This window comes from Promicromonospora sp. NPDC110617, assembly GCF_055598465.1.
Genome location: NZ_JBVKBM010000001.1, coordinates 1314565 through 1369808, shown reverse-complemented (window position 1 = coordinate 1369808; position 55244 = coordinate 1314565). Strand labels below are relative to the sequence as shown.

52 protein-coding genes (2 of these 52 only partly in view) are annotated in these 55244 nt (G+C 73.3%); 21 read left to right on the top strand and 31 right to left on the bottom strand.

Annotated features, from left to right (window positions below; translation table 11 throughout):
* Positions 1-392: the 5' portion of a hypothetical protein gene (locus ACZ7LE_RS05935; RefSeq protein ID WP_470402391.1), read on the bottom strand. 163 nt of this gene lie to the left of the window's left edge; 392 of the gene's 555 nt are visible here — the first part of the coding sequence; its start codon is at positions 390-392; its stop codon lies off the left edge, out of view.
* A gap of 153 nt (positions 393-545) precedes the next feature.
* On the opposite strand from ACZ7LE_RS05935, the gene ACZ7LE_RS05930 reads away from it, so the two are divergent.
* Together ACZ7LE_RS05930 and ACZ7LE_RS05925 are read left to right on the top strand one after the other, a co-directional pair.
* Entirely contained in the window at positions 546-1475 is a 930-nt protein-coding gene (locus tag ACZ7LE_RS05930) for a LysM peptidoglycan-binding domain-containing protein (protein ID WP_470402390.1), read from the top strand.
* A 51-nt stretch (positions 1476-1526) separates the two neighbouring features.
* A complete protein-coding gene (locus ACZ7LE_RS05925) occupies positions 1527-2144 on the top strand; it encodes an Rv3235 family protein (RefSeq protein ID WP_470402389.1) in 618 nt (205 codons plus the stop codon).
* A gap of 8 nt (positions 2145-2152) precedes the next feature.
* Here ACZ7LE_RS05925 and ACZ7LE_RS05920 read toward each other — a convergent pair whose 3' ends face one another.
* Positions 2153-2791, bottom strand: coding sequence for a nucleoside/nucleotide kinase family protein (locus ACZ7LE_RS05920; RefSeq protein WP_470402388.1), 639 nt, complete (start codon positions 2789-2791; stop codon positions 2153-2155).
* On the bottom strand, positions 2782-3666 hold the full coding sequence (locus ACZ7LE_RS05915; protein ID WP_470402387.1) for a PfkB family carbohydrate kinase: 885 nt from the start codon (positions 3664-3666) through the stop codon (positions 2782-2784). The genes ACZ7LE_RS05920 and ACZ7LE_RS05915 overlap by 10 nt, the downstream gene beginning before the upstream one ends.
* A 55-nt stretch (positions 3667-3721) precedes the next feature.
* On the opposite strand from ACZ7LE_RS05915, the gene ACZ7LE_RS05910 reads away from it, so the two are divergent.
* Positions 3722-4339, top strand: a complete 618-nt coding sequence (locus ACZ7LE_RS05910) for a DinB family protein (RefSeq protein ID WP_470402386.1) — start codon at positions 3722-3724, stop codon at positions 4337-4339.
* Here the strand turns inward: ACZ7LE_RS05910 and ACZ7LE_RS05905 are convergent.
* A complete protein-coding gene (locus ACZ7LE_RS05905) occupies positions 4303-5106 on the bottom strand; it encodes a MerR family transcriptional regulator (protein ID WP_470402385.1) in 804 nt (267 codons plus the stop codon). The genes ACZ7LE_RS05910 and ACZ7LE_RS05905 overlap by 37 nt on opposite strands.
* A 126-nt stretch (positions 5107-5232) precedes the next feature.
* Here ACZ7LE_RS05905 and ACZ7LE_RS05900 point away from each other — a divergent pair, with 126 nt between their 5' ends.
* Positions 5233-5760 (top strand): DsrE family protein, encoded by a 528-nt coding sequence (locus ACZ7LE_RS05900; RefSeq protein WP_470402384.1) that lies wholly within the window; start codon positions 5233-5235, stop codon positions 5758-5760.
* Here the strand turns inward: ACZ7LE_RS05900 and ACZ7LE_RS05895 are convergent.
* Entirely contained in the window at positions 5717-6148 is a 432-nt protein-coding gene (locus ACZ7LE_RS05895; RefSeq protein WP_470402383.1) for a DUF779 domain-containing protein, read from the bottom strand. The genes ACZ7LE_RS05900 and ACZ7LE_RS05895 overlap by 44 nt on opposite strands.
* 97 nt (positions 6149-6245) lie before the next feature.
* Positions 6246-7769 carry an acetaldehyde dehydrogenase ExaC gene (gene exaC, locus ACZ7LE_RS05890; protein ID WP_470402382.1) on the bottom strand — a complete coding sequence of 508 codons (1524 nt, stop codon included), beginning with the start codon at positions 7767-7769 and terminating at the stop codon, positions 6246-6248.
* A 241-nt stretch (positions 7770-8010) separates the two neighbouring features.
* On the opposite strand from exaC, the gene ACZ7LE_RS05885 reads away from it, so the two are divergent.
* On the top strand, positions 8011-9642 hold the full coding sequence (locus ACZ7LE_RS05885; protein ID WP_470402381.1) for a vWA domain-containing protein: 1632 nt from the start codon (positions 8011-8013) through the stop codon (positions 9640-9642).
* A 274-nt stretch (positions 9643-9916) separates the two neighbouring features.
* Here the strand turns inward: ACZ7LE_RS05885 and ACZ7LE_RS05880 are convergent, their stop codons facing one another.
* Positions 9917-10549, bottom strand: coding sequence for a hypothetical protein (locus ACZ7LE_RS05880; protein ID WP_470402380.1), 633 nt, complete (start codon positions 10547-10549; stop codon positions 9917-9919).
* 289 nt (positions 10550-10838) lie between these two features.
* Here ACZ7LE_RS05880 and ACZ7LE_RS05875 point away from each other — a divergent pair, with 289 nt between their 5' ends.
* A complete protein-coding gene (locus ACZ7LE_RS05875) occupies positions 10839-12143 on the top strand; it encodes a transcriptional regulator (protein ID WP_470402379.1) in 1305 nt (434 codons plus the stop codon).
* Between the two features lie 75 nt (positions 12144-12218).
* A complete protein-coding gene (locus ACZ7LE_RS05870; RefSeq protein WP_470402378.1) occupies positions 12219-13112 on the top strand; it encodes a sulfurtransferase in 894 nt (297 codons plus the stop codon).
* Between the two features lie 4 nt (positions 13113-13116).
* On the opposite strand, the gene ACZ7LE_RS05865 is transcribed toward ACZ7LE_RS05870, so the two are convergent.
* Positions 13117-13428 (bottom strand): DUF3175 domain-containing protein, encoded by a 312-nt coding sequence (locus tag ACZ7LE_RS05865; protein WP_470402377.1) that lies wholly within the window; start codon positions 13426-13428, stop codon positions 13117-13119.
* An 88-nt stretch (positions 13429-13516) separates the two neighbouring features.
* On the opposite strand from ACZ7LE_RS05865, the gene ACZ7LE_RS05860 reads away from it, so the two are divergent.
* Positions 13517-13972, top strand: coding sequence for a SufE family protein (locus ACZ7LE_RS05860; protein WP_036970494.1), 456 nt, complete (start codon positions 13517-13519; stop codon positions 13970-13972).
* Between the two features lie 47 nt (positions 13973-14019).
* On the opposite strand, the gene metG is transcribed toward ACZ7LE_RS05860, so the two are convergent.
* Together metG and pdxR are read right to left on the bottom strand one after the other, a co-directional pair.
* Positions 14020-15738, bottom strand: coding sequence for a methionine--tRNA ligase (gene metG / locus ACZ7LE_RS05855; protein WP_470402376.1), 1719 nt, complete (start codon positions 15736-15738; stop codon positions 14020-14022).
* Positions 15739-15856: 118 nt separating this feature from the next.
* On the bottom strand, positions 15857-17425 hold the full coding sequence (gene pdxR, locus ACZ7LE_RS05850; protein WP_470402375.1) for a MocR-like pyridoxine biosynthesis transcription factor PdxR: 1569 nt from the start codon (positions 17423-17425) through the stop codon (positions 15857-15859).
* A 68-nt stretch (positions 17426-17493) separates the two neighbouring features.
* Here pdxR and ACZ7LE_RS05845 point away from each other — a divergent pair, with 68 nt between their 5' ends.
* Positions 17494-18516, top strand: coding sequence for a DMT family transporter (locus ACZ7LE_RS05845; protein WP_470402374.1), 1023 nt, complete (start codon positions 17494-17496; stop codon positions 18514-18516).
* Here ACZ7LE_RS05845 and ACZ7LE_RS05840 read toward each other — a convergent pair.
* A complete protein-coding gene (locus tag ACZ7LE_RS05840) occupies positions 18449-19036 on the bottom strand; it encodes a TIGR03086 family metal-binding protein (protein WP_470402373.1) in 588 nt (195 codons plus the stop codon). The genes ACZ7LE_RS05845 and ACZ7LE_RS05840 overlap by 68 nt on opposite strands.
* A gap of 51 nt (positions 19037-19087) precedes the next feature.
* On the opposite strand from ACZ7LE_RS05840, the gene ACZ7LE_RS05835 reads away from it, so the two are divergent.
* Positions 19088-19504 (top strand): MarR family winged helix-turn-helix transcriptional regulator, encoded by a 417-nt coding sequence (locus ACZ7LE_RS05835; protein WP_470402372.1) that lies wholly within the window; start codon positions 19088-19090, stop codon positions 19502-19504.
* A 39-nt stretch (positions 19505-19543) separates the two neighbouring features.
* On the opposite strand, the gene ACZ7LE_RS05830 is transcribed toward ACZ7LE_RS05835, so the two are convergent.
* Together ACZ7LE_RS05830 and ACZ7LE_RS05825 are read right to left on the bottom strand one after the other, a co-directional pair.
* Positions 19544-20425, bottom strand: coding sequence for an alpha/beta fold hydrolase (locus ACZ7LE_RS05830; protein ID WP_470402371.1), 882 nt, complete (start codon positions 20423-20425; stop codon positions 19544-19546).
* A complete protein-coding gene (locus ACZ7LE_RS05825; RefSeq protein ID WP_470402370.1) occupies positions 20422-20925 on the bottom strand; it encodes a hypothetical protein in 504 nt (167 codons plus the stop codon). Before ACZ7LE_RS05825 ends, ACZ7LE_RS05830 begins: the two co-directional genes overlap by 4 nt.
* A 124-nt stretch (positions 20926-21049) precedes the next feature.
* On the opposite strand from ACZ7LE_RS05825, the gene ACZ7LE_RS05820 reads away from it, so the two are divergent.
* The gene (locus ACZ7LE_RS05820; RefSeq protein WP_470402369.1) at positions 21050-22003 is read left to right on the top strand and encodes a dihydrodipicolinate synthase family protein; all 954 of its coding nucleotides are present in this window, start codon (positions 21050-21052) and stop codon (positions 22001-22003) included.
* Between the two features lie 35 nt (positions 22004-22038).
* On the opposite strand, the gene ACZ7LE_RS05815 is transcribed toward ACZ7LE_RS05820, so the two are convergent.
* From ACZ7LE_RS05815 to ACZ7LE_RS05770, 10 genes are all read right to left on the bottom strand, one after another.
* Complete coding sequence (locus ACZ7LE_RS05815) at positions 22039-22500, bottom strand: Lrp/AsnC family transcriptional regulator (RefSeq protein WP_470403280.1); 462 nt, start codon at positions 22498-22500, stop codon at positions 22039-22041.
* Between the two features lie 106 nt (positions 22501-22606).
* The gene (locus ACZ7LE_RS05810; protein WP_470402368.1) at positions 22607-23329 is read right to left on the bottom strand and encodes a response regulator; all 723 of its coding nucleotides are present in this window, start codon (positions 23327-23329) and stop codon (positions 22607-22609) included.
* Positions 23326-25869 carry a DUF4118 domain-containing protein gene (locus tag ACZ7LE_RS05805; RefSeq protein WP_470402367.1) on the bottom strand — a complete coding sequence of 848 codons (2544 nt, stop codon included), beginning with the start codon at positions 25867-25869 and terminating at the stop codon, positions 23326-23328. Before ACZ7LE_RS05805 ends, ACZ7LE_RS05810 begins: the two co-directional genes overlap by 4 nt.
* Before the next feature lie 4 nt (positions 25870-25873).
* Positions 25874-26500 carry a potassium-transporting ATPase subunit KdpC gene (gene kdpC / locus ACZ7LE_RS05800; protein WP_470402366.1) on the bottom strand — a complete coding sequence of 209 codons (627 nt, stop codon included), beginning with the start codon at positions 26498-26500 and terminating at the stop codon, positions 25874-25876.
* 29 nt (positions 26501-26529) lie between these two features.
* Positions 26530-28737, bottom strand: a complete 2208-nt coding sequence (gene kdpB / locus ACZ7LE_RS05795) for a potassium-transporting ATPase subunit KdpB (protein ID WP_470402365.1) — start codon at positions 28735-28737, stop codon at positions 26530-26532.
* On the bottom strand, positions 28734-30401 hold the full coding sequence (gene kdpA / locus ACZ7LE_RS05790; protein WP_470402364.1) for a potassium-transporting ATPase subunit KdpA: 1668 nt from the start codon (positions 30399-30401) through the stop codon (positions 28734-28736). Before kdpA ends, kdpB begins: the two co-directional genes overlap by 4 nt.
* A 5-nt stretch (positions 30402-30406) precedes the next feature.
* A complete protein-coding gene (gene kdpF / locus ACZ7LE_RS05785) occupies positions 30407-30499 on the bottom strand; it encodes a K(+)-transporting ATPase subunit F (protein ID WP_020016455.1) in 93 nt (30 codons plus the stop codon).
* A gap of 320 nt (positions 30500-30819) precedes the next feature.
* Complete coding sequence (locus ACZ7LE_RS05780; RefSeq protein WP_470403279.1) at positions 30820-31269, bottom strand: TFIIB-type zinc ribbon-containing protein; 450 nt, start codon at positions 31267-31269, stop codon at positions 30820-30822.
* A 62-nt stretch (positions 31270-31331) separates the two neighbouring features.
* Positions 31332-32549 (bottom strand): TFIIB-type zinc ribbon-containing protein, encoded by a 1218-nt coding sequence (locus ACZ7LE_RS05775; RefSeq protein ID WP_470402363.1) that lies wholly within the window; start codon positions 32547-32549, stop codon positions 31332-31334.
* Between the two features lie 2 nt (positions 32550-32551).
* Complete coding sequence (locus tag ACZ7LE_RS05770) at positions 32552-33679, bottom strand: SPFH domain-containing protein (protein ID WP_470402362.1); 1128 nt, start codon at positions 33677-33679, stop codon at positions 32552-32554.
* Positions 33680-33904: 225 nt separating this feature from the next.
* Here ACZ7LE_RS05770 and ACZ7LE_RS05765 point away from each other — a divergent pair, with 225 nt between their 5' ends.
* The gene (locus tag ACZ7LE_RS05765; RefSeq protein ID WP_470402361.1) at positions 33905-34288 is read left to right on the top strand and encodes a universal stress protein; all 384 of its coding nucleotides are present in this window, start codon (positions 33905-33907) and stop codon (positions 34286-34288) included.
* Between the two features lie 12 nt (positions 34289-34300).
* Here ACZ7LE_RS05765 and ACZ7LE_RS05760 read toward each other — a convergent pair whose 3' ends face one another.
* The 5 genes from ACZ7LE_RS05760 to ACZ7LE_RS05740 form a co-directional block, all read right to left on the bottom strand.
* Positions 34301-35146: a carbohydrate ABC transporter permease gene (locus tag ACZ7LE_RS05760; RefSeq protein ID WP_470402360.1), complete on the bottom strand. Its 846-nt coding sequence runs from the start codon at positions 35144-35146 to the stop codon at positions 34301-34303.
* Positions 35143-36093, bottom strand: coding sequence for a carbohydrate ABC transporter permease (locus tag ACZ7LE_RS05755; RefSeq protein WP_470402359.1), 951 nt, complete (start codon positions 36091-36093; stop codon positions 35143-35145). Before ACZ7LE_RS05755 ends, ACZ7LE_RS05760 begins: the two co-directional genes overlap by 4 nt.
* Positions 36094-36158: 65 nt before the next feature.
* Positions 36159-37481: an ABC transporter substrate-binding protein gene (locus tag ACZ7LE_RS05750; RefSeq protein ID WP_470402358.1), complete on the bottom strand. Its 1323-nt coding sequence runs from the start codon at positions 37479-37481 to the stop codon at positions 36159-36161.
* Positions 37482-37551: 70 nt separating this feature from the next.
* Positions 37552-39609, bottom strand: a complete 2058-nt coding sequence (locus tag ACZ7LE_RS05745) for a glycoside hydrolase family 36 protein (protein ID WP_470402357.1) — start codon at positions 39607-39609, stop codon at positions 37552-37554.
* Between the two features lie 136 nt (positions 39610-39745).
* On the bottom strand, positions 39746-40777 hold the full coding sequence (locus ACZ7LE_RS05740; RefSeq protein ID WP_470402356.1) for a LacI family DNA-binding transcriptional regulator: 1032 nt from the start codon (positions 40775-40777) through the stop codon (positions 39746-39748).
* A gap of 268 nt (positions 40778-41045) precedes the next feature.
* Between ACZ7LE_RS05740 and ACZ7LE_RS05735 the strand changes: the two genes are divergently transcribed.
* The 7 genes from ACZ7LE_RS05735 to ACZ7LE_RS05705 all read left to right on the top strand — a co-directional run bounded on the left by ACZ7LE_RS05735 (position 41046) and on the right by ACZ7LE_RS05705 (position 51307).
* The gene (locus ACZ7LE_RS05735) at positions 41046-43709 is read left to right on the top strand and encodes a carbohydrate-binding protein (RefSeq protein WP_470402355.1); all 2664 of its coding nucleotides are present in this window, start codon (positions 41046-41048) and stop codon (positions 43707-43709) included.
* A 128-nt stretch (positions 43710-43837) separates the two neighbouring features.
* On the top strand, positions 43838-44956 hold the full coding sequence (gene moaA / locus ACZ7LE_RS05730; protein ID WP_470402354.1) for a GTP 3',8-cyclase MoaA: 1119 nt from the start codon (positions 43838-43840) through the stop codon (positions 44954-44956).
* 102 nt (positions 44957-45058) lie between these two features.
* A complete protein-coding gene (locus ACZ7LE_RS05725) occupies positions 45059-46330 on the top strand; it encodes an ATP-binding protein (RefSeq protein WP_470402353.1) in 1272 nt (423 codons plus the stop codon).
* A gap of 151 nt (positions 46331-46481) precedes the next feature.
* Positions 46482-47471: a carbohydrate ABC transporter permease gene (locus ACZ7LE_RS05720; protein WP_470402352.1), complete on the top strand. Its 990-nt coding sequence runs from the start codon at positions 46482-46484 to the stop codon at positions 47469-47471.
* Positions 47468-48349 (top strand): carbohydrate ABC transporter permease, encoded by an 882-nt coding sequence (locus ACZ7LE_RS05715; RefSeq protein WP_470402351.1) that lies wholly within the window; start codon positions 47468-47470, stop codon positions 48347-48349. The genes ACZ7LE_RS05720 and ACZ7LE_RS05715 overlap by 4 nt, the downstream gene beginning before the upstream one ends.
* Before the next feature lie 77 nt (positions 48350-48426).
* Complete coding sequence (locus tag ACZ7LE_RS05710; protein ID WP_470402350.1) at positions 48427-49806, top strand: ABC transporter substrate-binding protein; 1380 nt, start codon at positions 48427-48429, stop codon at positions 49804-49806.
* Between the two features lie 76 nt (positions 49807-49882).
* Positions 49883-51307 (top strand): glycosyltransferase family 4 protein, encoded by a 1425-nt coding sequence (locus tag ACZ7LE_RS05705; protein WP_470402349.1) that lies wholly within the window; start codon positions 49883-49885, stop codon positions 51305-51307.
* Here the strand turns inward: ACZ7LE_RS05705 and ACZ7LE_RS05700 are convergent.
* Positions 51273-51692, bottom strand: coding sequence for a molybdenum cofactor biosynthesis protein MoaE (locus ACZ7LE_RS05700; RefSeq protein ID WP_470403278.1), 420 nt, complete (start codon positions 51690-51692; stop codon positions 51273-51275). The two genes, ACZ7LE_RS05705 and ACZ7LE_RS05700, sit on opposite strands and share 35 nt — an antisense overlap.
* A gap of 31 nt (positions 51693-51723) precedes the next feature.
* Positions 51724-53001 carry a molybdopterin molybdotransferase MoeA gene (locus ACZ7LE_RS05695; protein WP_470402348.1) on the bottom strand — a complete coding sequence of 426 codons (1278 nt, stop codon included), beginning with the start codon at positions 52999-53001 and terminating at the stop codon, positions 51724-51726.
* A gap of 77 nt (positions 53002-53078) precedes the next feature.
* On the opposite strand from ACZ7LE_RS05695, the gene ACZ7LE_RS05690 reads away from it, so the two are divergent.
* Complete coding sequence (locus ACZ7LE_RS05690; RefSeq protein WP_470402347.1) at positions 53079-53717, top strand: hypothetical protein; 639 nt, start codon at positions 53079-53081, stop codon at positions 53715-53717.
* A 12-nt stretch (positions 53718-53729) separates the two neighbouring features.
* Here ACZ7LE_RS05690 and ACZ7LE_RS05685 read toward each other — a convergent pair whose 3' ends face one another.
* A complete protein-coding gene (locus tag ACZ7LE_RS05685) occupies positions 53730-54218 on the bottom strand; it encodes a dsRBD fold-containing protein (RefSeq protein WP_470402346.1) in 489 nt (162 codons plus the stop codon).
* 171 nt (positions 54219-54389) lie between these two features.
* On the opposite strand from ACZ7LE_RS05685, the gene ACZ7LE_RS05680 reads away from it, so the two are divergent.
* A protein-coding gene (locus ACZ7LE_RS05680) for an XdhC family protein (protein WP_470402345.1) crosses the window boundary here: on the top strand, positions 54390-55244 show its 5' portion. Its footprint extends 318 nt past the window's final position; only the first 855 of its 1173 coding nucleotides appear in the window; the start codon lies at positions 54390-54392; its stop codon lies off the right edge, out of view.

Genomic DNA, 55244 nt, shown 5'->3' with positions numbered 1-55244 from the left:
AGGCCACGCAGCACCGGCCCCAGCCCGAGGGAGTCCCGCCGCGACGTCGCGGACGTCGCCTGACGGGCCAACCCGTGCGCCGCCGTCACGGCGGCCAGCGGCACCAGGTGCTGGCTCGCCGGCTCCGGCCGGAGCCCCTGGAGCAGCACCCATTCGTCCGCCGCCTCCAGCACGACGCCGCGCAACGGTGCACCGTCGAGCAGCTCGACCGTCACCACCGCGCCGACGACGGCGCGGAACCTGTCGGCGAGCGTCATCGTCGCATGCTCGGCGCGCGTCAGCTCGGACACGAGCGCGTCGGTCTCCGCCACCGCCTGCGCGCGCGCCTGCGCCTCGAGATCACTGAAGAGGGCCTCCCAGCGCGTGGGGCCGGTCGAGCGCACGGATGTCATGCAGACACCCTGCGCCATCCACAGGCATCTCGCCCTCCGGTGGACACCCTCCGGACACCCCTGTTGAATAACGAGCGCCGGACGACATCAAACAACATCACCGATGCCGTCCGCGCTTGTAATGTCTGTAATCACACCGCAGCAGGGGGAACCATGTTGACGCACGCCCTTGAGCACGCACCGGCTGCCGACCGCCACGACGATGGCCGCGGGCTGTCGCATGCGGGCCGCCCACCGGCCGGCTCCCCGGCCCCGGACGCGACCTCGGGCGCCGGGGACGCGGAGACCGGAGGCGCCTGGCGAGGGCTCCTCGGGCTGCTCGCCGTCGGGACGGCGCTCGTCGCGGCGTGCGGGGTGCTCGGCACGCGCACGTGGCAGGTGGGGTCCGGCCTCGGCGCGGCGCTGTTCCCGGTGGAGGACATCGTCGAGCTGGCGGCGGTCGCCGTCGGCACCGTGGTGGCCGGCTGGACGGGTGTGCACGCGCTGCTCGCGCTGGCCTGCGTCGTCGCGGACCGCCGCGGCAGGCGCTGGGCGGCGGCCGAACGCGCCGTGGCCCGCCACGCGCCGGCCGTGGTGCGGCGCCTGGCCCGGGTCGCGGCGGGCGCAGGGCTCGGCCTGGCGCTCGCCGCGCCGACGGCGATGGCCCTGCCCACCGGCGCGGTCCCCGCCGCGGACGCGGGGCCCGCTGTCGTCCTCGACCTCGGCTGGCGGTCGACGAGCGCGGTGAGCGGGGAACCGACGGACCATCAGGGCCGGTCGGTCGCCTCGGACGCCTCGGACCCCTCCGGCCCCGGACCTGCGCCCGGGCGGGCATCCCTGGTCGACCAGGACCGACACGCGGGAGCCGGCGAGGAACCCACCGTGATGGTCGAGGCGGGCGACACGCTGTGGGCCCTCGCCGCCGACCAGCTCACAGCCGAGCAGCCGCCCGGCGCCGGGCCGTCCGGCGGGTCGTCCCGCGACGTCGCGCCGTCCGACGCCCAGATCGCCGAGGCCGTCGTCCGGTGGCACGACGCCAACCGTCGGGTACTGGGCCCCGACCCGGACTTGATCCGGCCGGGCACGGTGCTGCACCGGCCCTGAGCGCCGTCGCGCACCCCGACCCGTACCCATCGCGCCCCCAGGAGATCCCGGATGACCACGCTCGACAGCCCACCCGATGCCACTGCTCCCGTGCCGGAGGCCGCCCCGCCGTCCCGCACCCGCCGCACCACACCTCGCCCGGCGGCCGGGGCGACGGCGCCGCCCGCCCAGCGCCCCGCCGTGCCGCCCGCCGGACCGGTCACCGGGCCCGGCATCGGCCGGCGGCTGCGCCGCATGCGGATCGGCGGCACGCCGTACCCCGAGCTGCAGAACGCGGCGGCGGCGCTGGAGGCGCTGTCGGGCCGGCCGGTGCCCGAGCCGGACCCCACCCTGCCCGACCCCACCGCGCAGGTCTGCCGCGTGGTCCGCGCCGCGGTCGAGGTGCTGCGCGGGGAGCGCCCCGCGGCGCAGCTCGCCCGCTGGGTGACGCCACAGGTCTACGACCAGCTGCTGGAGCGGGGCCGGCTCATGCGGGAGGCCCGGCAGGTGCGGCCGCCGCGGCCTAAGGCGCACCCCGCCGCGGTGCGGCGCGTGCGGCTGGTCCGGCTGGGCGCCTCGTCCGCCGAGGCGACGGTGATCCTGCACGACGAGGGGCGGGTGCGCGCCGCGGCCGTGCGGCTGGAGGCCCGGCGCGGGGTGTGGCGCGTAGCGGTCCTCGAGATCGGCTGACCGGGTGGCTACACCCACTCCACGACGAGGTCCGCGGTGTCCCGGGTGGTGGCGATGAGGTCCGCGTTGCGCTGGTCGGAGCCGCGGGCCCACGCCTCGGCGTCGGGGAGTGGCTTGCCGAACGCGTGGTGGCGCGCGACGAGGCGCCGCAGGCGCTCGGCGTCGGCCAGGTCGACGTACCAGATCTCGGCCATGCGGGCGCGGGCGGCAGGCCAGGCGCCGTCGGGCGCGAGGAGGTAGTTGCCCTCCGTGATCACCAGGGGCTCGTCGGCGACGACGGTGCCCGCCGCCACCGGCTCCTCGATCTCGCGGCGGAACTCCGGCGCGAAGACCTGCGGGCTGCCCGGCCGGCGGCCCGCGATCCGGCCGATCAGCGCGGCGTAGCCGGCGTCGTCGAAGGTGTCGATCGCGCCCTTGCGCGCGCGGCTGCCGCGGGCCTCCAGCACGGCGTTGGACAGGTGGAAGCCGTCCATCCCGACGACCACGGCGGTACCGGGCGGCAGGCCGTCGGCGAGGGCGGCGGCCAGGGTCGACTTCCCCGCGCCGGGCGGGCCGGTGATGCCGAGCACCCGCGCCTCGCCCGCGCGGACGGCGTCGTCGGCGAGCCGGGCCGCGCGCTCGACGAGTTCCGCGGTGGTCAGGCGCACGCCGCGTACTCCAGCCAGGACCGGGGGCCGACGTGCTGCACGCGGATGGACGCCACGCGGATCGCCTCCTGGACCGCGGACTCCAGCCCGGCGCCCTGGGCGAGCGCCACGCACAGGGCGCCGTGGAACGCGTCGCCCGCGCCGAGGGTGTCGCGCACCGCGACGCTCGGCACGTAGGTGGATCCGTCCCGTCCGTCTTTGTCGCACCAGGTCACGGGCGCGGAGCCGTGCGTCGTGACTACGGCCTTGGACGCGGGGGCCCCGTCGGGGGCGCGGAAGTCCGCGGACCGGGCGGCCACGTCGGCCGCGCCGAGCAGGTCCGCGAAGACCGGGCGCCAGCGGCCGGCATCGAGCACGATCAGCGGCCGGGGCTCCAGGGCGAGGGCGTACGCGAGGACGCTCCGCGCCAGGTCGGGATGGTGCCCGTCCAGCAGCACGACGTCGGGCCGCGGCAGGGTGTCCAGCTCCACGCACGTCACGTCGAGGCCGTTGGTGAGCGTGGCGTCCGGCGAGACGACCGACCGGTCGCCGGTGACGTCGTCGACCAGCACGGCCGAGACGGCGATGGGGATCTCCCGGCCGTGCGCCGTGTCGTGGATCTCCACGCCGTGGTGCTCCAGGTCGCCCCGGGCGGCCGAACCCACCGGCCCGGTGCCCATCGCGCTGATCAGGAGCGCACGCGCCCCGAGCGTCGCCGCGATGACCGCGGCGTTCGCCGCGGGCCCGCCCGCGGAGACGTCCTGGCGGACGGCGGTGATCTTCTCGTCGGGGCCCGGCCGGACGGCGCTGCGGTGGATCACATCGAGCGTCGTGAGACCTGCGAACCAGCAGGTCACCCGGGGTTTTTGCGGAGATTCGGCGGCGGTGTCGCGCATGGGGCAGAGGCTACCTTTGAAACCGGGTGTCAGAGACCGGGCGTACTGTCCGAGCATGACGACGACGGAACCGACCATACCGCCGACACCACCCGCTTCCGTGTGGCGCGACCTCCTCCTGGACCAGCTCTCGTTCTACTGGGACTTCCACCTGTGGCCCCGCCTGGAGGGGCTCACCGACACCGAGTATCTCTGGGAGCCCGCGTCGCCGGCGTGGAGCGTGCGCGCCGGGGCCGACGGGGTGCCCCGGCTCGAGCAGGAGGTGCCCGAGCCGGAGGTCCCGCCGGTGACCACGATCGCCTGGCGCATGGTGCACGTGGGCCGCGACGTGTTCGGGCGGCGCGCCCGGGCCCTGTTCGGCCCGACCGACGCACCGCCCGACGCCGACATGTTCGACGCGCGGCACTGGCCCGAGGCCCCGGTCACGGCCGCCGGCGGCCTGGCCATGCTCGAGGAGGGCTACCGGTCGTGGCAGGCCGGCATCGCCGCGCTGGACGACGAGTCGCTGCTGCGCCCGATCGGCCCCAAGGGCCTCGCGTACGCCGAGTTCCCGATGGCGGCGCTGGTGACCCATCTCGGTCGCGAGGCCATGGCGCACGGCGGGGAGATCTGCCTGCTGCGCGACCTGTACCGAGCTCAGTACGCACCGTCCGCGTCAGCCGCGGCGGGATAGGCCCGCTCCGCGAAGACGCGCAGCGCGTCGCGGACGAACGTCGCGCCCTCCGTGCCGCCGTAGTTCGCGGCGAACCGGTCGTCCGCCACGTACATGTCGGCCAGACCCAGCAGGTATCCGCGGTCGGGCAGCGGCTGGGCCGCGCCCGGTGTGCCCGGCACGGACACGAGCCACTCGGCGTGCCGGGCCGCCAGGGCCTGTGCCGCGTCCGAGGCCGGGTCGGTCCCCGCCGCCGCGGCGTCGGCCCAGTCCTTGCTGAGCTCCGCGACCCGGCCCTTCCACTCCTGCTGCTCCTGCGGGGTGAGCCCGCGCCACCACGCGTCGCTCTTGCGGTACGCGTCGCCGCCCCAGCGCTCGGTGACCTCCTGCTCGTACTGCGTGTGGTCGAAACCGTCGAACATGTCCTTCGCCATGATGCTCTCCTTGGTGGTGTCCGGGTCCTTCTCGAGATCCGCGACGGTCCGTTCGACCGACGCGATCTGCCGGGCCAGCCGGCCCTGCTCCGCCCGCAGCGACACGAGGTGGGTGCGCAGTGCCTGCGCCTCGTCCCGCTGGGCGTCGAGCACCTCGGCGATGGCGCCGAGGCCGAGCCCGAGATCACGCAGCAGCAGGATCCGCTGCAGCCGCACCAGCGCGGTGCGGTCGTAGCGGCGCGGGCCGGCGTCCGTCGTGCGGACGGCGGGCAGCAGGCCGACGGCGTCGTAGTGCCGCAGCGTGCGGCTCGTGACGCCGGTCAACCGCGAGATCTCCTGGATGGACCATTGCATGTTCACCACCGTAGAGGTTGACGCCGCGTCAACTTCAAGCCCCTCTTCCCACCGACCAAGAACTGCCAAACAGATGAACCTGTGGATAACTCATGTCCACTGGCATCCTCGCCCAGACTCGTCGTCATGACAGCATCGAGCGAGATCATCCCGGGCCAGCCCTTGGTCGACGACGCGGCGCTCCTCGCGTTCGCGCACCTCCTGCACGGCGGCATCCGGCCGCGGCGCCGTACGCTGTGGTTCGCCCTGCTCGACGGCGAGCGCCGCCCGCTGCCCATGGTCGTCCCCGTGGACCTGGTGCCGGAGCTGCCCGACCCGATCGGGGTGGGCAACCTGGGCCAGGCCTGGCACCAGATCCTGCGGGGCGAGCCGGGCGCATCGGTGGTGGTCGTGCTGGAACGCCCCGGCCCCGGTGATCCCTCGTACGAGGACCGGGCCTGGCACGCGGCGCTCCGGTCCGCCGCCGCCGAGCAGGGGCTCACGGTCGCCGCGTTCTTCCTCGCCACGGCGGACGGCGTCCTGGCGCTCGCCCCGGAGCAAGCAGCTGCTCCCGACGATGCCCGGCTGATCGACGCCGCGGGCGCTGGATCGGACAGACCGGTGCCCGGGGTCAGGCCCCGATGGCCTCAAGCCGTTCCCACTCGTCGTCGGTGAACAGCCGCGACCGGATGAGGAACCGCACGCCCTCCGGCGCCTCGACGCTGAACCCGGCGCCGCGGCCCGGCACCACGTCGATCGTCAGGTGCGTGTGCTTCCAGTACTCGAACTGGTTGCGGCTCATCCAGACCGGCACGGTGAACGATCCGGCCTCCGCGGCCGGGATCGCGAGGTCACCGAGGTGCACGTCCGCGTCGCCGGTGATGAAGTCGCCGTCCGGGTAGCACATGGGCGACGAGCCGTCGCAGCAGCCGCCGGACTGGTGGAACATCAGCTCGCCGTGCTTGTCCCGCAGGCGCACGAGCAGCGCCGCCGCGTCGTCGGTCACGGCCACACGTGCCGCGGGTGACCCGCCCGCCGGGGCCGGTCGAACGTCGTCGGACATGGAACCTCCCAGAGCTCGAAGTCGAACCGGACCGCCGGGCGGGAGGCCGGTGACGTACCGGCCGGGCCTCCCGCCCGGCGTGGTGCCCCGCGCCGGCCTAGAAGAAGCCCAGCTTGTCCGGGGAGTAGCTGACCAGGAGGTTCTTGGTCTGCTGGTAGTGGTCGAGCATCATCTTGTGGTTCTCGCGGCCCACGCCCGAGCCCTTGTAGCCGCCGAACGCCGCCGCGGCCGGGTACGCGTGGTAGTTGTTGGTCCACACCCGGCCCGCCTCGATCGCCCGGCCGGCCCGGTAGGCGGCCGCGCTCGACCGCGTCCACACGCCCGCGCCCAGCCCGTACAGGGTGTCGTTGGCGATCTTGATGGCGTCGTCGTAGTCCGCGAACTCCGTCACCGCCACCACCGGCCCGAAGATCTCCTCCTGGAAGATCCGCATCTCGTTCTTGCCCTCGAAGATCGTGGGCGTCACGTAGTACCCGCCCGCGAGGTCGCCCTCCAGCTCGGCCCGGTGCCCGCCGGTGAGCACCTTGGCGCCCTCCGCCTTGCCGATGTCGAAGTAGCTGAGGATCTTCTCGAGCTGGTCGTTGCTGGCCTGCGCGCCGATCATCGTGTCGGTGTCCAGCGGGTTGCCCTGCTTGATCGCCTCGGTACGCGCCACGGCGTCGGCCAGGAACGAGCTGTAGATGTCGCTCTGGATGAGCGCGCGCGACGGGCACGTGCACACCTCACCCTGGTTGAGGGCGAACATCGTGAAGCCCTCCAGGGCCTTGTCGTAGAACTCGTCGTGCGCCGCGGCGACGTCGCTGAAGAACAGGTTCGGCGACTTGCCGCCCAGCTCCAGCGTCACCGGGATGATGTTCTGCGACGCGTACTGCATGATCAGGCGGCCCGTCGTGGTCTCGCCCGTGAACGCGATCTTGCGGATGCGGGACGAGCTCGCCAGCGGCTTGCCCGCCTCCGCGCCGAACCCGTTGACCACGTTCACCACGCCCGGCGGCAGCAGGTCCGCGATGAGCTCCATGAGGTACAGGATCGACGTCGGCGTCTGCTCCGCCGGCTTGAGCACCACGGCGTTGCCCGCCGCGAGCGCCGGGGCGAGCTTCCAGACCGCCATCAGGATCGGGAAGTTCCACGGGATGATCTGCCCGACGACGCCCAGCGGCTCGTGGAAGTGGTAGGCGATCGTGTCGCCGTCGATCTCGCTGATCGACCCCTCCTGGGCCCGGATCGCGCCTGCGAAGTAGCGGAAGTGGTCGATGGCCAGCGGCAGGTCTGCGTTGAGGGTCTCGCGGACGGGCTTGCCGTTCTCCCAGGTCTCGGCGACGGCCAGCTCCTCGAGGTGCTCCTCCATGCGGTCGGCGATCTTGTTCAGGATGATCGCGCGCTCGGTGACCGACGTGCGCCCCCACGCGGGCGCGGCGCCGTGCGCGGCGTCGAGGGCCCGGTCGATGTCGTCGGCGTCGCCGCGCGCGACCTCGGTGAACGTGCGCCCGTTCACCGGGCTGGGGTTCTCGAAGTACTGCCCGTTCGCCGGGGGTACGTACTCGCCGCCGATCCAGTGGTCGTACCGGGGCCGGAAGCTCGCGATGGCACCTTCGGTACCTGGGGCTGCGTACACGGTCATGGTCTGCCTCCTCGCAGGATCTCGCGCCCGCCCCGGGATGCCCGGCGGCGGAGCCGCGCCCCGGGCGCACCGGTGCACCCGAGTGCGGCGAGGGTAGGCAGCGGGGCGTTGCATCCGCGTTGCAACCCGACCGTGACCTCGTGGTGGCAAGCCAGGCGGCCGCCGGCACAGATGGACAGATGAGGACAGATCGCCGGGCCGACCGTGCCCGTGCGACGAGCCGACACCGAGGAGAAGCCCCATGAACCTCGCACCACGCCACCCCGCCCCCGCGGTCCCGCTGCTGGTCCCGCTCGCCGCGGCGCTGTCCGTGGTGCTGGCGCTCGCGGGCTGCACCGCGCAGGACGGCGGGTCGGACTCCGTCACGGAAACGAACCTGTCGGCCCCCGACACGGCTCCCGCCCCTGACGGCGCGCAGGCCCTGGACGGCGCGTCGGCCCCGGAAGCACGCAGCGACGAGGCGTTCGTGCCGCCCGCCCTGGAACCCTTCCCCGAGCCCGGCCCGACCGACCCCGCGGGCGAGGAGTACGACGACTCCCCCGAGTCGCCGTTCCTCGACGTCGCGACGAGCCCGCTGTCCACGTTCTCGTCCGACGTCGACACGGCGTCGTACTCGAACCTGCGCCGTCAGGTGAACCAGGGCGTGGCGCCCGAGGGGGTGCGCATCGAGGAGCTGGTCAACTACTTCGACTACGACTACCCGGCGCCCGCCGCCGGGGCCGAGCAGCCCTTCTCCGTGACGACCGAGGTGGCGCGGGCCCCGTGGAACCCGGAGCACCAGCTCGCGATGGTGGGCGTCCAGGCGACGGAGGCACTGCCGACGTCGGAGGGCAACAACATCGTCTTCCTGCTGGACGTGTCCGGGTCCATGGACGAGCCGAACAAGCTGCCGCTGCTGGCGGAGTCGTTCGCGTTGCTCGTGGAGCAGCTCGACGAGCGTGACCGGGTGTCGATCGTGACCTACGCGGGCGACAACCGGGTGGTCGCCGACTCGGTGCCCGGCTCGGAGCACGGCGTGCTGGTGGACCACCTGCGGTCGCTGCGGGCCGGCGGGTCCACGGGTGGCGCGGCTGGGCTGACCACGGCGTACGAGCTGGCCGAGAAGAACTTCGTGCGCGGCGGCAACAACCGGGTGATCCTGGCGACCGACGGCGACTTCAACGTGGGCCCGTCCTCGCCCGAGGAGCTGACGACGCTGGTCGAGGCGGAGCGGGCGTCCGGGGTCTACGTGTCGGTGCTGGGCTTCGGCATGTACAACCTGAAGGACAGCATGATGGAGGCGATCGCGGACCACGGGAACGGCAACTACGCGTACATCGACACCCTGGCCGAGGCGCGCAAGGTGCTGGTGGACGAGTTCGGCTCGACGATGTTCGTCGTCGCCCAGGACCTGAAGCTGCAGGTCGAGCTGAACCCGGCCGTGGTCGGCTCGTACCGGCTGCTCGGGTACGACAACCGGCGTCTGGCGGACGAGGACTTCGACGACGACACGAAGGACGCCGGCGACGTGGGCGCGGGCCACTCGGTGACGGCGTTCTACGAGCTCGTCCCTGCCGGCGACGGCCCGAGCACGAGCGACGACTTCATGACGGTGCACGTGCGGTACAAGTCCCCGGACGAGGGGCCGTCCGCCGCGAGCACCGAGGTGGAGTTCCCGGTCGGCTCCGCCGCCTACACGACGACGCCGTCGGCGGACTTCGAGTTCGCCTCCGCGGTCGCGGAGCTCGGGCTGATCGCCACGGGCTCGGAGCACCGGGCGGAGGCGAACCTCGACGGGGCCCGCGCCCGAGCGGCGGGTGCCCTGGGTGCCGACCCGTACGGGCTGCGCGCGGAGTTCGTCGACCTGGTCGACGCCTACCGCGAGATGGGGTGACCGTGGGGTGATCTCGACACGGGACGGCGGCTGTCACCCGGGCGCGCTTTCGACACACCCGATCGAAAGACATACAGAATGCGCTGGAGATCTTTTTACCGCCGACGAATCGTCCGGGAATTTTCGGCCGGACGCGTTCAATGCGGAATTCGAATCCTCGGCGGCAGTGCACCGCCGCGGAATGACGCCGGACACCGATCTTCGCGCTCCTGGTCGCCGAGGTCGTTCTCGAGGCGGACCCTGCGCTCCGGGCGGCCGGCGGACCGCGGGTCGGTCAGGAGCCGTCGTGCGACGTGAGCACGGTCCGGTTGCCGACCGGCTCGCGGGTGTCCAGCGCGCGCTGCGCGCCCTGCGACTGCTGCACCATGTCGACGGCGACGCGCAGGTCCTCCACGGCCCAGTCGAGCGAGGTCTCGATGTGGGTGGCCTGGGCGAGCAGGGTGCGGGCCTGCGTCACCGACGTCGGCGGGGCGTCGGTCAGCCGCTGGGCCCCGGCCTGGCGCGCCTCGGCGAGCGCCTGGGCGAGGACGTCGCGGGTGGCGGGGTCCGCGACCTGGCCCTCCGAGCCCTCGTAGACCCGCTCGGCCGTCTCGAGGACGGCGGCGAGGTCGTGCGACCGGGCCGAGGTGCTGGTGACCTGGCTGTCGATCTGGGCGGTCAGGCTGAGGATGCGGCCGGTCTCCTCCGCGCGGGCAGACATCGACCAGAGCGTGACGGCGACCGCCAGGCACGTGATGATCGCGGCGCCGAACGTCCACCGGCGGCGGCCCCGCGCGCCAGCAAGGTCGAGGCCGGCGTCGGGCTCGAGCGGCGGCGCAGGGGTGTCGAGCGCGGGCAGGTCGGCGAGCTCGATCGCGGGCAGTGCACGGCTCGGACTGTCTCCGGCCTGTTCATCAGTTCCAGACATCTGCGATTCCGGTCTAGCTAAAGCGACGGTGTTCAACTCTTCCCCCAAAGAGAGTTCTCATGAAAACTATCTGTCGGACGCGAAGCCCGTTTAACTACCGGTGCTATTGACGCTAAGACTACTTTCCGCGGCGCGCGCGGCGAGACCGTAATGCACTTGTGATCTGTGGAAAACCGCCCCGAGACGGTGGAAAACTTGGGGATCACGGTGGACAACTTGTTGATGAACTTGGTCCGATGCCTACACTGGCGTGGTTCGACGACGACGTCGGGACAGGGTGAGGGGCAGCATGCAGCAGGTGCCACACCGGGACGCGCGCTGGGTTCGCGCGGCATATGAGAGCTTCGTCAGTTCCGCCGGCTCGCTGGAGCCCGACGGGATCGACCCGATCGTCGCGGCGTCGTGGCAACGGAGCCTGCGCAACGGTGTGGACCCCGACCGGCCGAGCACGGTCACGGTCGCGGCGTCGGACGAGCTGGACGAGTACCGCAGCGCCCATCCCCTGGCCGTCGCGATGCCGCTCGTGCGTGACCTGGTGGGCGGGGCGACGGGCGACGGGCTGGTGGTCGCGGTGTCCGACGACGTCGGCCGCCTCCTGTGGGTCGAGGGCCGCGGGCAGGTGCGCTCCGCCGTGGACGGCGTCGGCTTCGTCGAGGGCGCACTCTGGCGCGAGGACTCCGTGGGCACCAACGCGCCCGGCACCGCACTGGCCGCGCGGCGCCCCGTCCAGGTGCTCGGCGCCGAGCACTTCGCGCGCCCGGTTCAGCGGCTCAGCTGCACCGCGGCCCCGGTGCACGACCCGGCGGGCGGCATCATCGGCGTCCTCGACCTGACCGGGGGCAGCGCCGCCGGGTCGCACGTCGCCCGCGCCCTGGTGCGCACCACGGTCGCCATGGTCGAGCGCGAGCTCGCGCTCCAGGCCGCGGGTGCGGCGGGGGCGGACGCCGGCCGCGCGCCCTGGGCGGCCGACGTCGCCCCGGACGGGGACGCCGGCCCGGCGGGCGGCGCGGCCGACCGCGTCCCCGACCTGCGCCTGCTCGGCACGCCGACGCTGCGCGGCCGCCGGCTCTCCCTGCGGCACGCCGAGATCCTGCTGCTGCTCGGCGAGCGGCCGCGCGGCCTCAGCGCCGAGGAGCTTGCCGTGCTGCTGCACCCGGGCGACCTGTCGCCGGTGACCGTCCGGGCGGAGATCTCCCGCCTGCGCCGGGTGGCCGACGGCGTGCTCGACGGCCCGCTGCTCGCCGGGTCCCGCCCCTACCGGCTCGCCCGGATGCTCCGGTCCGACGTCGACACGGTGCGCTCCCGGCTGAGCCGCGGCGACGTGCGCGGCGCGCTGTCCGCGTACCCCGAGCCGCTGCTGCGCCGCTCGGTCGCGCCCGGCGTGGAGCGGCTGCGCGAGGAGCTGGAGGCCGAGGTCCGGGCGGGGGTGCACGCCTGCGACGACGTCGTCGCCGTCGAGCAGTGGACCGCCCGCGACGAGGGCGCGGACGACCACACGGCCTGGACCCTCCTGGTGCGGCTGGCCGAGCCCGGCGGGCCGCAGGCCGCGCGGGCACGGGCCCACCTGGGCGTGCTGGAGCGACGGCTGTCCTGATCGGCACCTCCGGGATCATCCGGGGCCCGCCCCGTGTTCCTAGACTCGACAGTGCACGCTCATCGAGGAGGAACCATGCCCGCTCCCATCGACCCGTCGGACAAGATCGCGCAGTACGCCCACCCCGAACGGCTCGTGAGCACGGCGTGGCTGGCCGAGCACCTCAAGGACCCGGGCATCGTCGTGGTCGAGTCCGACGAGGACGTCCTGCTCTACGAGACCGGGCACATCCCCGGCGCGGTGAAGGTGGACTGGCACACCGAGCTGCAGCACCCGCAGGTCCGCGACTACCTCGACGGCGCCGCGTTCGCCGCCCTGATGGGCGCCAAGGGCATCACGCGCGACACGACGATCGTGCTGTACGGCGACAAGAACAACTGGTGGGCCGCGTACACGGCGTGGGTGTTCACGCTGTTCGGGCACCAGGACGTACGCCTGCTCGACGGCGGCCGCGGGCTGTGGAGCGCCGAGGGCCGCGAGCTCACCACCGACGTCCCCGCTCCCGCCCCGGTCGAGTACCCGGTGGTCGAGCGCGACGACACGACGGTCCGCGCCTTCCGCGACGACGTGCTGGCACACCTCGGCAACGGCCCGCTCGTCGACATCCGCTCGCCGCAGGAGTACACCGGCGAGCGCATCGCCATCCCGGACTACCCCGAGGAGGGCGTGCTGCGCGGCGGCCACATCCCGACGGCCCGCAACGTCCCGTGGGCCACGGCGGTGGCCGAGGACGGCACCTACAAGACGCGCGCGGAGCTCGACGCGATCTACACCGCCGGCCTGGGCCTCGACCCGGCCGACGCCGTCGTCACCTACTGCCGCATCGGCGAGCGCTCCAGCCACACCTGGTTCGCGCTGACGTACCTGCTCGGGTACCCGAACGTGCGCAACTACGACGGCTCGTGGACCGAGTGGGGCAACGCGGTGCGCGTCCCGGTCGCCACGGGCGCGGAACCAGGCACGGTCTGACGGGTCAGGCGCGGCCGAAGGCCTTGCGGAGCTCGTCCTTGGCGCGTTCCAGCACCTCGCGCTGGTCGGCGTCGAGGTCCTTGCCCGCACGGTTGACGTAGAACGTGAGCATCGACATCGCCGACCGGTACGGGGAGCTCTTGCGCCGGTCGCTCGCCTCGGCCGACCGCTTGAGGGACCGGGCGATCCGCGCGGGGTCGGCCCAGGTGAACACGCCCTCCTCCAGGTCCAGGGCGTCACTGCCCTCGGTGACGCCCTGCGACCAGCGGTCGGGGCCGCCGTCGGACCCCTTCTTCGACCCCTTGTTCCCGGCCATACGGCCACGCTACGACGCCGTCGGCCCACTCGCCCGGGCCGTGCCCCGCGGCTCGCCCCGGCCGCCGCGACGGTGAAAGGATGAACGGATGAGCACCAACGACGTCGAACTGCCCGAGGCTCTCGCCGAGCTGCGGGACGCCTTCCTGGAGACGCCCGAACGGGACCGGCTCCAGCTCCTGCTGGAGGTCTCGCGCGAGCTGCCGCCGCTGCCGGAGCGGTACGCGGACGCGCCCGAGCGCCTGGAGCGGGTGCAGGAGTGCCAGTCCCCCGTCTACGCGTTCGCCGAGGTGGACGACGCCGGGGTGGTCACCTTCCACGCCAGCGCCCCCGAGGAGGCACCCACCACGCGCGGGTTCGCCTCGATCCTGGCGCAGGGCCTGACGGGGCTGACGGCGCAGCAGGTGCTGGACGTGCCCGAGGACTACCCGCTGCAGCTCGGCCTGACCAAGGTCGTGAGCCTGCTGCGCCTGAACGGCATGGCGGGCATGCTGACCCGCGCCAAGCGCCAGGTCCGCGAGCAGCTCGCGGCCGCGCAGGTCTGACCCCGCGCGGCCGCGACCGCCGTGACGTCGGCAGTTGCCTGCCGGACTCAGGACTCGCCGCCGCCGAAGCGCTCGCGGTAGGCGTCCAGGTCGTCGTCGCTGATCTTGGCGAACAGCACCGGCGGGACGGTGAAGGCCGTCCCGGCCGGGACCGCGTCGAGCGACGTCGCGGCCTGCGGGGTGACCCAGGTCGCGGTGTCGCCGTCGAGGGCGAACACGGCGCGCAGGGTCGCCGCCGTCTGCGGGACGAACGGCTCGGAGACGACCGCGTACAGGCGGATCAGGTTCATCGCCGTGCGCAGCGAGACCGCCGCCGCCTCCGGGTCGACCTTGACCTGCTTCCACGGCTCCTTCTCGACGAGGTACGCGTTGCCCGCCGACCACAGCGCGCGCAGGGAGTTCGCGGCCTTGCGGTACTGGAGCGCCTCCAGGTGCCCCTCGTACTCGGCCAGCAGCCGGGCCACCTCCGCGCCGAGCTTCTCCTCGGCGGCGCCCGGCTCGCCGCCCGCGGGGACGGTCTCGCCGAACCGCTTGGCGGAGAAGGTCAGCACGCGGTTGACGAAGTTGCCCAGCGTGTCGGCCAGGTCCTTGTTCACCGTGCCGGCGAAGTGCTCCCAGGTGAACGACGAGTCGTCGGACTCCGGGGCGTTCGCGATGAGGTACCAGCGCCAGTAGTCGGCGGGCAGGATCTCCAGCGCGGCGTCGGTGAAGACGCCCCGCTTCTGCGACGTCGAGAACTTGCCGCCGTAGTAGGTGAGCCAGCTGAAGCCCTTGACGTAGTCGACCATGGTCCACGGCTCGCGGACGCCGAGCTGCGTGGCCGGGAACATCACCGTGTGGAACGGGACGTTGTCCTTGGCCATGAACTGCGTGTAGCGCACGTCGTCGGCCTCGTACCACCAGGACTTCCAGTCCCGGGTCTCGCCCGGTGCGGCGGCGTCCGCCCACTCCTGGGTGGAGCCGATGTACTCGATCGGGGCGTCGAACCAGACGTAGAAGACCTTGCCGTCGGCCGCGAGCTCGGGCCAGGTGTCGGCCGGGACGGGCACGCCCCACTCGAGGTCGCGCGTGATCGCGCGGTCGTGCAGGCCCTCGGAGAGCCACTTGCACGCGATCGACGTCGACAGCAGCGGCCAGTCCTTGCTGTTCTGGTCGATCCACGCCTCGACCTCGGCCTGGAGCTTCGACTGGAGCAGGAACAGGTGCTTGGTCTCGCGCACCTCGAGGTCGGTCGACCCGCTGATCGCCGAGCGCGGGTCGATCAGATCGGTCGGGTCCAGCACGCGCGTGCAGTTCTCGCACTGGTCGCCGCGCGCCCGGTCGTAGCCGCAGTGGGGGCACGTGCCCTCGACGTAGCGGTCGGGCAGGAACCGGCCGTCGACCGGCGAGTACACCTGCCGGATCGCCCGCTCCTCGATGAAGCCGTGCTCGTTCAGGCGCCGCGCGAAGTGCTGCGTGGTCTCGGCGTTCTGCGTCGAGGAGCTGCGGCCGAAGTGGTCGAACGACAGCCCGAAACCGTCGTAGATCTTCTTCTGCGTCTCGTGCGCGCCGGCGCAGAACTCCGCGACGGGCAGGCCCGCCTCGGCCGCCGCCAGCTCGGCCGGCGTGCCGTGCTCGTCGGTGGCGCAGATGTACAGCACGTCGTGGCCCCGCTGGCGCAGGTACCGCGCGTAGACGTCGGCCGGGAGCATCGACCCGACCATGTTCCCCAGGTGCTTGATGCCGTTGATGTACGGAAGCGCACTGGTGACAAGGTGGCGAGCCATCGCTGGATGCTCCGATTCGTAAGGTGTGGATCTCGTGGCCGGGCGGGTCGCCCGGCGGGCTCGCGGAGCGAGCCACGGCCCAGCCTAGATCCACCGCGTGCCGGGGGCGGCATCGCGGTCACGGTGTGAGCGGCTGGACGCCGACGGCTGCGGCACCGGCGCCGGGTGCGGGTCGGAGCACGCGCGCGATGCGCACCACCGCCTCGGCCAGCCGGTCCGGCGGGTTGGCGGCGTACCCGATCACCAGCCCGGGCGGCCCGTCACCCACTCGGTGGGCCGACAGGGGGTGCACGCGGACCCCGGCTTCGGCGGCGCGCCGGGCCACGTCGGCGTCGTCGACGCCCGGGAGGGTGACCAGCAGGTGCAGGCCGGCGGCCACGCCGTGGGCCGTGGCGCCGGGCAGGTGGGTGGCCAGCACCGCCAGGAGGGCGTCGCGCCGGGCCCGGTGCCGGCGTCGGACCTGGCGCAGGTGCCGCTCGAAACCGCCTGAGGTGATGAAGTGGGCCAGGGCGAGCTGGGGCAGCGCCGGGCCGGCGAGGTCGGTCCAGTACCGGGCCTCGACCAGCTCGGACCGCAGCGCGGCGGGCGCCAGCAGCCAGCCGATCCGGATCCCGGGGGCGAGCGTCTTGGACACGCTGCCCAGGTGCACCACGTGCTCGGGCGCGAGGGCGCGCAGCGCGGGGACCGGCGGGCGGTCGTACCGGTGCTCGGCGTCGTAGTCGTCCTCGATCACGAGCCGGCCCGGCAGCCCGTCCGGACCCGGTGCCGCTCCGGACCGCGCCCACGCGACCAGCGCGCGCCGCCGGCCGGGTGCGAGCACGACACCCGTGGGGAACTGGTGCGCGGGGGTGACCAGGACGGCGTCGACCCCCGACCGGTCCAGCGCGGCGACGTCGAGGCCGTGCCCGTCCACCGGCACGGGCACGGGCGCCAGGTCCCAGCGGCGCAGGTGCTCGCGCGCGCCGTAGGAGCCCGGGTCCTCGAACCCGATCCGGGTGGTGCCACGGACGACGAGCGCCCGGGCGAGCAGCATCAGGCCCTGGGAGACGCCGTTGACCACCAGGATGTCATCGGGATGCGCGCGCAGGCCCCGGGTGCGGGCGAGCCAGCCCGCGAGCGCCTCGCGGAGCGCGGGCAGGCCGCGCGGGTCGCCGTAGCCGAGGTCGCTCGACGCCAGGCCGTCCAGGGCCGCGCGCTCGGCACGGGCCCAGGCGGCCCGCGGGAACGCGGACAGGTCGGGCAGGCCGGGCGAGAGGTCGATCAGGTCGGTCCCGGGGGCGCCGGGTGCGCCCGGGCCGGCCGGCGCGAACGCACCGGGCGGGCCGCCCGCGAGGCCCGACGACGGCGGCCGGGCCGCCGGTAGGGTGCCGGGCGCGGCGGCCCGCTCCCCGTGGCCCTCCGCCGGCCCCGCGGGGCCGGAAGCCGTGGCCCACGCGGCCCGAACCGTCGTCCCGCCGCCGCGCCGTCCGGCGAGCAGCCCCTCGTCCGTCAGGCGCCGGTAGGCGTCGACCACCACTCCGCGGGAGCAGCCGAGCTGCTCGGCGAGCACCCGCGTGGCGGGGAGCCGGTCGCCCGGGACCAGGCGGCCGTCGGACACCGCACCCCGCACCGCCTCGGCGAGCCAGGCGGTCAGCCCGCCCGCGGGGGCATGAGCGGGGTCGAGCTGGAGGAAGTCGGCCCCGGCCATCTTGGTCCCTTCGATCTTCGTGATCTTGGCTCTGTCAGATATACCAAAGCGCGGGCAGGCTCGTGGACATGACCACCAGCACCAGCCCTGACATTGGCACCGGCACCATCTCCGGCCCCGGCCCCGGCACCGGCCCCACGCAGGACGACGACGCCGGCCCCCGAACCGACCAGCCCGGCCCTGCCTGGACCGGCCCGCTCTTCGCGGCGCTCGGCATGGCGCTGGTGGGCAGCCAGGTGGCGGTCTCGGGGGTGCTCGCCGAAGCGCCGCTGTTCGCGGTGCAGGCCGTCCGCTACACGCTGGCGGCCCTGGTGCTGGCGGTGGTGCTACGGCTGACCGGCCGGGCGCTGCCCGCACCCCGTGGCCGGGAGTGGGCCTGGCTCGCGGGCGTGGCGCTGAGCGGGCTGGTGCTGTTCAACGTGGGGGTGGTCCGCGGCGTCGCGCACGCCGAGCCCGCGGTGATCGGGGTGGCGGTCGCCGCCGTACCCGTGCTGCTCGCCCTGGTGGGACCCCTGCTGGGCGGGACCCGGCCGACGCCGGCCGTGGTGGGCGCCGCCGCGGTGGTGACCCTGGGCGCCGTCCTGGTCACGGGCGGCGGACGCACGGACGCGGCGGGAATCGGCTACGCGCTGCTCACCCTGGTGTGCGAGGCCGGGTTCACGCTGCTGGCCGTCCCCGTGCTGCGCCGGCTCGGCCCGCACGGCGTCTCGTTGCACGCCGTCTGGATCGCAGCCGTGGCGCTCTGGGTGCTGAGCGTGGCGGTCGAGGGGCCGGACGCCGTCCTGACCCTGCGGGCCGAGCACCTGCCGGCCACGCTGCACCTGGCGCTCGGCGTCACCGTCGTGGCGTTCCTGCTCTGGTACACCGCCGTGGGCCGGATCGGTCCGGGGCGGGCCGGGCTGTTCACCGGCGTCGTCCCCGTGGCCTCGGCCGTGGGCGGTGTGGCGCTCGGTGGGCCGGTGCCCGGACCCGCCGTCTGGCTGGGTGTCGCGATCGTGGTGGCGGGCGTCGCGCTCGGGATGGTCAGCCGGCCGGCTGCGGGTCCCGGCCGAGCAGGCGCAGGGCGTCGGTCCACGGGTCGGAACCGGTAGCGGTGAGCGGCGCGGCGAACACGCCCGGCGTCCCGCCCGGGCGGGCGGCGATCGGGCCGGCGCTCTCGAGCACGAAGGCGACGGTGGCGTCGTCGGGGCGATAGGTGGTGCCGAGCGACGCGGCGACGTCCCAGGCGTGCACCGCGGTGTCGAGGAGCTGCATGCCGAGGGCGAGCGTCGCCGAGACCTGGGCGTCGAACTCGGCCAGATGGACGGGGGCGTCTGGTTGCGCGCGTGCGGACGCCTCGCGCAGCGCCGTCGCGGACGCCTCCCACGCGGCGACGACGCCGTCCGGCGTCACCTCCGGACCGGCGTAGAGCGCGACGTCGGCGTCGCCGTCGCCGAGAGCGGCCGCGAAGCCGTGGTTCTGGCCGATCATGTGCGACAGCAGCGCGGCGAGGTCCCACTCGTCGCACGGTGTCGCGAGGTCGAGCGGGCCCTGGGCGGCCTGCTCGACGAGGCGGGTGGTGTCGGCGAGCGCGGCGTGGTGCAGGGTGAGCATCTCCGAATAAGTAAGCATGAGTAGACGATACACCCACGTAGATCGTCGGTTCCTGGATAGGATCGGCGGGTGGAGCGTCCCGAGCTTGGCTACTTGCTCGACCGGCTGCTGCGCGTCGTGATCGCCCGCGAGGAACCGGTCCTCGCGGCCGCCGGCCTGCAGATGTGGGACCACGTGGTGCTCACCGCGCTCGCCCGGCAGGACGCCCCGACGCAGGCGCAGCTCGCGGCGGCGACCGGGCGCGACAAGACCCGGCTGATCGGCAACCTGGACCGGCTCGTGGAGCTCGGGCTGGTCAGCCGCGTGCCCGACCCGGCCGACCGCCGCAACCGCGTCGTCTCGCTCACCGCCGAGGGGCGGCGGGTCCTGGAGCGGTGCCAGGCCAGCATCCGCGCGATGGAGCAGGAGCTGCTGGGCGGCCTCCCGGCCGGCGAGCGCGCGGGCTTCGAGCGGGCGCTGGTGGCGCTCGCCGCGTCCCTGGACTGACGCACCCGCGCGCGGCCCACCCGCGCCGCGCGGCGCGCGTCAGAGGAGCTCGGCCAGGAAGCCCTGCACCGCCCGGTGCACCTGCGCGGCGTGCGGCCCGATCCAGAACAGATGGGTCGGCGCGTCGATCTCGGCCAGGCGCGCGTCGTCGATGTGCTCGGCGAGGTCCAGGGCGTGGGCGAAGCTCACGGCGCCGTCGTGCCGCGACCCGGTCACGAGCGTCGGGCAGGAGATCCGGCGCAGCAGCGCGTGGCGCGCGCCGTCGTCGTCCGGCCGGCCCTGCCGCAGGTCGACGGCGAACCCGGTGCCCGACCCCATCGCCTGGAACGTCGCGCGGGCCCGGCCGCGGTCCTCCGGGCTCCAGGTGGGCCACCAGACGCTCGCGGGCAGCCGCGACAGGGACCCGGCCATCATCCGGAGCCCGGCGTCCGTGGCGACCAAGCGGGACACCGCGGACCAGAGCCCGCGCTGCGTGCGCGGGCCGAAGAGGACGGGCCCGAGCGCTCGCTGGCCGGCGGAGTCGGGGTACCGCAGCGTCGACGGCGCCGCGCTGTGCAGCACCAGCCGCGTGGGCCGGACCGACCCGGACGCCGCGACGTGCAGCGCCTGGAGCCCGCCGAACGACACCCCGACGACGGCGGCCACCGCCGTGATGCCGAGCGCGGTGCACACCTCGTCGACGGCCGGGACGAACTCCGCCGCGGTGAGGTCACCCACCCGGGTCCGGCCGTAGCCGGGCCGGGAGAACGACACCACGCGGTACCCGAGGCGTGTGTACGACTCCCAGCCGCAGTCGACGGTCGCGCCGCAGTGCCCGCCCGGGAAGAACAGGACCGTCCCGCGCCGCCCGCCGGTGACGCAGACCTCGACGTCGCCGAGGCGCGTACCGACCAGCCCCGACCCGGCCGTCGCGGGGATCACGACCACCGCGCAGCGCAGCCCGTGGTGGCACGGCCGGTGGTGGCACGCCCGGCGAGCCCGCGGCGGGGATCGGCGGCGCACGGCACGCCGAGCAGGTCCGGGGCCGCGATGTCGGCGGGCATCGGCACCTGGGCGAGCGGCACCTTGTCCGGGTCGCAGACGACGGTCGGCACCAGCCGCGCCACCGACGCCCGGCCCAGCAGCCGCAGCTCCGCCCACGTCACGGCGCCCGGGCGAGCGAGGCCCGCGTCGAGGACCAGCACCCGCCGGCCGTCGTGCGTGACCGTGGTGTCGAGAACGCTCGTGACCACCACGAACGGCTCCGGGCCGTCCGCCGTGTGCACGCACGGCGTGCTGCACAGCAGCGCGAGACCGTGCAGGGAGACGCCGTCCACCACGACGTCGGTGGTGGTCGCCCGGGTGTCCGCCGGCCAGGCGCCCGCGGCGAGCGGATCGGGGATGCTCGCACGGAGCGTGGGCAGGATCGCGGTGAGGGTCATGTCCCCGTCGTACGGCGCTCGCGACCCCGGGAACGGGCACATTGACACATCCCGTACGGCCACGGGCCAAGTCCTGACGCCGCCCGTACGGACCGACCCCCACGCCCGGACATAGCGTGATCGTGTGCCTGATCCACGCTCCACGCGGCTCTTCGCCGCGACTGTCACGCCCTTCACCCCCGACGGCCACCTCGACCTCGACGCGCTCACCGCGCACATCGACCGCCTCGTGCGAGAGGGGGTGGACGGGCTCGTCGTCGGCGGGACCACGGGCGAGTCCGGCGCGCTCGCCCCGGAGGAGCGGATCGCGCTCCTGCACGCGGCCGCCGACGTCGCCGGCGACCGCGCCGCCGTCGTCGCCGGGGTGGGCGAGCACGACACGACGTCGGGCATCGCCCTCGCCGTCGCCGCCACCCGGGCCGGGGCCGACGGCGTGCTCGTCGCGGCCCCCGCGGCCAGCCGCCCCTCGCAGGCCGGGCTCCTCGCGCACGTGCGGGCGCTCGCCGACGCCGCCGGCGTCCCCGTGATGCTCTACGACAACCCCCGCCGGTTCGGGGTCGGCTTCGAGATGCCGACCCTCCTCCGCGCGGCCGAGCACCCGAACGTCTGGGCCGTCAAGGACGCCACGGAGAACCCGCACCGCGCCGCGGAGCTCATGGGGCTGTCCGACCTGGCCTACTACGCCGGGTCGGACGCCGCGGCCATGGTGCTGACCGCGGGCGGGCAGGGCGTGGTCGGTGTCGGCGTCAACGTGGAGCCCGCCCGCTGGCGGGCCTACGTCGACGCCCTGCTGGGCGGCGACCTGGACGCCGCGGACGACCTCTCCCGGCGCCTCGCCCCGCTCGACCACGCCCTGCACCGCCACGTGCCGCCCGCCGTGGCGACCAAGGTGGTGCTGCGCGGCCTCGGCCTGCTGCCGACCGCCCGGGTGCGCCTCCCGCTGGTCGGACCGGTCCTCGAGGAGACGGCGGCGATCCGCCGCGACCTGGAGGTGTACGAGGGTCTCCCGGACTTCCACAGCGGGCTCGCCCGGCTCGACCACCCCGACGCGCACGGCGGCGCGCTCCGCCTGCTCTGAGCCGTTTCCGGACGGGGTACTTCAGGACGGCTGCCTCAGGACGACACCTGGTGCAGCAGGAGCTGCACCGACGTACGCCGCACACCGGGCTGCTCGCGCAGCCGGCGCAGCTCCGCCTCGACGTCCGGCAGGCTCCGGCACGCGAGGTGGACGGCGTAGTCGAACTCCCCCGTGACCTGCCACGCCGACACCACGGCCGCGCTGCCCGCGAGCGTCCCCTCGAATGCCGCGAGGTCTCCGTCCGCGCGCACCTGCACCTGCGCCAGGACCTCCACCGGCCGGCCGAGGACCGCGCGGTCGACCCGGGCGTGGAACCCCTCGATGACCCCCCGCTCGACCAGCCGGCGCACCCGGACGGACGTCGCGGACGTGCTCAAGCCGGTCGCCGCCGCCAGCTCGTGGAGCGTGGCCCGGCCGTCGTGCAGCAGCAGGTCCAGGATCACCCGGTCGGTGTCGTCCGGCGTCGCGTCCGGCGCCGGAGGAACGACGGGAAGCAGAAGTCACGGCCATACCCGCGACGCTACGAACGCCGCGCGGGAGAACGGGCCACGTGAACGTCATCCGTACGCCGGACCCGGACATCCTGACGGGACCTTGACGCCCTCACTCCTCGAACCGGTACCCCGCCCCCGGGTGGGTCAGGATGTGCTTCGGGTGCGACGGGTCCTGCTCCAGCTTGCGCCGGAGCTGTGCGGTGTAGACGCGCAGGTAGTTGGTCTCCGTCGAGTACGCGGGGCCCCACACCTCGTGCAGCAGCAGCTTGCGGTCCACGAGCCGGCCGCGGTTGCGCACCAGCACCTCCAGCAACGCCCACTCGGTGGGGCTGAGGCGCACCTCCTCCCCCGCCCGGGACACCTGCCGCCGGGCCAGGTCGATGCGCAGGTCGCCCGCGGTGACCACGGGCTCCTCGGCCTGCGCCGGCTCGGCCCGCCGCACGGCGGCGCGCAGCCGCGCGAGCAGCTCGTTCATCGCGAACGGCTTGGTCACGTAGTCGTCGGCCCCGGCGTCGAGCGCGTCCACCTTGTCGTCGCCGAGCTGCCGGGCCGACAGCACCACGATCGGCACCCGGGTCCAGCCGCGGATGCCCGCGATGACCTCGAGTCCCGGCATGTCGGGCAGCCCGAGGTCGAGCAGCACCACGTCGGGCCGCGCGGACGCCACGGCGTCGAGCGCGGCCGCGCCCGTCGGCGCGGCGGTCACGTCCCAGCCATGGGCGCGCAGGTTGATCGCCAGGGCGCGGGTCAGCGCGGCGTCGTCGTCCACCACGAGCACGCGGTTGCCCGACGCCGCCGCGCGCGCCTCACCGCCGTCCGTCTCACCGGTCACGAGGCCATCCCATCATCCAGGGCGGTCGCGCGGGGCACCGTGAGCACCATCGTGAGGCCGCCGCCCGGCGTGTCCTCGGCCGAGATCCGGGCGCCGACGGCGTCCGCGAGGCCCGCGGCGACCGCGAGACCGAGACCGAGACCGCCCGCGCTCGTGTCGTCGAGGCGCTGGAAGGGCTCGAACATCGTGGTCTTGCGCTCGTCGGGCACGCCCGGGCCGGTGTCGGCCACGCGCAGCTCCACCGCGTCGCGCGCCGCGGAGGCCGTGAACAGCACCTTGGCGCCCGGCGGCGAGTGCCGCACCGCGTTGGACACGACGTTGGCCACCACCCGCTCGAACAAACCGGGGTCGGTGTGCACGAGCGGGAGGTCCTCCGGCACGTCGAGCGCCAGGTCGGCCAGCCACGGCTCGACGGCGATCGGCACCACCTCCTCCAGCGACGCCGCCCGCAGCGCGGGCCGGACGGCGCCCGTCTGGATGCGGGACAGGTCCAGGAGGTTGCCGATGAGCCGCTCCAGCCGGTGCGTCGAGTCCGCGATCGTGGCCGTCAGGACGTCGCGGTCCTCCCGGTCCAGCTCGACGTCGGGCGAGGACAGGCCGTCCACCGCCGTGCGGATCGCGGCGAGCGGCGTGCGCAGGTCGTGCGAGACGGCGGCGAGCAGCGCGGTGCGGGTGCTCTCGGTGCGCTCCAGCACCTCGGCCTGGGCGGCCTGCTCGCGCAGGCGGCGCCGCTCCATGACGATCCCGGCCTGGGCCCCGAACGCCTCGACCACCTGCCGGTCGCTCGCCGGCAGCACGCGGCCGGCGAGCACCAGCCGGTGCCGGTCGTCGATCACCACCTCGGTCACGGTCGGGTCCGCCTCCGCACCGCCGGGCGCGGGCTCCGCGTCCGTGACCCACCGCTCGTGCGCCACCACGGACCACGGCGTGCGGTCGTCGGACCGCTCCTCCAGGCGCACGTCGGCCATCGCGAAGGTCTGGGCGAGCCGGTGCACGATCGCCTGCGCCGTGTCCTGGCCCGACAGCACCGAGCGGGACAGCGCGGCCAGCGTGGACGCCTCGGCCCGCGCCCGGTACGCCTGCGTGGTGCGCCGCGCGGCCAGGTCCACCACGGAGGCGACCGCGACCGCGATCACCACGAACACGGCCAGCGCGAGCACGTTCTCCCCCTGGGCGATCGTGAACCGGCCCACCGGCGGCGCGAAGAACCAGTTGAGGCACAGGTTGGACACCACGGCCGCCACCACGGCGGGCCACAGCCCGCCGATCAGCGCGACGCCGACCACGCCCGCCAGGAGCAGCATGGCGTCCGTGGCAAGCGCGACGTCGTCCGTGCCGATCACCAGGAGCGCGGCCGTCAGCAGGGCCGGGATCAGGAGGGCCGAGCCCCAACCCGCCGCGCGGCGCTTCGGGGACAGCGAGGAGTACCGCGAGCGCACCCCCACCCCGACCCGGGCACGTTCGTGCGTCACGAGGTGCACGTCGATCGTGCCCGAGAGCCGCGCGATCTCCGCGCTGGACGAGCCGAGCAGCGCCTGCCGCCACACGGGGTGACGGGAGACGCCCACGACGATCATGGTCGCGTTGACCCCGCGGGCGAAGTCGACGACGGCGGACGGCACGTCCTCCCCCACCACCGTGTGGAACACGCCGCCGAGCGACTCCACGAGCGCGCGGTGCGCGGCGATCGTGGCCGACGGCGTGGCCGGCAGCCCGTCCGTGGGCAGCACGTGCACCGCCAGCAGCTCGGTCCCCGCGGCCCGCTGCGCGATGCGCGCCGCCCGGTGCAGCAGCGTCTCCGTCTCCGGCCCGCCCGTGACGGCCACGACGATGCGCTCGCGGGCCGGCCAGGTGCCGCCGATCGAGTGGTCGGCGCGGTACCGCGTGAGGGCGTCGTCCACCCGGTCGGCGAGCCACAGCAGGGCGAGCTCGCGCAGCGCCGTCAGGTTGCCCACGCGGAAGAACGACGACATCGAGGCGTCGATCTGCTCGGCCCGGTACACGTTGCCGTGGGCGAGCCGGCGCCGGAGCTGCTCCGGCGAGAGGTCCACGAGCTGGATCTGGTCCGCGTCGCGCACCACCTGGTCCGGCACCGTCTCCCGCTGCCGCACGCCTGTGATGGCCTCGACGTCGTCGGTCAGCGACGCGATGTGCTGCACGTTGACGGTGGTCACGACGTCGATGCCGGCGTCGAGCAGGTCGTGCACGTCCTGCCAGCGCTTGGCGTGCCGCGAGCCGGGCGCGTTGGTGTGCGCGAGCTCGTCCACGAGCGCCACCTCAGGTGCCCGCTCCAGCAGGGCCGGGACGTCGAGCTCGGTGAGCGTCGACCCCCGGTGCTCGGCCAGCCGCCGCGGGATCATCTCCAGGTCGCCGATCTTGGCGACCGTCGCGGCCCGCCCGTGCGTCTCGACCAGGCCGATCACGAGGTCGGTGCCCCGCGCGCGGCGCCGGTGCGCCTCGTCCAGCATGGCGTAGGTCTTGCCCACGCCAGGGGCCGCCCCCAGGTAGACCGTGAGGCGGCCCCGGCGTCCGGTGCTCATGGGATCAGTGTGCGTCATCGAGCGCGAGGTTGAGCTCCAGCACGTTCACCCGCGGCTCGCCCAGCACGCCCAGGGTGCGCCCGGCCGTGTGCTCCGCGACCAGGGCCTCGACGTCGGCCACGGACAGCCCGCGCTCCTTCGCGACCCGGGCGACCTGGATCGCGGCGTACTCCGGGCTGATCTGCGGGTCCAGGCCTGAGCCGGACGCCGTGACGGCGTCGGCCGGGACGTCCGCCGGGTCCACGCCCTCCAGCTCGGCGACGGCGGCCTTGCGCTCCTCGATGGTCGCGACCAGGTCGGGGTTGAGCGGGCCGAGGTTCGACGCGGCGGACGCCGACGTGTCGTACCCGTCGCCTGCGGCGGACGGCCGCGGGTGGAAGTACTCGGCTCCCTCGAAGCCCTGCGCGACGAGCGCGGAGCCCACCGCCTCGGAGCGGTCGGTGGTGTGGGTGCCGTCGGCCCGCACCAGCGAGCCGTTCGCCTGCCAGGGGAAGGCCACCTGCCCGACGGCGGTCGCCGCGAGCGGGTAGGCCAGCCCCAGCAGGAGGGTGAACACGAGCAGCATGCGCAGCCCCGCCAGCGAGTGCCGGGTCAGCGCCGCGAGGTCGCTCGCGACTGTGGTCGATGCCATGAGATTTCCTTTCCGTGCTCAGGACCGGGCTACAGGCCCGGGAGCAGCGAGACGACGAGGTCGATGAGCTTGATCCCGATGAACGGCGCCACCAGGCCGCCGAGGCCGTAGACCAGCAGGTTGCGCGTCAGCAGGGACGACGCCGAGGCGGGCCGGTACTTCACGCCGCGCAGCGACAGCGGGATCAGCGCCAGGATGATCAGCGCGTTGAAGATGACGGCCGACAGGATCGCGGACCCCGGGCTGGACAGCCGCATGATGTTCAGCGCCTCGAGCTGCGGGAACACCGTCATGAACATGGCGGGCAGGATCGCGAAGTACTTCGCGACGTCGTTCGCCACGGAGAACGTGGTCAGCGCGCCACGCGTGATGAGGAGCTGCTTGCCGATCTCCACGATCTCGATGAGCTTGGTGGGGTCGGAGTCGAGGTCCACCATGTTGCCCGCCTCCTTGGCGGCGGACGTGCCGGTGTTCATCGCCACGCCGACGTCGGACTGGGCCAGCGCCGGGGCGTCGTTCGTGCCGTCGCCGGCCATCGCGACCAGCTTGCCGCCCTCCTGCTCGCGCTTGATGAGCGCGAGCTTGTCCTCCGGGGTGGCCTCTGCCAGGACGTCGTCCACGCCCGCCTCCGCGGCGATGGCCCGCGCGGTCACGGCGTTGTCGCCCGTGACCATGACCGACCGGATGCCCATGGCCCGCAGCTCGTCGAACCGCTCGCGCATGCCCTCCTTGACCACGTCCTTGAGCCGGACGACGCCGAGCACCCGCGCGGGCGCCTCGCCCACCTGCTCCGCGACGACCAGCGGCGTGCCGCCGGCCCGGGAGACGGAGTCGACGTGCTTCTCCAGGTCCTTGACCTCCTTGTCGGAGATCTGCGCACCCGTGCTGTGCACCCAGCGCTGGATCGCGCTGCCGGCACCCTTGCGGATGCGGTGCACGCCCCCGCTGGTCGAGCTTGTCGAGACCCCGGCCTCGACAAGCTCGACCACCGATGCCGGCAGGTCCACGCCCGACATCCGGGTCTGGGCCGAGAACGGCACCAGCTCCGCGTCCAGCGGCAGCTCCTCGCCCACGCCGTACTTCTCGTCCACCAGCTCGACGATGCTGCGCCCCTCCGGGGTCTCGTCGGCCAGCGACGCGAGGCGCGCCGCGATCGCGAGCTCCTGCGGCGTCACCCGGCTCACCGGCAGCACCTGGGTGGCCCGGCGGTTGCCGTAGGTGATGGTGCCCGTCTTGTCGAGCAGCAGCACGTCCACGTCGCCCGCCGCCTCCACGGCGCGGCCCGACATGGCCAGCACGTTGCGCTGCACCAGCCGGTCCATGCCCGCGATGCCGATGGCGCTCAGCAGCGCGCCGATCGTCGTCGGGATGAGGCAGACCAGCAGCGCCACCAGGACCAGCAGCGACTGCCGCGAGCCCGAGTAGACCGCGAACGGCGGCAGCGTGGCCACGGCCAGCAGGAACACGATGGTCAGGGACGTGAGCAGGATGTTCAGCGCGATCTCGTTCGGCGTCTTCTGCCGCTCGCTGCCCTCGACCAGGGCGATCATCCGGTCCACGAACGTGGCCCCGGCGGGCGCCGTGATGCGCACGACGACCTGGTCCGAGAGCACCACGGTGCCGCCGGTGACGGCGCTGCGGTCGCCACCGGACTCCCGGATGACGGGGGCGGACTCACCGGTGATGGCCGACTCGTCGATGGACGCGACCCCCTCGATGACGTCGCCGTCGCCCGGGACGGTCTCGCCCGCCGCCACCACGACGACGTCGCCCACCTGCAGCGTCGAGGACGGCACCTCGACCGTGGGCAGCAGGTCGAGCCGCGTGCCCGAGGCCAGGGTGTCCTGCGGGGCGCTGACCTTGCGCGCCGTCGTCTGCTTCTGGGTGGCACGCAGCGTGGAGGCCTGCGCCTTGCCGCGCGACTCCGCCACGGACTCGGCGAGCGTCGCGAACAGCACGGTGGCCCACAGCCACACCGCGATCCACCAGGCGAACACGTCCGGCTCGATGATCGCGAGCACCGTCGTGAGCAGCGCGCCCACCTCGACCACGAACATCACGGGCGAGGTGTACAGCACGCGCGGGTCCAGCTTGCGCAGCGCGCCCGGCAGTGCGGAGCGGACCTGCGCCCAGGTCAGGGCGCGCGGCGTCTGCCGCTTCGCGGGTCGCCGCCGGCCGCCACCGGTCGCGGGCTCTTGGGTCGGAACGTCCGGGACGTTCCGGGTGTCGATGGTCATGACAGGGACTCCACAACGGGACCGAGGGAAAGAACAGGGATGAAGGTGAGCCCCACGACGATGATCGCGACCGTCGCGAGCATGCCCGCGAACAGCGGGCGGTGCGTGGGCAGGGTGCCCGACGTCGCCGGCACCGCGGTCTGGCTCGCGAGGCGGCCCGCCAGGGCCAGCACCAGCGCGATCGGCACGAACCGGCCGATCAGCATCGCCAGGCCCTGCGTCACCTCGTAGAACGGGGTGCCGGAGGTGAGACCGCCGAACGCGGAGCCGTTGTTGTTCGCGGCGGAGGCGTACGCGTACAGCACCTCGGACAGGCCGTGCGGGCCGGCCTCCTGGATGCCCACCAGGCCGGGTTCGACCACCACGGCGGCCGCCGTGCCCACCAGGACCAGCGCGGGCGTGGTCAGCACGTACAGGGCGACGAGCGTCATCTCCTGCCGGCCGATCTTCTTGCCCAGGTACTCGGGGGTACGACCCACCATGAGGCCCGCGATGAACACCGCGACCACGGCCAGCACGAGCATGCCGTACAGGCCCGCGCCCACACCGCCCGGCGCGATCTCGCCCAGCAGCATGTTGAACAGCACCAGCCCGCCGCCCGGCGCCGTGAGCGAGTCGTGCGCCGCGTTCACGGCGCCCGTCGACGTCCCGGTCGTGGCCACCGCGAACAGTGCGCTGCCCGCGAGCCCGAACCGGGTCTCCTTGCCCTCCATCGCGGCACCCGCCGCCTGCGGCGCGGCACCCGGCCCGGCCAGCTCGGCCCAGGTGGTCAGCACGAGCGAGGCCAGGAACAGGCCGCCCATGACGCCCAGGATCGCCCAGCCCTGTCGCTTGTCGCCCACCAGGATGCCGAACGTGCGCGGCAGCGTGAACGGGATGAGCAGGATCAGGAAGATCTCGACCAGGTTGGTGAACGGCGTCGGGTTCTCCAGGGGGTGGCCGGAGTTCGCGTTGAAGAAGCCGCCACCGTTGGTGCCGAGCTCCTTGATGACCTCCTGTGAGGCCACCGGGCCACCCAGCGACTGCTGCGTGGCGCCCTCGACCGTGGTGATCGCGGTGTGCGGGTCCAGGTTCTGGATCACGCCGCCGGCCATGAGCAGCACCGCGGCCACCAGGGACAGGGGCAGCAGGATGCGCGTCACGCCGCGCGTCAGGTCGGACCAGAAGTTGCCGACGCGGGCGTCCGTCCCGGAGCGGGCGAAGCCACGCACCAGGGCGATCGCGACGGCCATGCCGACGGCGGCAGAGACGAAGTTCTGCACGGCCAGGCCTGCCATCTGCACGAGGTGTCCGGCGGCGGCCTCACCCGAGTACCACTGCCAGTTCGTGTTGGTCACGAAGCTGACCGCGGTGTTCCAGGCGCCGGCCGGGTCGAACCCGGTGAAGCCGAGGCTCCACGGCAGGTACGCCTGGAGGCGCAGCATCCCGTAGAGGAAGAGGACGGAGACGAGCGAGAAGCCCAGCAGGGACATCAGGTAGGTGGTCCAGCGCTGCTCGGCGTCCGGGTCCACCCGGACCAGGCGGTACCAGAGGCGCTCGGCACGCAGGTGCTTCGGGCTGGAGTAGACGCGCGCCATGTACGCGCCCAGCGGCGCGTGGACGGCGGCGAGCAGGGCGAACAGGACGAGCGCCTGCGCCACCGCGACGAGAACCGGTGTGCTCATGGCGCTCACCGCGTCCGGTCGGCGCGGATCAGCGCCACGAAGAGGTAGACGAGGCCCGCCAGGGTGAGCACGAGGCCCACGGCGTCAAAGGGGTTCACTTCCGCCTCCCCGAGGGGCGGGCGGAGTCGTGGCTCGCGGAGGCGCGCCGCGCCACCAGGGCCACCACGGCGAAGAACGCCACGGTCAGGAGGATGAAGGCCAGATCGGTCATGCCACTGGTCTACGCCTGCGCGCGACCTGTGGAGCCGGTCCTTGACGGAACGCTGACGCGGGGGTTGCTACCTCTGATGCCCTCCTGACGCCGGGCGCCGTCGGCGCAACCGGCAGGCGCCATCGAACGTAGGGTCCGTCGGCTCATGAACGCTCATGAGCCGACGGACCCTACGTTCGACCGCTGGGGCAGCGGGTGCCGCCGGGGTCAGAAGTCGAAGAGCTCCCCGAGGATCGACTCCTTGCGCTTCTTCTTGTAGCGCGGGTCGTAGCGGCGGTCGTCGTACGACTCGTACCGGCGGTCGTTGTCGTAGCGGCGGTCGCGGTCGTAGCGCCGGTCGTCGTCACGGCGCCGGCGGTCGTCGTCGCGGCGCCGGTCGTCGTAGCGCGGGTCGTAGGCCGGCTGCGGCGAGCCGTAGGCCGGGCCGGCGTGCACCGGGTTCGGCGCCGGCGGGGCGGCGGGGGCGGGCGGCGCGACGGGGGCCGACGGCGTCGTCGGGCGGTTTTCCGCGGCGATCTCGGCCTCGACCGACCGGTCGATCACCTTGTCGAGCTCGCCACGATCCAGCCACACGCCACGGCACGTGGGGCAGTAGTCGATCTCGATCCCCTTGCGCTCGGACATGACGAGCGTGGTCTGGTCGATGGGGCACAGCATCGGGATGGTCTCCTCGCGGTCGTCGTTACCGCTCGCCAACGGACGGGACAGGTCTGCGGTTCCTACACCACCGGGTACACCGGGACTCCCACGCTCTCACGCCAACCCGGCGCGGCCCAGTGCGCGGCGGCCTCGGTGAGGGCTGCGCCGGCCGGGCCGAGGGCCCCCGCCGAGCCGCCGTCACCGTTCGCGACGACCGCCCAGACGATCGCCGCCGCGACGAGCAGGCCTGCCAGCACGGCCAGCGTGATCTTCCACGCCGACCACGGCCGCTCACCGACCACCTCGGCCGTGCGCGCGTTGACCAGCACCTGGAACGGCTTGCCGCCGTACAGGTACGTGGCGATCCACGCGGGCAGCAGGAGGAGCTTGTACGTCACCGCGGCGTAGCTGGTGTGCACCTGGTGCACGCGCTGCACGTCGCCGCCGATGTCCCGCTCGCAGTCGTTCTCGATGACCGGCGCCATCTCCCCCTTGGCCGCGTCCAGCCCGGCCTCGGGCTCGACGTCGTACCGCAGGGTCTCGTAGCCGGCGAGGTAGTCGGGCTGATAGGGGCGGGCCTGCTGCAGCGGCCACGGGCTGAGCTTCGCCAGGTGCTCGGGCATGACGCGGTGGGTCCCGGTCACGAGCACGTCGTCGAAGTCCCGTGCCACGGTGCCCGACGCCGGGTACCAGCGGGTCTTCTGCACCTGCCGGGTCTGCGTCTGGCTGCGGCCCTCGGAGTCGGTGGTCGTGTAGGTCTCGGTGACCCAGTAGTGCTCGCCGCGCTGTCCGGTGTAGTCCGAGCGGGTGCGCGCGTCGAAGGTCCAGTGCGGCAGGTAGACGCCGTGCGCCTGCTCCGCCGAGACGACCTTCTTCAGGGCCGACGGCGCGAACCACCGCGAGCGCACCCAGGCCTGCAGGGCGCCCTGCATGGCCGCCCGGTCCACCTCGAAGGGCAGCACGGCCTCGGGCTCGACGAGGCCGAGGTTCTCGACCTCCGCGACCATCGGCGACCCGCAGAACCCACACTTCTGGGACAGGTGGTCGCTGGTGGTCACGGCACCGCAGGTGTCGCACCGGTAGTCGTGCGCCGCGGGCGCGGCGGGCCGCGCCGTCGCCGCCAGGGCCGCGAAGTCGTGCTCGCGCACCTCGCGGACGACGGCGGTGACCTCCTGCTCGTGGCCGCAGTACGGGCAGGTCAGCGTGCCGGTGCCGGCCGCGAACTCGACGGCGGCCCCGCACTGCGCGCAGGGGTAGGCGTGGTGGGCGGCGGGTCCGCCGTCGGTGAGCTCCGCCATGCTCAGGCCTGCGGGAGCGGGGGCGGCGTGGCACCGAGGTGCTTCGCCACGTCCGGGACCGACGCCGCCGGCTCCCAGCCGGCCATGCCCGCGCGCCAGATCAGCGTGGTCGGCGTGAGGGTGCCGGCGGCGGCCTGGCCCGCGAGCGCGGCGTCGTCGAACGGGCCGGTCTGCGCGCCACCGTTGCCCAGGTACCAGCCTCCGGGCAGGGGCGGCGGGCCCGACGTCGCGGCCGGGGCCGGGGCGGGCGCAGCGGGTGCCGGCTGCGTGGGCGGCACGATCGCGTTGCCCACGCCGTGGCCCAGGCCCATGCCGATCACGGCGCCCGCGGCGCCGCCGCCGTCGGCCGCGGCCTCCATGGCCTGACCGGCCTGGAACTGCTGGAAGGCGGCCATGCTGCCCACGGGGCCGGACGAGACGATGCCCATGGACGTGCGCTTGTCGAGGGCCTCCTCGACCTCGGGCGGCAGCGAGATGTTCTCGATGACGAACTTCGGCACGGAGATGCCGAGGTCGGTCGCGAGCTCCTCGGTGAGCCGGGCAGCGAGCTGGTCGCCGAGGTCGCCGTGGTGGGCGGCGACCTCGACGACGGGGATGCCGGACGACGAGAGCACGCTCGCGAAGTGACTCACCACGTTCTGGCGCAGGTACTCGTGCACCTCGTCGGTGCGGAACTGCGGGTCGGTGCCGACCAGCTCGCGCAGCAGCAGCTGGGGGTCGGTGACCCGCGCCGAGAAGGCGCCGAAGGCCCGCACGCGCACCATGCCCAGCTCCGGGTCGCGCATCATGACGGGGTTCTTGGTGCCCCACTTCAGGTCCGTGAACTGGCGGGTGCTGACGAAGTACACCTCGGCCTTGAACGGCGAGTGGAAGCCGTGCTTCCAGCCCTTGAGCGTCGACAGCACGGGCAGGTTCTGGGTCTCGAGGGTGTACGTGCCGGGCTGGAAGACGTCCGCGATCACGCCCTCGTTGACGAAGACGGCGGTCTGGGACTCGCGCACCACGAGGCGGGCGCCCATCTTGATCTCGTTCTCGTAGCGGGGGAACCGCCAGACGATCGTGTCCCGCGTGTCGTCGAGCCACTCGACGATGTCGACGAGCTCACCCTTGATCTTGTCCAGCAGGCCCATGCCGTCTTCCTCTTCTCTCCACCCGAGCGCATGCCCGGGAACCCCGGGCACTCGGACCCTACAAGTCCGGTACGTCCCGGCAAACGAAAAGGGGTCCCGTTCGGTGCCCGGGTCGTCCCACGGATGTTCCACGCGTCGTCCGGCGCCTGCCGGTGGACCGGACATGTGAGAGAGTTTCACCGCAGGGTGACTACCCGGCGAACCTGTCCGGAGGTGCTAGGACCGATGACCGTCCTCGTGGCATACAACGAGTCGCCCCAGGGTGAGGCGGCCATGCGCGCCGCCGTCGCCGAGGCGGTACGACGCCGGCAGGAGCTGGCCGTCCTCGTGCTCACGCCGCAGGCGGACACCAAGGTCCCCGCGTCGCTCGCGCACCTGCTCGACACGGTGCCCGGCACGGTCACCGTCGCGCCCGTCACGTTCCGCGCCGAGCAGGCCGACGTGGCCGACGCGATCGTCGACCAGGCCGAGGCCGTCGCCGCCGAGCTCGTGGTCATCGGCTCGCGCAAGCACTCCACGGTGGGCACGTTCCTGGTCGGCTCGACGACGCAGCAGGTGCTGCTCGACTCCCCGGCCCCCGTGCTGGTGGTCAAGGCCAGCTACGCCTGAGCCGCACCGCCCCTACTTCACTGCGCCCGACGTGATCCCCGAGATGATCTTGCGCTGCGCCACCACGAACACGACCAGCAGCGGCAGGCTCATCAGCACCACGTAGGCGAAGATCAGGTGCCAGTTGTCCAGGTACAGCCCGGCACTGGCCACCTGGAACAGGTTCAGCGGCAGCGTGTCGAGGCGCCCGCCGACGACGAAGAACGCGTAGAAGACGTCGTTCCACACGTACAGGCAGATCAGGATGGTCGCCGTCGAGAGCACCGGGGCGAGCAGCGGCAGGATGATCCGGCCGAACACCCGCAGCGGGCCGGCGCCGTCGACCCGCGCCGCCTCCTCGAGCTCCACCGGGATGGTGCGGATGAACCCGGTGACGAAGAAGATCACCGTGGACAGGTACATGCCCATGTAGACGCCGATCATCCCGATCGCCGTGCCCGCGAGGCCGAGCTGGCGCAGCAGGAGCACCACGGTCACGACGGCGGGCGGCAGCACGATGCCGCTGATCGCCAGCGCGTAGAGCACGGCCATCAGCCGGGAGCTGCGGCGGGCGAGCACCCACGAGGCGAGCGACCCGAGCGCGAGCACCCCGATCACGGCCGGGACCATGACCAGCAGGCTCCCGAAGAACGCCGCGGGGACCCTGCCCTGCTCCCAGACGGCCGCGAAGTTCTCGGCGTACTGCCACGTCGTGGGGAGGGAGAGGTCCGGGTTCAGGGCCTCGCCCTGGGACTTGCCCGCGGTGACGACGACGATCCACAGCGGCAGGCCGATCAGCAGGACGACGGCGAGGATCGCGGCCACCGGCTGGACGCGCCGCCAGATGCCGTGCCGGCCGGTCAGGGAACGGGTGCTCACAGGACGTCCTCCCTCTTGCGCAGGGTCCGGATGACGGGGAACGCGAGGGCCACCACGACCACGAAGAGCACGAGGCTCATGGTCGTGGCCTGGGCGAACAGGCCCTGCCCGAACGTGCGGAAGATGAAGATGTTGAGCAGCTCCGTGGTGCGCGCCGGCCCGCCGCCGGTGGTCGCCTGCACGATGTCGAAGCCGTTCATCGAGCCCAGCAGTGCCGTGGCGACGTTGAAGGTCAGCGCGGGCGCGAGCAGGGGGAACCGGATGTCGCGGAACGTGGTCCACGCCGAGGCGCCGTCCAGCCGCGCGGCCTCCAGCACGTCCTCGCTGATGGTCTTGAGGCCCGCGAGGTAGATGAGCATGGACAGCCCCATCCACTTCCAGGAGTGGATCAGCGCGACCACGACGAGCGTCCAGGTGGTGTCGCCCAGCCACGGGATCGTGACCGGGTGGCCCACGAGCGCGCCGAGGATGGCGTTGGCGGCGCCGTCCGGCTTGAGGATCGCCTGGAACACGTACCCGGCTGCGAGCGCGGACATGACCACCGGGATGAAGAACATGACCCGCGCGAACCGGTTGATCCGGGTGTCGCGTTCGAGCAGCAGCGCGAGGAGCAGCCCGAAGAGGTTCTGGAAGATCGCCACGAGGACCGCGTAGACCAGCGTGATCCGCAGCGACGTCAGGAGCGTGCCGCTGGCGAGGAGGTCCTGGAAGTTCTGCAGCCCGACGAACGCGATCTCGCTCTTGAAGCTCGACCAGTCGGTGAGCGCGTAGACGAAGTTGAAGATCGTCGGCAGGAAGAAGAACACCCCGAGCACCGCGAACGCCGGGATCAGGTAGGCGGCGGGGTGGCTCGCGCGGTGGCGACGGCCGGTGCGCGCCGTCGGGCGACGCGACGCCGGCGGTCTCGCCGGCGGGATCGATGCTCGTGCGGTGGTCTGTGCGGTCACGATCAGTCCTCGGACGGTGGGTGCCGGGCCGCCTCGCGGCGGCCCGGCACCCGGGCGGATCTGGGTCAGAAGCCTTCGATGCCCTGGGCGCGGGCGAGCTGGGCGAACTGGTCCTGGGTCTGCTGGGCGACCTGCTCGGGCGTGGTCGTGCCCTGGATCATGTCGGCCAGGTAGATGTACAGGTCGGGGTTCGCCACGGCAAGCGCCTGCATGGACCCGACGGACTCGCCGAGGGACGCGTGCACGTCGAGCAGCGCCTGCGGCACCGTGTCCGGCGTCGGCACGGCGTCCTGCAGCGAGATGGTGTCGCGGTCCGCGACGAAGTCGGCGTACCCGTCGCCGAGCCAGTACGCGAGGAGCTGACGCGCGGCCGCCTCGCGGTCGGCGTCACCGGTGCGGAACGCGACCAGCGCGTTCGACTGGTCGGGGATGAACGTGCCGACGTTGCCCGTGGGCGAGATCGGGAAGAAGCCGATCTTCTCGTCGAGCTCGGCCTGGTCCGCCTTGGCCTGGAGCTGCCCGAAGAACGAGTTCACCTGGACCGCCATCGCGGCGTCCCCGGCCAGCAGGGCGTCCGCCTGGTCCTCGAACGTCGCGGTCTTGATGTCCTCGTTGAACAGGCCCTCGTCGATCAGGCCCTGGTAGGTCTCGATCGCGCCGAGGATCTCCGGGTCGGTGAACTTCTCCTCGCCGGTGTTCACGCGGTCCCACAGGCCGTCCCGGGCGGCGTCGGCGAGCTGCACCTGGACCCACCACTGCGTGGCCCAGCGGTCGCCCGCCATCTCGAAGAACGGCGTCTGCCCGTCGGACTTCAGCGCACGGGCCGTCTCGAGGAAGGCGTCCCAGTCGGCGGGCGGCTCGGTGATGCCGTGCTCCGCGAACACCTCCTTGTTGTAGTAGACGCCCTCGACGGCGGGGCTCGTGACCAGGGCCGCGTAGCGGGTGCCGTCGAGGACGCCCGTCATGTCGGCGAGCCCGTCGGTGTACGCGTCGACGAACTGCGCGCCGTCGAGCGGCTGCAGGTTGGTCGGCGCGTTGAGCGCGGTCAGCATCGAGCCGGTCGGCTGCCAGAACGCGAGGTCGGGCAGGTCGCCCGTGGCGACCTTGGTCTGCACGCCCTGCTCGTACGGGTCGGGGATGGTGACGACCTCGACCTCGGCCCCGGTCAGCTTCTCGAACCCGGCGACGACGGCGTCCGGTGCGGTGTTCGAGTTCTGCGCGGCCCAGATGGTGAGCTTCGTGCCGGTCAGGTCGGTGTCCTGGGCGGGCCACTCGGCCGCCCCTGCCTCGGGGGCGGCGCCGCCGGTGCCCGCGGTCGGGTCGCTGCACCCGGTCGCGAGGAGGCCGACGGCGACGAGGGCCGTCGTGATGGTCAGATACCTCTTCATATCGACTCCTTGGATGGTCGCAGTCTTCGCCGACTGCGGGTCGAGCGGGGCCGCCCGGCGGCCCCGGTGATCAGGCGAGGCCGGCGTGCCGGACCCTCAGGACGCGGGCCTGCGGCCCGGACGGGATGCGCAGGTGGACGGGTCCGTCCGCTTCGCGCGTGACGTGCCACCCGTCGTCGGGCGGCCCGTAGGCGATGTCGACGCCGCCCGCGGGCAGGTCGAGGTCGATCTCGGTGGCCTCGGCCCCGCGCCACCAGACGACGACGAGCGACTCGTCGGCGCCGCGCAGCCCGGCCGCCAGCAGCGGGGCGCTCCAGGCGGGCAGGCCCAGCGGCCAGAACGGCACGGAACCGGTCAGCCGCTCCGCCCACTCCTTGGCCAGGTCCACGCCGCCCGCGACGAGCGCCGCCTGCTCGGGCGTCATCTCGTGCAGCCGGCCGGACAGGTAGAGGCGGCCGGCGAGCCCCGTGCACAGCGTGAAGACGATCTCCTCGTCGGTCATGTCCGGCTGCGGGTAGGCCCAGTTCGCGGCCTGCTCCGGCACGATCCCGACGAGCGCGCCCGCCGCGATCGGCGGATAGAGCAGCGGGTTCTGCTGGTCCGACGTCGACTGCAGGTCGAGCCGGGAGAGCAGGGCGTAGTCGGCGCGCATGGCGCCCGAGGCGCAGTTCTCGATCACCAGGTCGGGATGCCGGGCGAGCACGCCGTCGATCCAGTCGAGGTGGGCCCGGTTCTGCTGGAGCAGGCCGTCGCCCGGGCTGTCGGCACCCAGGTCCGTGCCCGCCCCGGGGGTGACGTTGTAGTCCAGCTTGAAGTAGCCGACACCGAAGTCCTCGACCAGCCGGTCGACCACCTCGTCGAGGTGCTTGACGACGTCGCGGTGCCGCAGGTCGAGCAGGTGCCGGCCGTGCTCGGTGATCCGCACGCCGCCCCGCTGCAGGAACGCCTCGTCCGGCAGCCGCTCCGCGAGCGGGCTGCGGACGCCCACCACCTCGGGCTCCAGCCAGAGCCCCGGCACCATGCCGCCCGCGCGGATGGCGTCGACCACCGTGCGCAGCCCGCCGTCGGGAAACCGCGAGGCCGACGGCTCCCACAGGCCCACCGAGTCCCACCAGTCGCCGCCGTCGTCGTACCACCCGGCGTCGATGCAGAAGAGCTCCGCCCCGGTCCGGGCCGCGGCGTCGACCAGCGGCAGGAGCTTGGCCGTGGTCGGGTCGCCCATGAGCGTGTTCATGTAGTCGTTGAAGACGACGGCGGGGCGGCGCGGGTTGCGGCGCAGCGCGCGGCGGTGCCGCGTCATCTCCGCGAGCGCGTCCTGCCAGTCGCCCGCCGCCGCGAGGGACACCTGGACGGACTCGAACGACGCGCCGGGCGCGAGCACCCGGGTCCAGGCGTGGTCGTCGTCGGTGGGGCCGAACAGGCCCAGGACCAGCACCTCGGCATCGTCCCGGTCGAGGCGGACGCCGAGCTCGGCGCGCCAGGCGCCGTTGTGCTCGATCTGCCAGGCCAGCGCGGGGCCGTCCTCCGCCCGGAGCACGCCGGCCGGGTTGCGGCTGCCCGAGGACCACGTGCCGGTGCTGACCAGGTTGCGCGAGCCGCGCGCGTCCTGGTGCTGGTGCGCGGGCAGGTCCAGCCCGACGAGCCCGTCCTGGCCGGAGAGTCGGGTCCACGCCCAGCGGTTCTCCCCCACCCACTCGCTGTGCCCCTCCAGGGACAGTGTGCCCGCGACCGGGGCCGCGCCCACGGGGCGGCCGATCACCAGCGAGGACACGGCCTGGAGCGCGACGGGCCCGGCCCCGTCGTTGCGCACGGTGGTCCAGGACCGGAGCGATGCGCCGTCCGCGCGGACCTGGAGGTGGGAGGTCACGTGCAGGCCGGTGACGGCGTCACCCTGGAACGCGCGGACCGTCGTCCACCCGTCGGTCGACGTCACGTCGTGGCCGAGCACCCGCAGCCGCGCGCCCACGGCGGTGGCCGTGTTGCGGGTGTTGGCGCTGGCCCGTCCCTGCCCGACGGCGAGGATCTCCACCAGCGGCTGGGCCGGCGTCCCCGTCGTGGCGAGGGCGGCCGGGCCGTCGGCCGGCAGCACGAGCGCGAGCTCGTCCTGGTCCCGGGTCCAGAGGGTCACTCGCGTCGCTGCGGAGCGTGGGTTGGCCGTCGTCGGCTGGCTTGCTGGCACGCCGCTATGAAAGCGCATATCAGAACGGAGCGCAAGACTGCATCCAGATGGCTTTTTTCGGCGCCCTATCCGGGCGCAACCGCTTTCAGGCTGTGCGCGAGGCGGTGTGCGGGGCCGCCGACGACCTGAGGATCAGGTCGGGCACGAACCGCACGGACGGGGGCACGTCCCCGCTGTCGATCTGTGCGTTGAGCAGCTGGAACGCCCGCTGCCCGAGCCGCACGAAGTCCTGCCGCACGGTCGTCAGGGGCGGGGTCCACAGGTGGCTGAGCGGGTGGTCGTCGAAGCCGATGACGCTCACGTCGGCGGGCACGCTCCTCCCGGCGTCGGCCAGGCCCTTGGTCAGGCCCATGGCGAGCTCGTCGTTGCCGCACAGCACCGCGGTGACGTCGGGCATCAGGGCCAGACGGGCGCCCGCGTCGTAGCCGGAGTCCGGCGACCAGTCGGCGTACAGCACCGCAGGCTCGGGCGCGCCCGCCTCGGTGAGGGCGTCGCGCCAGCCCAGCATGCGGGCGCTCGGGCGGCCGGGCGACGGGATCGCCACGTGGTGCACCGTGCGGTGGCCGATCTCCAGGAGATGCCTGGTGGCACGGGCCGCCGCGAACCGGTCGTCCATGAACGCGTGCGCCACCTGCTCGTCGGCGGGCCGGCCCGAGGCCGCCGCGACGACGGGCAGCCACTGCGGGATCGCGGCGAGCGCGGCGACGCCCGGCGGGTCGTACTCCAGCACGATCGCGCCGGCCATCGGCTGGCCGAGCGCGTGGTCGATGGCGGCGTCGACCGTACGCCGGTCGTCGGTCTCGACCACGGAGATGACCACCATGTAGCCCGCCTGGCGGGCGGCCTCCTCGATGCCCTGGAGCGTCGAGGCGTAGCCGTAGCGCGTGGTGTCGCCCGCGAACACGGCGATCATGGGCTGGCCGCCGGTGGCCAGTGCCCGTGCGGCGCCGTTGGGCCGGAAGCCCAGCTCCTTGATCGCGGCCATGACCCGCGCCCGGCGCTCGGGGCCCACCGGCACCGAGCCGCTGAGCACGCGCGAGACGGTCGGCACGGAGACGCCGGCGACGCGCGCGACGTCGGCGATGACAGGCGGCTTCATCGGGCGGTCTGGTTCCACGGGGCCAGGCTACGTGCAATCCGCGCGAAGGACGCCGGACACTCTTGCCAACCCGAATGATTAACGCTTTCATGGTCCCGGCGCCGCGTCCTCGACGCGAGCGCCGCCCTCCCTCCGCCCAGAGACGGTGCAATGGCGGGCGACAGGTAGACCGACCGATGGTCCCGATCCACGAAGGAGTGGAACACAGGTGAATGTTCCTGATAGCGCAGATCAAATCCGCACCGAGCGGCGGTCCAGACGGCGCCGCGCGTGGAGCGGTCTCGCGGTGACGACCCTCGCCGCGGCCACCCTCACCGTCGCGCAGCCGGCGGCGGCCGACCCGGAGAGCCTGACGGTGGACTTCGGCACCACGACCGGCGCGTTCCGGGGCGGCGCGACGGGCACGCTCTACGGCTTCGGCGACGTGGGCGTGCCCACGACCGCGCTCGTCAACGGCGCCCACGTGACCAACTCCTCCCAGCGCGCGCCGTACGGCACGCAGCACCCCAGCGGCGACGCACTGCGGGTCGAGGACGGGTTCTTCGCCAAGCACGGCGAGGAGCTGGCGATCTACATCCAGGACTACTACCCGGACTGGTCCTACAACGGGGGCAGGCGGCCGGGCGACACCCGCACCTACGACCAGGCGACCGGCACGTACACGGAGCAGCCCAACGGGGTGTGGGACTACCTCGAGATCGTCGAGTTCGTGACCGAGGCCGTGGCCACGCAGTCCGAGCATCCCGAGAAGTACCTCTTCATCCCGTTCAACGAGCCGGACGGCGGCAACTGGTACCCGGACTGGGCGGGCCAGCGCGAGCAGTTCCTGGGCGACTGGTCGGCGGTACACGCCAAGATCCAGGAGGTCTGGCAGGCCCACGGGCTGGGACACGCGCGGATCGGCGGCCCCGGGGACACCCGCTGGCAGCCGGAGCGCTCGGCGGACTTCCTCACGTACACACGCGACCACGGCAACCTGCCGGACGTGTTCATCTGGCACGAGCTGGGCATCGACAACCTCGCGACGTACCGGTCGCACTTCGCCGACTACCGCGCGCTGGAGCAGCGGCTGGGCATCTCGCCGATCCACGTGAACATCACCGAGTACGGCATGCTGCGCGACATGGGCGTGCCCGGCCAGCTCGTCCAGTGGCTCTCGATGTTCGAGGACACCAAGGTCGACGCCCAGACCGCCTACTGGAACTACGCGGGCAACCTCTCCGACAACACCGCGCGGCCGAACGGCGCCAACGCCGGCTGGTGGATGTTCAAGTGGTACGGCGACCTGGCCGGCTCGCAGACCGTCCGGGTGACGCCGCCCGAGCCGGACACGGTCGACACCCTCCAGGGCATCGGCGCGGTCGACACGGACGACCGGCGCGCCACGGTGCTGTACGGCGGGACCGACTCCGACGTCCGCCTCGACCTGCGGGGCCTGGACCCCACGGTGTTCGGCCGCACGGTCGACGTCGAGGTCCGCGAGGTCACGGTGACCGGCGCGGAGGGGCTCGCCGGCACACCGCGCGTCGTCCACGCCGTCGACGGCGCCCGCGTGGCCGGCGGCCGGCTGGACCTCACCCTGCCCACGTACGACCGGTACGCCGCCTACCAGGTGGTGATCACGCCCGCGCAGGACCGCGCGGTCACCGTGGACCCGGTCTGGACCACCAGCGTGGAGGCGGAGGACACGGCGCTCACCGCCGCCCAGACCTACTTCCAGGACCCGCGGGCCGGCGGCGGCTGGAAGTTCCTCGCCTCGGGCAGCCACGACGTCGGGTCGTTCAACCGGCCGGGCTCCCGCGCCGACTGGACGGTCACCGTGCCCCGCACCGGCACCTACCGCTTCCAGGTCATCGGGGCCACGCCGGGCGCGCCCGGCCGGCACGCCCTCTTCGTCGACGACGCCCACCGGACCACCGTCCAGTACACGGCCGACCTGGCGCTGACCAGCACGGCGCGGTGGCAGTACCGCGGCAGCACGGAGGTCGCCGTGGACCTGACGGCGGGCACCCACGTGCTGTCCCTCCGCGCGAGCCAGGACGGCACCACGGTGCTGCCCGGGTCGGACATCACCCTGGACAAGCTCGTCCTGACCGACGTGACGGACGGCGAGCCGACCGTGTACCCCGCCAGCACGCTGCGCTACTACGGCGGGGCCGGTCTCGGCTGGGAGCCGGGCACGCGCGGGTTCGGCCACGTGGCGGGCCAGGCCCAGCGGGCCGACGCCTACGTCAACGCGATGGAGACCGGCTACTACGACCTCGCGGTCGAGTACCACACGGCCGGGCCGTCCGACCTGCGCCTCGACCTCGGCGGCCGCGAGCTGCCGCGGGTGCAGGTGTCGAACGGCGGCCACCGCCGCACCACCATCCGCGTGCACCTCACCGAGGGGATCAACGAGCTGGAGCTGCGCTCCACGCGCGGGGTCCGCGTGAAGTCGGTGACCGTCACGCGGGCGGCCGACGGCGACGCGGCGGCCTCGACGTTCGAGGCTGAGGACCTGACGCTGCGCGGCGACGCGGTGGTGCGGAGCGTCGACCCCGCGTCGGGCTCGAACGCCTCGGGCGGGAAGTACGCGGGGTCGGTCGGCCAGGGCAGCGAGAACCACGTGGCGATCCCGCGCGGCGCCGGGTTCGACACCCCGGGCGACTACGACCTGGTGGTCCACTACGCGAACGCCGAGCTGGCCGGGGAGCACGACTACAACCCGCAGGTGGTCGACCGCCAGGCGGTCGTCACCGAGGGCTCGCGGGAGGCACCGGCCGGTTCCGCCTTCTTCCGCTACACCTACGCGTGGGACAGCTACTGGCAGCGGACGGTGCCGGTCACGCTGACCACGGGTGACGGCGAGATCCGGATCGGCAACCCGTCGGCCTGGGCGCCCGACATCGACAAGGTGACCGTCGCGCCGCTGGTCGTCGGCGCGCCGGCCACCACCCGGATCCGGTAGTCCGTCCGCACTCGCCTTCGAGGCCGGGGTTTCTTCGCTTTCCGCCCCCGGAAAGCGGAGAAACCCCGGCCTCGAAGTGGAGGTGGACGACGGCGGGTGCGCCCGCCGGGCTGGTCTAGTCTCGGGAGATGACCGCTGTGACTCTCGGCATCCCGTCGGTACGAGGCGTGCCCCGGCGCGCGGCCACGCCGGCGGGCCGGCCGCGCCCGGAGACGCCGCTGCTGGTCGACCGGTACGGGCGGGTCGCCCGCGACCTGCGGGTGTCGATCACGACAGCCTGTTCCCTGCGCTGCACGTACTGCATGCCGGCCGAGGGCCTGCCCCTGGTGCCGCGCGACGAGCTGATGACGCCGGACGAGATCGGCCGGCTCGTCGGCGTCGGCGTGCGCGACCTCGGCATCCGCGACATCCGGTTCACGGGCGGCGAGCCGCTCATGCGCCGCGACCTGGAGCAGATCATCGGCGCGGCGCGCACGGCGGCCGACGACGCGATGCGCGCCCTCGGCTCCGACGAGCACGTCCGCATCGCCATGACGTCGAACGCGCTCGGGCTGGACAAGCGCGTGAAGGCCCTGGTCGCGGCCGGGCTGGATCGCGTCAACGTCTCGCTGGACACGGTCGACCGCCAGGCGTTCACGACCCTGACCCGGCGCGACCGCCTCGACGACGTGCTCACGGGGATCCGCGCGGCGCTGGCCGCCGGCCTGGCGCCCGTCAAGATCAACGCGGTGCTGCTGCCCGAGACCCTGGCGGGCGCCGCCGACCTGCTCGCCTGGTCCGTGGAGCACGGCTGCAACCTCCGGTTCATCGAGGAGATGCCGCTCGACGCCGACGGGCGCTGGACCCGCGACGACGTCGTCAGCGCGGCCGACCTGCTGGAGGTGCTGCAGGAGCGGTTCACGCTCACGCCCGCCGGCCGCGAGGACCCGTCCGCCCCGGCCGAGGAGTGGCTGGTGGACGAGGGTCCGGCCACCGTCGGCATCATCGCCTCGGTGACCCGCTCGTTCTGCGGGGCCTGCGACCGCACCCGGCTGACCGCCGAGGGCACCGTGCGCTCGTGCCTGTTCGGCAACGAGGAGACGGACCTCAAGTCCCTGCTGCGCGCCGGCGCCACCGACGACGAGGTGGGCGACGCGTGGCGGGCCGCCATGTGGGCCAAGCCCCGCGCCCACGGCAGCGACGCCGCCGAGCTGGCCGCCGACGCCTTCGCCGAGACCGAGCGCAGCATGGGCGCCATCGGCGGCTGAGATGTCGCCTCGTCGAGACGACCGGTAGAGGATCGTCCATCTGCATAGTAGAGACTCGTCGAAATGCCTAATGGAGCACGGTCCAACTGCTAGGTTGGGCCTATGGCATACCAGCGCCGGATCGTTGATGACGTCCTCGACGACCTCTTCCCTCACCTGGCGGCGATTGCCCTGGAGGGCGCCAAGGGTGTGGGAAAGACGGCCACTGCCAGCCAGCGAGCGGCAACGGTACTGACGCTCAACGAGCCTCGCCAGCGTGAGGTGCTCGCAGGCAACCCCGATTATGTCGTCCAGGCGCCACCGCCCGTGCTGATCGATGAGTGGCAGCTGGAGCCTTCGGTCTGGGACCGCGTTCGCCGAGCCGTTGACGACAACAACAAGGGTGGACAGTTCCTTCTGGCTGGGTCAGCGAGCGTGCCGCCCGGGGTGCGTATTCACTCGGGGGCCGGGCGAATCGTCAGCTTCCCGATGCGCCCCCTCGCCTTCGCGGAACGAGGCCTCAACGAGCCAACGGTCTCGCTTGGCGCGCTGCTCCGGGGCGAACATCCTGCGATCGGCGGCCGCACCACTATTGACCTGCAGACATATGCCGATGAAATCCTTCGATCAGGATTCCCCGGCATTCGGGACCTACCCGAGCGCGCCCGGCGGGTCCAGTTGGACAGCTATGTGGCACGAATCGCAGAACGAGAGCTTCCCGAGAACGGAATCACCGTACGCCGACCGAATGCGCTCAGAGCCTGGCTTGCTGCCTATGGTGCCGCGACAGCTACCGATGCCTCTTACACCACGATCCTCGACGCAGCGACGCCCGGCGACGACGACAAGCCGAGCCGAGTAACTTCAGACTCCTACCGCGAGCATCTCCAGCGCATCTTCGTCCTCGACCCGATCCCTGCCTGGATACCTACCTTCAACACTCTCAAGCGGCTCACACAGGCTCCCAAGCACCACCTCGTCGACCCAGCGCTCGCCGCTCGCCTCGTCGGAGTGGGAAAGCCTGGTCTGCTCCGCGGCGAGGGGACCCGCGTCTCGGCACAGACCGGGACCTGGCTCGGGGCGCTCTTCGAGTCGCTCACTGCGCAAAGCGTGCGTGTCTACGCAGGAGCTCTCGACGCCGAGGTCGGCCACCTCCGCACCAAGAACACCGACCACGAGGTGGACCTGATCGTCGAAGGCGAGGACAGGAAGGTCGTCGCCGTGGAGGTCAAGCTCGCTGCGACGGTCACCGACAAAGACGTGCGCCATCTCAACTGGCTTCACGACCAGATCGGCGACCGAATGGCCGATCGAGTTGTCGTCACGACGGGCGAGTTTGCCTACCGGCGGCCTGACGGCGTCGCGGTTGTCCCACTCGCACTGCTCGGCCCCTGAGCCGCATCGGCGGCTGACATGACCGGCACGTGACGTCCCGTCGTCCGAGGTGACGCCCCGGGGACGCCCGCGTGTACGTTGCCGGAAGCCTCGGCCACCCGGCCACCAAAAAGCCGCATAACGCCCAGACGGGTTCCTAGGCTCCCGGCACGTGACCACCATCGCGACGCCACGGGCGCCCGAGGACCCCGGCGCCCCGCCGGCCGGTTCCACGGCCCCGGAGCGCACAGCACCGCAGCGCCCGCGCCGCAGCCGCCTCGCGGCCGGACGCCGGCGCACCGCCCTGCTCTGGGCGCTGCTGCTGGCCGGCCCCAACATCGCCCTCCTGCTCGTCTTCGTGTACCGGCCGCTGGTCGAGAGCCTGTACCTCTCGACGCTCCAGTGGAACCTCGGTTCGCCCACCGCGCGGTTCGTGGGGCTCGGCAACTACGTCGAGTGGTTCACCGCGCCCACCACCGGGCGCGTCGTCACCACCACCCTCGTCTTCACGGTCGCGACCGTCGGCGGCGCCATGGTCCTGGGCCTCGGCCTGGCCCTGCTGCTCAACCGCAGGCTGCGCGGCCGGGGCGTCGCCCGCACCGTCGCGTTCGCGCCCTACGTGCTGGGCGGCTTCGCCGTCGGCATCCTCTGGCTCTTCATGTTCGACCCGCGCTACGGCCTGATCCAGGAGGTGCTCGGCTGGGTGGGCATCGCGTCCCCCGACTGGTACACGAGCCGCCCGTGGCCACTGGTCATGGTCATCATCGTCTACCTGTGGAAGAACCTCGGGTACGTCGCCCTCATCTACCTGGCCGGCCTGCAGGCCGTGCCGCAGGACCTCAAGGACGCCGCCGCCATCGACGGTGCGTCCGCGGCCCGCACGCTGCGCTCGGTCGTGCTGCCGCTGCTCACGCCCACCACGTTCTTCCTGCTCGTGACGATGCTGCTCAGCTCCCTGCAGTCCTTCGACACCATCAAGGCCATGACGCAGGGCGGCCCCCTCGGGTCCACCACCACGCTCATGTACTCGATCTACGTGGAGAGCTTCGTCAACGGCCGGGCCGGGTACGCGTCCGCCGTCGCCACCGTCCTGTTCCTCGTGCTGCTCGCCGTCACCGCCGTGCAGCTGCGGTTCGTCCAGCAGAAGGTGCACTACGCATGACCGCCGCCACGCTCCCCCAGCCCGGCACTCCGGCGCCGCCCGCCATCCCGGCCCGACGACGGCGCTCACCGCAGGTCGGCGGCTACCTCACGATGATCCTCGCGACGGTCGTGCTCGGCGCGCCGCTGCTGTGGATGGCGCTCGCCAGCCTCAAGGCGCCCGACGAGCTCTACCAGCTCCCGCTGCAGTGGCTCCCGGCCCAGCCGGACCTCGACAACTACGCGCAGGCCGCGGGCGCCATCCCGCTCGGCCGGCTGCTGGTCAACAGCATCGGCCTGACGATCGTCGGCGCCGGCCTCAAGGTCGCGCTCGGCCTGTGCTGCGCGTACGCGCTCGTCTTCCTGGACTTCCCGTTCCGCAAGGTCGTGTTCGGGCTGGTCATCGCCACGCTGATGATCCCGCCGCAGATCACGATCATCCCCAACTACACCCTGGTGGCGAGCCTCGGCTGGCTCAACACCTACCAGGGCATCCTCGTGCCGGGCCTGGCCAGCGCGTTCGGCACCTTCCTGTTCCGCCAGCACTTCCTCACGCTGCCGCGGTCCGTCCTGGAGGCGGCCGAGCTCGACGGCGCGGGGCACTGGCGCAAGCTGTGGCGGTTCGTGGTGCCGATGAGCACGCCTACGCTCGCCGCCGTCGCCCTGGTCTCCGTCGTGACGGAGTGGAACGACTACCTGTGGCCGTTCCTCGTCGTCGACGACCCCTCGAAGATGACGCTGCCCGTGGGGCTCACCCTGCTGCAGAACACCGACGGCATGACGAACTGGGGCGTGCTGCTCGCCGCCACGGTCGTCGTGACCCTCCCCATCCTGCTGGTCTTCCTCGTCCTGCAGCGCCGGCTCGTCGCCGGCCTCACCGCGGGCGCCGTCACCGGCTGAGCCGCCCCTCTCCTTCCCCTCCCCCAGCGCCCGGAACCGGGTGCGCCGTCCCGGAACGAAACCCAAGGAGCACCCCCGTGTCCCACAGTCCTGCCCGCAGGGCCGCCCGGCGCCCCCGCGCCGCCGTCGTCACCGCGCTCGCCGCGCTCACCGCCCTGACCGCTGCCGGCTGCGCCGGCCCGAGCGTCGGCGCGACCGGCGGCTCCGAGGCGAGTGCCGAGGCCGTCGACTGGTCGCAGGTCGAGCCCGCGAAGGAGATCACCTGGTGGAGCAACCACCCGGGCGCCTCCCAGGAGGTCGAGCAGCAGTTCATCGACGACTTCAAGGCCGAGACCGGGATCAGCGTCAAGCTGGTCACCGCCGGAGCCGACTACGACGAGGTGGCGCAGCGCTTCCAGGCCGCCTCGCAGACGGACGAGCTGCCGGACCTGGTCATCGCCTCGGACGTGTGGTGGTTCCGCTACCACCTGAACGACCAGATCATGCCGGTCGACGACGTCATGGAGTTCCTGGACGCCGATGCCGCCGACTTCCAGCCCGCGCTGTACTCCGACTACGAGTACGAGGACCAGCACTGGGCCGTCCCGTACGCGCGCTCGACGCCGCTCTTCTACTACAACAAGGACCTGTGGGAGGCCGCCGGCCTGCCCGACCGCGGCCCGGAGACCTGGGCCGAGCTCGAGGAGTGGGACGCCTCCCTGAAGAAGGAGGTGCCCGAGAAGGGCTCGACGTTCGGCCTGTCGACCGGCCCGTCGTGGGGCGCCTGGTGGTTCGAGAACATGATCTGGGGCCAGGGCGGGGCGTACTCCGACGGCTTCGAGCTCACCCTCGACACCCCCGAGGCGATCGCGGGCGGCCAGTTCGTGCACGACCTCTTCCACGAGTCCGGCGTGGCCACCCTGTCCGCCGACGACGCGATGGCCGACTTCTCCTCCGGCCTCATCGCCTCCACCATCGGCTCCACGGGCTCGCTCAAGGGCGCGCTCGACGCCGCGAAGTTCGAGGTGGGCACGGCCTACCTGCCCGACGGCCCGCAGGGCGGCGGCACCCCGACCGGTGGCACCGGCCTGGCCATCCCGTCGTCCAAGACGCCCGAGGAGCAGCTCGCGGCCGCGATGTTCCTGGAGTTCCTCACGAACACCGAGAACACCGCCACCTTCTCGCAGAGCACCGGCTACATGCCCGTGCGCACCTCCGCGGTGGAGAGCGACACCATGACGGCCACCTACGAGGAGACGCCGCAGTTCCGCACCGCGGTGGACCAGCTCGCCGACAAGGCCCGCAAGCAGGACGACGTCCGCGTCTTCGTGCCCGGTGCCGACGCCCTGCTCAACGACGCCCTGGAGCAGATCATCATCGAGGGCGCCGACCCGGCCACGGCGTTCGCGTCGGTGACGCCGCGCATCGAGACGGCGTACACCGAGAACGTCGAGCCCTACCTCGACGCGCAGGACTGACGTGACCGCGCCGACCACCGGGCCGCCCGGCCTCCCGGTGGTCGGCGCGTCCCCCGGAACGTGGTTGAATCGCGCCGTGCTGACAGCGACCGAGCGGCCGCAGCGGATCATGATCGTCACCGACGCCTGGGAACCGCAGGTGAACGGCGTGGCCACGGCGCTCTCGCGCACCGTGGCCGAGCTGCGCCGGATGGGCTGCGCGGTCGAGGTGGTCACGCCGTGGGACGGCTACCGGACGATCCCCCTGATCACCTACTCCGAGATCCGGGTGCCGATCATGGCGCGCGACGACGTGGAGCGGCGCTTCCTGGAGTTCGCGCCCGACGCCGTGCACATCGCCACCGAGGGTCCGCTGGGGTGGTACGCGCGCGCCGTCTGCGACCACTTCGGCTTCCCGTTCACCTCCAGCTACCACACCCAGTTCCCCGAGTACGTGTCCGCGCGCTGGTCGTGGATCCCGCTGTGGGCGGGCTACCGCTACGTCCGCAAGTTCCACGACAAGTCCGGCGCGGTGCTGGTGGCGACGCCGACCATGCGCGAACAGCTCACCCAGTGGCGCATCCGGAACGTGACGCCGTGGAGCCTCGGCGTGGACACGGAGCAGTTCCACCCCCGCCGTCGGGCCGCCGCCACCGGGACCGGGACCACGGGGACCGGTGTCTACCGCGACCTGCCCGGGCCCGTCTTCCTGTACGTGGGGCGGCTGGCGGTGGAGAAGAACGTGGAGGCGTTCCTCGACCTGGACCTGCCCGGCTCCAAGGTGGTGGTCGGCGACGGACCGGCCCGCGCCGACCTGGAGGCCGCCCACCCCGGCGCCCACTTCCGTGGGCGCCGCTCGGGCGACGACCTGGCCCAGCACTTCGCCGACGCCGACGTGCTCGTCTTCCCGAGCCGCACCGACACGTTCGGCCTGGTCATCCTGGAGGCCATGGCCTCGGGCACACCCGTGGCCGGCTTCGACGCGCCGGGCCCCCGCGACCTCATCCCGGGCTCCGGCGCGGGCGCCGTCGACGACGACCTGCGGGCGGCCTGCCTCGCCGCGCTGGCGTGCTCCCGCGCGGAGACGCGCCGGCACGCGGAGCTGTTCTCCTGGCGGGCCTGCGCCGAGGCGTTCTACGACCAGCTCGACGTGCCGCCCCCACCGGTACGCGAACGCATCTGGGTGCGCGGGATGCACCGGCTGCCGAGCCTCGGCCTGACGGGGCTGAGCATGCCGAGCCTGAGCGTGCCCACCCTGACGTTGCCGAGTCTTCCGACCCTGCCAAGTCTTCCGACGCTGCCGAGCCTGTCCAGCCTGAACCTGCCGAGCCTCCACCTGCCCGGCCTGTCGAAGTCCGGCCTGTCGCGGCCCAGCCTGTCGCGGCCCAGCCTCACGCTGCCCAGCCGCGTCAGCCGGCTCCCCGAGCTGCTGCCCGCCAGCATCCCGCGCACGGTCGGCCGGGCGGTCACCCGGGTGCGGCGGATCGTTACAGACCGACCCACTCGGACTCGCCGTCCGTGAACTGCTGCTTCTTCCAGATCGGCACCTCGGCCTTGATGCGCTCGACCAGCAGGGAGCACGCCTCGAAGGCCTCCGTGCGGTGCCCGGCCGAGGCCGACGCCACGAGTGCGACGTCCCCCACCACGAGGTGCCCGTAGCGGTGCGTCGCGGCGACGCGCAGGCCGGTCTCGGCGGCCACCGCCTGGCACACTTTTTGCAGGACGGCGGTCGCGTCGGGGTGCGCCTCGTAGTCGAGGCTGACCACGTCGCGGCCCCCGTCGTCGTCCCGCACCACGCCCCGGAACGTGACCACGGCGCCGCACTCCGGCGCGGCCACCGCGGCCTCGACCGCCCGCCCGACGGCGTCGTCGAGCACTTCCTGCGTCACCCGCACGACCTCGTTCATCCTCACCGGTCCCTCTCGCTCGGGTGCGACGTCACAGCGGCCACACGACCACCTCGGCACCCGGTTCGAGCGTAGTCGCGGCCGCGGGCACGTCGATCAGCACGTCCGCGGCGGCCATCGACGCCACGAGGTGCGAGCCGGGGCCGCCGACGACGGCGACGTGCGGCGTGCTGCCCGCCGAGGCGCCCGGCCCGGCCGTGCGCACCCAGCGCCCCCGCAGAAGCTGCCGCCTGCCCGCCGGCGAGGCCACCGCGCCGTCGAGCACCGCCCGTACCCGGTCCACCGGCGGCAGGCCCGCGGCCGCGCGCAGGATCTCCCGGAGGAAGACGACGAACGAGACCTGCGCGCTGACGGGGTTGCCGGGGAAGGCGAGCAGCGGTGTGCGGCCGACCCGGCCGAGGCCCTGCGGGCCGCCGGGCTGCATGGCCACGGAGCGGAAGGTGACCTCCGGCAGGGCGTCCTTGACCACCTCGTAGGCGCCCTGGCTCACGCCGCCCGTGGTGAGCACCAGGTCGTGGTCCGCGGCCGCGCGCTCCAGGCCGGCTCGTACCGCGGCCGGGTCGTCGGGCAGGGCCAGGCGCAGGCCCACGTGCCCGCCGGCCGCCCGGACCGCGGCCGCGAGCGCCGGGCCGTTGGCGTCGAAGATCTGTCCGGGGCCGGGCTCGCGGTCTGGCCCGACGAGCTCGCTGCCCGTGGAGACGACCGCCACGGAGACCGGGGCGACGAGCGCGAGGCGGGCGACGCCGCACGCGGCGGCGGCCGCCACGTGATGGGGTGCGAGCACCGTGCCGACGGGGAGCACGACGGTGCCGGCGGCGACGTCGGACCCGGGCTCCCGGACGAACTCGCCGACCGCCCGGCCGCGCGCCACCGCCACCCGGGCCATAGTGGCCGCAGACGCCGCCGCCGGGGCCGCCGTTACCCGGTTGAAGGTGCCGTGGTCGGTGTCCTCGACGGGGACCACGGCGTCCGCGCCGGCGGGGACGGGGGCCCCGGTCATGATCCGGACGGCTGTGCCCGGCGCCAGGGGGGCCGGGTCGCCCGGGGCGGCGGCGACGTCGCCCACCACGGGCAGCGTGACCGGCGCGTCGGGGGCGGCCGCGGCGACGTCCGCGGCGCGGACCGCGAAGCCGTCCATCTGCGAGTTGCGGAACCGCGGCAGCGGTTCGGATGCCACGACGTCGCGCGCCAGCACACGGCCGAGCACGTCGCCGTCGAGGGGGACCTCCTGGACGGGCCGCTCGACGAACGTCGCGAGCAGCTCCGCGACGTCGGCCCGGTGCTGTTCCACGTCCACGCGCTCGCTCATGTCCGCAACCTACCCGGCGAGCGGCGCCGGTCGCCGGTTACCCTGGCGCGGAACCCCGCCGCACCGGAGGATCGGCCATGTACATCCAGGCGCTGAGCAACAACGGGACCACCCCGGACGGCGCCCTGGTGCGCCGGGAGTCCGAGACCGCGGACGGCCTGCTGGTGCTCGAGTCGGTGCTGGCGATGCGACCGATGCCCCACGTCGTGCTGCGGGCCCGGCACCGCGTGGAGTACGAGGGTGACGTGCGGCGCTGGGTGCGCTGGTCGCACCAGCGCGAGCCGGGCGGTGTGGACGTCGCGTTCGAGCGCGCCGACCTGCCTCCGGGCGTCGGGAACGGCGTGCCCTCGTTCGCCCGGTACCTGCTGGTGCTGGAGCTCGCGACCGTCGGCTCCTGGGTCGAGTACACCCAACTCGACGACACCGATCCCGCCCGCACGCAGCACGCGCTGCTGGTGCGCACCGACACCCAGCCGCTCGTGCTGCCCGACGGCGTCTCGGTCTCCGCGATGCGCATCGACCAGCTCCTGGACGGCAGCCCCGCGAACGCCTTCTGGTGCGACGAGCACGGGGTGCTGCAGGCCGACTACATCGAGACGTTCGCCGACGGCACCCGGATCACCGGCATCTCGTGGCGCACCACCTGGGCGGGCGTGGAGCCGTGGCTCGACCCGGAGATCCGTGCGGCGCTCGACGCGTCGGGGATCCTGGCGTAACGCCGATCCGGGTCACCGGTGCAGGTGCGCCTTGTGCCCGACCGCCGCGGAGACGTCGGCCTCGGCCACGGCGAGCAGCCGGTCCGCGAGCCGGCGCAGCGCCCGGCCGGCGGCGATCTCGTCGCCGATCAGCGGCACCTCGTCGTCCTCCGGTGACTTCCTGGCGTGCCCGACGCCGCGCAGGGCGTCGGGCGGCCCGTTCATCACGGTCGCCTCCGCCGTCGTGCTGCCCGCGGCCTCGACCACGGTGATCCGCACGTCCCAGGTGAGCGCGCGCCCGCGCCGGGCCTCCGCCCAGGCGCCCGAGCCGGCCTCGACCTGCGCGTCCACGTACGTGTCCCCGCCCGGGTAGACGAGCGTCTCCTCGCCCGTGTCGGACCAGCGCACCCGGTACGGCGGCGATCCGTCGCCATGGGGGCACTCGGTCACCACGCCGTCCCGCACCACGCCGCCGACCACTCCGGAAGCGGTGACGATCCGGTCGCCCACTGCTGCTTTCATGGGGTCCTCCTCGCGTCGTTGCGATCTCCCCATCATCGCCCCGAACCGCACGACGTGACAGACGTACCGGTTACCTGGGCGACCTCGGCGCGTGACACGGAAGTGAGAACCTGGCAGGAGAAGGGGTTCGCGCGGAGGTTCGCGAGTCCGCGCGCGGAGGAGGGAGCCGGGGTGCGGGATCTGCTGCCGCAGCTGCTGGACTGGTGGCGCGCCGACGAGCGCGCGGCCGTGGCCACGGTGGTGCGCACGTTCCGGTCCGCGCCGCGCGAGCCGGGGGCCGCGATGGCAGTCGGCCCGGGCGGCGAGGTGATCGGCTCGGTGTCCGGCGGGTGCGTCGAGGGTGCCGTGTACGACCTCGGCCTGGAGGTCGCCGAGACCGGCCGGCCCGTGGCGGCCCGCTACGGCGTCACCGACGAAGACGCCTTCGACGTGGGCCTGACCTGCGGCGGGACCATCGAGGTCTTCGTCGCGCCCCTGTCTCGGGCGGCCTGGCCGGGCTTCGGTTCCTTCGCCCGGCGGGTGCCGGGTTCCTCGTCGCCCGACGGCGGTCTCGCGCCGTCGGGCGTCTGCCTGGCGACGGTCGTCGGGGCGGACGCCGGCGGCGCCGGTGACGGCGGCGCGCTCGGGCGGCACCTGGTCGTTCCCGGGGCGGGCGCGGGCGGCGGCCTGGACGGGACCCTCGGGGACGCGGGCCTGGACACGGCGGTGACCGCGGACGCCGTCGGGCAGGTCGCCGCAGGCACCTCCGCCCTGCGGGAGTACGGGCCGCAGGGCGAGCGCACCGGCACGGGCACGCGGGTGTTCCTGCAGGTGTTCACGCCGCCGCCGCGGCTGCTGGTGTTCGGCGCGATCGACTTCGCGGCGGCGCTGGCGCGAGCCGGCCGGCTGCTGGGCTACCGGGTCACGGTGTGCGACGCCCGCCCGGTGTTCGCCACGCCGGCACGCTTCCCGGAGGCCGACGAGGTGGTGACGGAGTGGCCGCACCGGTACCTGACCGCCGAGATCGCGGCGGGCCGCGTCTCCGCG

Bases quoted from the DNA above. Each gene is read 5' to 3' on its own strand.
- ACZ7LE_RS05885 (WP_470402381.1), top strand. From the start codon at position 8,011: ATGAACCTCGCACCACGCCACCCCGCCCCCGCGGTCCCGCTGCTGGTC.
- ACZ7LE_RS05900 (WP_470402384.1), top strand. From the start codon at position 5,233: ATGACAGCATCGAGCGAGATCATCCCGGGCCAGCCCTTGGTCGACGAC.
- ACZ7LE_RS05905 (WP_470402385.1), bottom strand. From the start codon at position 5,106: ATGCAATGGTCCATCCAGGAGATCTCGCGGTTGACCGGCGTCACGAGC.
- ACZ7LE_RS05930 (WP_470402390.1), top strand. From the start codon at position 546: ATGTTGACGCACGCCCTTGAGCACGCACCGGCTGCCGACCGCCACGAC.
- ACZ7LE_RS05880 (WP_470402380.1), bottom strand. From the start codon at position 10,549: ATGTCTGGAACTGATGAACAGGCCGGAGACAGTCCGAGCCGTGCACTG.
- ACZ7LE_RS05780 (WP_470403279.1), bottom strand. From the start codon at position 31,269: ATGCTGTGCCCCATCGACCAGACCACGCTCGTCATGTCCGAGCGCAAG.
- kdpB (WP_470402365.1), bottom strand. From the start codon at position 28,737: ATGACCATCGACACCCGGAACGTCCCGGACGTTCCGACCCAAGAGCCC.
- moaA (WP_470402354.1), top strand. From the start codon at position 43,838: ATGACCGCTGTGACTCTCGGCATCCCGTCGGTACGAGGCGTGCCCCGG.
- pdxR (WP_470402375.1), bottom strand. From the start codon at position 17,425: ATGGCCGGGGCCGACTTCCTCCAGCTCGACCCCGCTCATGCCCCCGCG.
- ACZ7LE_RS05805 (WP_470402367.1), bottom strand. From the start codon at position 25,869: ATGAGCACCGGACGCCGGGGCCGCCTCACGGTCTACCTGGGGGCGGCC.
- exaC (WP_470402382.1), bottom strand. From the start codon at position 7,769: ATGACCGTGTACGCAGCCCCAGGTACCGAAGGTGCCATCGCGAGCTTC.
- ACZ7LE_RS05865 (WP_470402377.1), bottom strand. From the start codon at position 13,428: ATGGCCGGGAACAAGGGGTCGAAGAAGGGGTCCGACGGCGGCCCCGAC.
- ACZ7LE_RS05925 (WP_470402389.1), top strand. From the start codon at position 1,527: ATGACCACGCTCGACAGCCCACCCGATGCCACTGCTCCCGTGCCGGAG.
- ACZ7LE_RS05765 (WP_470402361.1), top strand. From the start codon at position 33,905: ATGACCGTCCTCGTGGCATACAACGAGTCGCCCCAGGGTGAGGCGGCC.
- ACZ7LE_RS05895 (WP_470402383.1), bottom strand. From the start codon at position 6,148: ATGTCCGACGACGTTCGACCGGCCCCGGCGGGCGGGTCACCCGCGGCA.
- ACZ7LE_RS05715 (WP_470402351.1), top strand. From the start codon at position 47,468: ATGACCGCCGCCACGCTCCCCCAGCCCGGCACTCCGGCGCCGCCCGCC.
- ACZ7LE_RS05775 (WP_470402363.1), bottom strand. From the start codon at position 32,549: ATGGCGGAGCTCACCGACGGCGGACCCGCCGCCCACCACGCCTACCCC.
- ACZ7LE_RS05860 (WP_036970494.1), top strand. From the start codon at position 13,517: ATGAGCACCAACGACGTCGAACTGCCCGAGGCTCTCGCCGAGCTGCGG.
- kdpA (WP_470402364.1), bottom strand. From the start codon at position 30,401: ATGAGCACACCGGTTCTCGTCGCGGTGGCGCAGGCGCTCGTCCTGTTC.
- ACZ7LE_RS05750 (WP_470402358.1), bottom strand. From the start codon at position 37,481: ATGAAGAGGTATCTGACCATCACGACGGCCCTCGTCGCCGTCGGCCTC.
- ACZ7LE_RS05770 (WP_470402362.1), bottom strand. From the start codon at position 33,679: ATGGGCCTGCTGGACAAGATCAAGGGTGAGCTCGTCGACATCGTCGAG.
- kdpC (WP_470402366.1), bottom strand. From the start codon at position 26,500: ATGGCATCGACCACAGTCGCGAGCGACCTCGCGGCGCTGACCCGGCAC.
- ACZ7LE_RS05840 (WP_470402373.1), bottom strand. From the start codon at position 19,036: ATGCTTACTTATTCGGAGATGCTCACCCTGCACCACGCCGCGCTCGCC.
- ACZ7LE_RS05870 (WP_470402378.1), top strand. From the start codon at position 12,219: ATGCCCGCTCCCATCGACCCGTCGGACAAGATCGCGCAGTACGCCCAC.
- ACZ7LE_RS05685 (WP_470402346.1), bottom strand. From the start codon at position 54,218: ATGAAAGCAGCAGTGGGCGACCGGATCGTCACCGCTTCCGGAGTGGTC.
- ACZ7LE_RS05910 (WP_470402386.1), top strand. From the start codon at position 3,722: ATGACGACGACGGAACCGACCATACCGCCGACACCACCCGCTTCCGTG.
- ACZ7LE_RS05915 (WP_470402387.1), bottom strand. From the start codon at position 3,666: ATGCGCGACACCGCCGCCGAATCTCCGCAAAAACCCCGGGTGACCTGC.
- ACZ7LE_RS05695 (WP_470402348.1), bottom strand. From the start codon at position 53,001: ATGAGCGAGCGCGTGGACGTGGAACAGCACCGGGCCGACGTCGCGGAG.
- ACZ7LE_RS05825 (WP_470402370.1), bottom strand. From the start codon at position 20,925: ATGACCCTCACCGCGATCCTGCCCACGCTCCGTGCGAGCATCCCCGAT.
- metG (WP_470402376.1), bottom strand. From the start codon at position 15,738: ATGGCTCGCCACCTTGTCACCAGTGCGCTTCCGTACATCAACGGCATC.
- ACZ7LE_RS05875 (WP_470402379.1), top strand. From the start codon at position 10,839: ATGCAGCAGGTGCCACACCGGGACGCGCGCTGGGTTCGCGCGGCATAT.
- ACZ7LE_RS05725 (WP_470402353.1), top strand. From the start codon at position 45,059: ATGGCATACCAGCGCCGGATCGTTGATGACGTCCTCGACGACCTCTTC.
- ACZ7LE_RS05690 (WP_470402347.1), top strand. From the start codon at position 53,079: ATGTACATCCAGGCGCTGAGCAACAACGGGACCACCCCGGACGGCGCC.
- ACZ7LE_RS05845 (WP_470402374.1), top strand. From the start codon at position 17,494: ATGACCACCAGCACCAGCCCTGACATTGGCACCGGCACCATCTCCGGC.
- ACZ7LE_RS05700 (WP_470403278.1), bottom strand. From the start codon at position 51,692: ATGAACGAGGTCGTGCGGGTGACGCAGGAAGTGCTCGACGACGCCGTC.